The sequence below is a fragment of the Serratia inhibens genome (assembly GCF_003591175.1).
GTDB classification, from domain to species: Bacteria; Pseudomonadota; Gammaproteobacteria; order Enterobacterales; family Enterobacteriaceae; genus Serratia; species Serratia inhibens.
This window is the reverse complement of sequence record NZ_QYYG01000006.1, coordinates 169904-227574: the sequence shown is the minus strand read 5'-3', so window position 1 is coordinate 227574 and position 57671 is coordinate 169904. Positions and strand designations below refer to the sequence as shown.

Below are 57671 nucleotides of genomic sequence, written 5' to 3'. Positions count from 1 at the left end.
GCGTCCAGTTTGTCATCGCGCTGCAGGCTCTTTTCGCGCAGGCGCAGCGTATCGAACCTTTGGTTGATGCGCGCCATATCGCGAAATTGAATGTCATGCGCCTGCCGCGAAAGCGCGGCAATCTGCGGCAAACGCTGCTGTAGCGCCTGGTTGATATTGCGCCCGGTCAAGGGTTGGCCATCTTCCAGCATCCCCGCCAAATAGCCATAAGCGGTGCCATTGCTATTACGCTCCAGCACCAGCAGATCGCGCGGTGTGCTCTGCCGCAGAATATCGCTGGCCAGCAACGTGCGAAAATCCTGCCCTTCGCTCTCGCGGTTGCCGATTTTAATCAGATAACGTTCGAAGCTCTGCGCCTCCCCCGGCGGCAGCGCAACGCCGGACTCCAGCAACTGGCGACGCGGAATGTTTTGCTGTTGGTACAGCTCGCCGATCATCATCACCGGGCCGGCCGCGCTCTGATTCAGCTCAAACTGGTACACCGGGCTGGGCCAGAAATAGCGCATTCCCTGCCCGGCCAGCAGCAGCATGATGCCGATCAACGCCAGCAGGCTGACGGTCACCGAACCGGCGGTCAGCCAGATCCACGGCGAGCCGCTCCTCACCCAGTGTTTCATGGCGCCTCCTGATTCAGGGTATAGCGTTTACGCAGACGCAGACGAATCGCCTCCGCCAGCGTATTGAACACGAAGGTGAAAATAAACAGCACCAGCGCAGTAAGGAACAGCACCCGGTAATGGCTGCTGCCGGCTACCGCCTCGGGCATTTCTATCGCGATATTGGCCGCCAGAGCACGCAGGCCCTGGAACAGGCTGCCGTCGATAATCGGCGTATTGCCGGTAGCCATCAACACAATCATGGTCTCGCCCACCGCCCGACCAAAACCGATCATCAGCGCCGAGAAAATACCGGCGCTGGCCGAAGGTAGCACCACCCGCATCACGGTTTGCCACTGGGTCGCCCCCAACGCCAGCGATCCCTGGCTGAGGGTCGCCGGTACGCTGAACAAGGCGTCTTCCGCCAGTGAAAAGATAATAGGTACCAGCGCAAACCCCATCGCCACACCGACCACCAGCGCGTTGCGTTGGTCATAATCGTCACCCAACCAGAAATGCAGCGGTTCGCCGAACAGTCTGACTTCCAGCCACGGCCCAAGGCTGAACGCCAGCCAGATAACCAACAGTATCAGCGGCAGCAGGATCAGCAGATCGAAACCTGGCGGTAACCGCCGCGGCGCAAACCGGTTCACCAATGCGCCGCAGGCCAACACCGCTACCGCCAGCAGTACCGGCAACGACAGCACCGCCAGCAAATAATGTTCAATCACCGGTGCCAGCCAGATGCCGGCCACCAGCCCGATAACCACCGTCGGCAACGCGCCCATCACCTCGATAGCCGGCTTGATCACCCGCCGCAGCCCGGGCGACATGAAATAAGCGGTGTAAATCGCCCCCGCCAGCGCCAGCGGGATAGCGAACAGCATCGCGTAACTCGCCGCCTTGAAGGTGCCGAAAATCACCGGCATCAGGCTGAATTTGGCCTGATAGCTGTCTTCCCCGGAGGTCGATTGCCATACGTAGGTCGGCTCAGGGTAATTCTCATACCACACTTTGTGCCACAGCGAACGCCAGGTCACGTCAGGGTAAGGGTTATCAATCGCATAATGCTGCCAGCCCTGCGCCGTTTCCAGCAGCAGGCCGTCGCCACTTGGGGCGAACGCCAACTGTTGAACGCCACTGTTCAGCCTGCCGTTGAGCAACGGCTGCGGCTGAATGCTGGAAAACAGCGAGAAACCGCCATCGGGACGCAGGGTAGCGAATACCCGGCGATAAGGCTCGGCCACCAGCAAATCTTGCGGCTCGGCACTGTGTTCGAAATGCTGTACCGGCGTCAGTTGCCAGCGCCGGTCCTTCTCCACGTCGAACCACTCGCGCACGCTGCCGTCGGCCGCTTCGATCAACAGCGCACTGCCGCCGGGCAACGCCGTCAGTTGGTAAGGAGAATGCTCGCCGAGGGTGCGAGTTTCTTTCAGTTGCAGTTGGGTGTCGTTAATCTGGTAGCGTGCCAGGCGGTTACCCGCCAGCAGGTACAGCTGGCGGCCATCCGGAGTCAGTACGATCTGCTGCGGTGCACTCTCCAGCGCGCTTTCGCTCAACTGCGGCGAGTGGTCGTTACCGAAACGGCCAAACACCAAACGGTTATCGTCGGTGACGCCGGCCAGCAAGTACTGGCCCCGCCGCGCCTCGGCCAGCGTCAGCAGCGTCAGCGGGCGGCCCCGTTGATCCAGTGCCTGCGGCCGTTGCCCAAGTGGAAACGCCCACTGCGGCACTGCGGTTCCTGCCGCCGCAAAGTCCGCGCTGGCGACAATAAACCGGCCATCGGCCTGCGCCAAAGCAAACAGGTCGCGTTCGCCCGCAGCCTGGGTGAGCAACGCCGGCTTGGCCAGCAGCGGTTGTTGCGCCAGCGGTTCGCCGGCCCCAGCGCCCTGTTGCGGCGTCAGGCTGTAAAACTGGCCCACGCCCTGCGCGTCAATGCGGTAACCGATACGCTGCTGCACATCCATGCCCAACGCCAGCGCCGGTGCTGAAGCAGCGATCGCCAGCGGCTGCGCCTTGCTCATCGCTGCAGGTTTGAACAGCGGCAGCACCGCAAACAGCAGGTAAACGAAGATCAGCATGAGCGTCATCAGCACCAGCAACCCGCTGACGGTCACCGCCGCCTGCACGCTACGGTCGATGCGCGCGCGCAGGCGATCCCGGGGATGTTGGTTTACCGTAGTCTGTGCCATGTCTCTCGCTGTCGCTGGTGTGATCAGGCTTGCGCCATAGAATAACCGGGCATCTTATGTCAGTTTTGTGACGTTTGCATGACAAAGTTACCCAGTAATCAATTGGATTATTCCACCAATAATGGCCACTATATATTCCCTATATTGCTGAAAAATTATGGCAATATTGGTCATATAGCAAAGAATAACAACTCATGGTCGCTATTTTATAGCAGGCAATGTTGGCTCACGGCTTCACCGCCGAAAAAATATTTTTCATACCGCAAAATGCCCCGTGCCAACGCAATGGATATGTTGGACTTTCCTGTCAATCTCTCGCAATAATGATCAAGGACAATAGGTTGTGTCCCGAAACAGGTCATGGCAAGGCTGCAGACCCAAAAGCCCGTAATCGAGGCTGAGGGTACTGAGCATAACGGGCCTGAGTTCAAGCCCGGCAGCGCAGAGTACGGGCTTTTGGGGCGCGTCCCGGGTCCTTTTCTAAAATTGAACTGGAGTGGCAATGGGTCAGGAAAAGCTCTACATCGAAAAAGAATTAAGCTGGTTATCCTTTAATGAACGCGTGTTGCAGGAAGCCGCAGATAAGAGCAATCCCCTGATTGAGCGCATGCGTTTTCTGGGCATTTATTCCAATAACCTCGACGAGTTCTATAAGGTCCGCTTTGCCGATCTCAAACGACGCATCCTGATCAGCGAAGAGCAAGGGTCCGGCGGCGCTTCACGCCATTTACTGAAGAAGATCCAGGCCAAGGTATTAAAAACCGATCAGGAATTCGACAGCCTGTATAACGATCTGCTGCTGGAAATGGCGCGCAACCAGATCTTCTTGATCAACGAACGTCAGGTATCGGAGAACCAGCAGGTTTGGCTGCGCCAATACTTCAAGCAGCATCTGCGCCAACACATCACCCCGATCCTGATCAACCACGACACCAATCTGGTGCAGTTCCTGAAAGACGATTACACCTATCTGGCGGTAGAGATTATCCGCGGCACGCGCATCGAATATGCGTTGCTGGAGATCCCGTCCGATAAGGTACCGCGCTTCGTCAACCTGCCGCCGGAAGCGCCGCGCCGCCGCAAGCCAATGATCTTGCTGGACAACATTCTGCGTTACTGCCTGGACGATATCTTCAAGGGCTTCTTCGACTACGATGCGCTCAACGCCTATTCGATGAAAATGACGCGCGACGCCGAATATGACCTGGTGACAGAAATGGAATCCAGCCTGCTGGAACTGATGTCCTCCAGCCTGAAACAGCGCCTCACCGCCGAGCCGGTGCGCTTCGTTTATCAGCGCGACATGCCGAACGAAATGGTGGAACTGCTGCGCGGCAAGCTCGGCATCTCCAACTATGATTCGGTGATCGCCGGCGGCCGTTACCATAACTTTAAAGATTTCATCGGCTTCCCGAACGTCGGCAAGGCCAACCTGGTCAATAAGCCGCTGCCGCGCCTGCGCCATATCTGGTTCGATAAATTCCGCAACGGCTTTGACGCCATCCGCGAACAGGACGTGCTGCTTTACTACCCATACCATACCTTCGAGCACGTGCTGGAGCTGGTGCGCCAGGCGTCGTTCGACCCCAGCGTGCTGGCGATCAAAATCAATATTTACCGCGTAGCGAAAGACTCGCGCATTATCGAATCGATGATCCACGCCGCGCACAACGGCAAAAAGGTCACGGTGGTGGTGGAACTGCAGGCGCGCTTTGATGAAGAGGCCAATATTCACTGGGCCAAGCGTCTGACCGAAGCCGGCGTGCACGTTATTTTCTCTGCGCCAGGGCTGAAAATTCACGCCAAACTGTTCCTGATCTCGCGCCGTGAAGGCGACGATATTGTGCGCTATGCTCATATCGGCACCGGTAACTTTAACGAGAAAACCGCGCGCATTTACACCGACTATTCACTGCTGACCGCCGACTCGCGCATCACCAATGAAGTGCGCCGGGTGTTCAACTTTATCGAGAACCCGTACCGGCCGGTTACCTTCGACAATCTGATGGTGTCGCCGCAAAACTCGCGCCTGAAGCTGTACGAATTGATCGACCAGGAAATCGCCAACGCCCAGGCCGGGCATTCGGCCGGCATTATGCTGAAAATCAATAATCTGGTGGATAAAGGGCTGGTAGATCGGTTATATACCGCCTCCGGCGCCGGCGTAAAAATCCGCCTGTTGGTCCGGGGTATGTGTTCTTTGATTCCCAACCTGCCGGGGATCAGTGACAATATTCAGATAATCAGCATCGTCGACCGCTATCTGGAACACGATCGGGTTTACGTTTTCGACAACAAAGGTGACAAACTGGTCTATCTGTCCTCTGCCGACTGGATGACCCGTAACATAGATTACCGTATAGAAGTGGCGGTCTCGCTGTTGGATCCAACGCTGAAACAACGGGTTCTGGATATTCTGGAAATCCTGTTCAGCGACACGGTCAAGGCCCGTTACCTCGATAAAGAACTGAGCAACCAGTACGTACCGCGCGGCAACCGCCGTAAAGTGCGCGCTCAGGTTGCCATTTATGAGTATTTAAAAGCTCTGGAACAACCAGGACAGTAGGCCAGCCACTATGCCGCTAAAAAGCACTGCAACGAACAAACCGCAGGAAATCGCTGCCATCGACCTTGGGTCGAACAGCTTCCACATGGTGATCGCCCGCGTCGTCAACGGCGCCTTACAGGTGTTGGGCCGTTTAAAACAGCGGGTCCACCTCGCCGATGGATTGGACAGCAACAATGTGCTCAGTGAAGAGGCAATAGAACGCGGCCTTGCCTGCCTGGCGCTGTTCGCCGAACGGCTGCAAGGCTTCCCGGCGGATAACGTCACCATCGTCGGCACCCATACCTTACGCCAGGCGGTTAACGCGGAAGTGTTCCTCAAACGCGCAGCCAAGGTGATCCCCTATCCGATTGAAATCATCGCCGGGCAGGAAGAGGCGCGCCTGATCTTTATGGGGGTGGAGCACACGCAGCCGGAAAAAGGCCGCAAGCTGGTGATCGACATCGGCGGCGGCTCCACCGAGTTGGTGATCGGCGAAGACTTTGAGCCGCTGCTGGCGGAAAGCCGCCGTATGGGCTGCGTCAGCTTCGCTCAGCAGTTCTTCCCCGGCGGCGAAATCAGCAAAAACAACTTCAAGCGCGCACGCCTGGCGGCGGCGCAGAAGCTCGAGACCCTGGCCTGGCAATACCGCATTCAGGGCTGGCAGTATGCGCTCGGCGCGTCCGGCACCATCAAGGCCGCACATGAAGTGCTGGTGGAGATGGGCGAAAAAGACGGCCTGATTACCCTGGAGCGGCTGGAGATGCTGGCGGAACAGGTGCTGCAGTTTAAAAACTTCAGCGCGCTGAGCCTGCCGGGATTGTCCGAAGACCGTCAGTCGGTGTTTGTGCCGGGTCTGGCGATCTTGTGCGGCGTGTTCGATGCGCTGGCGATCCGCGATCTGCGCCTTTCCGACGGCGCGCTGCGCGAAGGCGTGCTGTACGAAATGGAAGGCCGTTTCCGCCATCAGGATATTCGCAGCCGCACCGCCAAAAGCCTGGCCGATCACTACAATATTGACCGTGAACAGGCCAAACGGGTGCTGGAAACCACCGAGCTGCTGTATGCACAGTGGATGGCGCAAAATACCAAGCTGGCGAATCCGCAGTTGGAAGCGCTGCTGAAGTGGGCCGCAATGTTGCATGAAGTGGGGTTGAGCATCAACCACAGCGGCATGCATCGTCACTCGGCCTATATTCTGCAGAACACCAACCTGCCGGGTTTCCATCAGGAACAGCAATTGCTGCTGGCGGCGCTGGTGCGTTTCCACCGCAAGGGCATCAAGCTCGAAGAGCTGCCGCGCCTGAACCTGTTCAAGAAAAAGTATTATTTGCCGCTGATCCAGTTGCTGCGCCTGGGCGCCCTGCTCAACAACCAGCGCCAGTCGACCACCACGCCAGCGACGTTGCGTCTTAGCACCGACGATAACCATTGGACGTTGCGCTTCCCGGCCGGCTATCTGGCACAGAATAACCTGGTGCAGCTGGATTTCGAACGTGAGCAAGCCTACTGGAACGACGTAGTGGGCTGGAAGCTGATGATTGAAGAAGAAGGCTCGCAGGACGAGAAACGCTCAGCCTGAGTCCGTCGCCCCCACCCTGCGGTGGGGGCGCGTTCAACGCCGAAGCGGCTGAATGCCTATCCTGAACGACGATGAAATGCCCGGCGGCTCATGCCGGAAATAACTGGACAACTTTTGTCATCCCTCCTGGAATTCCGGTTACAATCTCCAGCACCAGATAGCACAGGAAACCGGCATGCCGGGTGATATATGCGTAAAAAAACCACCGGACAAATGACAAAGATAGTGCTGTTGATCAGCTTTATCATTTTAGTCGGCCGTCTGCTGTATGCCGCCGTGGTTGCGGTGCCCCATCATCAGGAAAAAAAGCTCGCCCCCGCTCAGAGCACAACGGAAATCCGCGAAGAAAACCGGGACGGCTCCCCCTGAAACGGCAAGATGCCGTCAACACGCGGGGCAACCGAATAGTTAAGCAGCCTGCCGCCGACCAACGCCTGTTGGGTATGCCAGGCCCCTTACTTATTCCTCAGCGCCTGCTGCCATTTCATAAAAATGACGCCTGCATTCACTATGTTCTATCTTGGGTAGAGATTGTCTGTGAGGACTACTGAGTGCCAGTAAGGAATACCATGTCAGTCGCAACGCATAACGTTAAAAAAGTCGCTGAATATCGCCAGCGCATTCTTTCACTGCTGTTAAACAATAAAGACCTGGTCGATGGCATTCTTGGTCGGCCGGGGGATGAAAATGCGCTCAGCAAAACCGAATTGCTGAACCAGACCGCCGAAATCACCGGCCTGCTGGATGATATGCACGCCGCTGACCTGGCGGACCTGCTGGAAGCCCTGCCGCAGGACGAACGCCTGGCGCTGTGGCGGTTGGTAGGCAACGGCAAGCGCGGCCAGACGCTGGTGGAAGTGGCCGAACCGGTGTGGGACAGCCTGATCGAAGAGATGAGCGATAAAGACCTGCTCAAGGCGATCAAAACGCTGGACGTCGATGAGCAGGCCTATCTGGCGCAGTACCTGCCGCGTAACCTGATGGGCCGCCTGTTGACCTCGCTCGAGCCGGATCAGCGCGCGCAGGTCCGCGAGATGATCCACTACGGCAAAGACACCGTCGGCTGGATGATGGATTTTGAGCTGGTCACGGTGCGTCCGGACGTCACGCTCGGGGCAGTGCATCGTTTCCTGCGCCTGCGTAAAACCATCCCGGCGGCTACCGATAAACTCTTTGTCACCGATCGCAAGAATACCCTGCTGGGCGAATTGCCGCTGACCGCCGTGCTGCTGAACGACCCTGAAACCCCGGTGCAGGAAGTGATGGACAGCGATCCCACCCGTTTCCTGCCGGAAGACAGAGCCGAAGCGGCCGCCAGCGCGTTCGAACGTTATGACCTGATCAGCGCCCCGGTGGTCGACGCCAAGGGCAAGTTGATGGGCCGCCTGACCATTGAAGAGATCGTTGACGTGGTCAACGAGGAAAGCGACACCACCCTGCGCCGCATGGGGGGCTTGAGCCCGGACGAGGACGTGTTTGCCCCGGTCATGAAAGCGGTAAAAACTCGCTGGGCGTGGCTGGCTATCAATTTGTGCACCGCGTTTATCGCCTCACGCGTCATCGGCATGTTTGAACACACCATTTCGCAGTTGGTGGCGCTGGCGGCGTTGATGCCGATCGTCGCCGGTATCGGCGGCAACACCGGCAACCAGACCATCACCATGATCGTCCGCGCGCTGGCGCTGCACCAGATCGAAGTGGGCAATATCTCCCGCCTGATGTTGAGAGAGCTGGGGGTGGCGATTATCAACGGCGTCGTCTGGGGCGGTATTATGGGCGTGGTCACCTGGCTGCTGTACGGAGACTGGGCGATGGGCGGCGTGATGACGCTGGCGATGATCCTCAACCTGCTGGTGGCGGCGCTGATGGGGGTGGTGATCCCGATGACCATGATCAAACTGGGCCGCGATCCGGCAGTGGGTTCCAGCGTCTTGATCACCGCGCTGACCGACACCGGCGGCTTCTTTATCTTCCTTGGCCTGGCTACGCTGTTCCTGCTTTGACCCTTTATCGCCGGCGCCTGCGCCGGCTTTTGCGTTCGCTCACTAATGACCGTATGATTCGGTAGGTTTTATTGCCGGGCTGTACTACCCTTTCCCAACAAGTGGTCTCATTCTATCCGCGTCATGACCCGTTCAGTGACAGATGCCGCGATAAGGTTATCTATGGATATTAGCGCCCCCAATCACGTCGCCACGCATAAAGGCACTTTGCTGACACAGACGCTGCTGGCGACGCTGGTGGTGTTTGCCCTGGCGCTGCTGAGCCTCGCGCTCTCCAGCAAGTCCAGCCATTTTACGTCGCTGTGGTTCCCGACCGCCGCCATCATCGCGATACTCTACCGGCTACCGCCAAAGCTTTGGGGATTACCGCTGTTGGCATTCTGGCTGGCCATCGTCGCCGCCAGTGTCATACTGTTCGGCTATAGCTGGCTGCCGGTCAAGCTGGCGCTGATCAACCTGCTGGAAGCCGTGGTCAGCACGCTGCTGTTGCGCCGCCTGCTGTTGGCGGACGATCCGCTGAACGGCCTGGCCAGTTGGGGGAAATTCGTGGTCTGCGCGGTGATATTCACCCCTTTGTTCAGCGCCCTGCTGGCCGCCTGGTGGGCACCTGCACCCGGGCAAGCATTCTGGCGCCCGTTCAGCACCTGGTTTATTTCAGAGGCGATTGGCGTGTTGTCGCTAACGCCGATCGGGCTGGTGTATCGCCGCCGCATGCTGGCAACGCTTAACCTGTTCTCGCTGCTGCTGACGCTGATGGTGACGCTGGCCTTCAGCTATCTGGCGCTGAGCCATCTGCCCTTCCCATTCACCTTCGTCATTCTGCCGCTGTTGTGGGCGGCGATCGCGCTGCCGCGGCTGGAAGCCTTCATCATCTGTTTTTGCACCTCGCTGATGGTCACAGTGATGATCTCATACGGATTGCTGCAGACCCATCTGCCCGCAATCCCCCTCAGCGACATCGAGATTTACCTGCCGATTTTATTGATTTTAATCCCGGCGCATTCGATGGCGATGGTGATGCACGCCTTCCGCGAGGAAAAACAACACATCGTCGAAAGCGAAACCCGTTTTCGCAATGCGCTGGAGTATTCCGCCATCGGCATGGCGTTGGTTTCTCCGCAGGGGAAATGGTTGCAGGTCAACCAGGCGCTGTGCAAATTGCTGGGCTACACGCCAGAGGCGCTGCAACGGCTGACGTTCCAGGAAATCACTCACCCGGACGATCTGGACGCCGATCTGTCCCAAGTGCGTGACCTGCTAGACGGCCACATCAGCAGCTACACCCTGGAGAAACGCTATATTCGCAGCGACGGCGAACACGTCTGGGCGCTGCTGGCGGTATCGCTGGTACGCGATCCCGAAGGCCTGCCGCTGTATTTTATTTCTCAGGTGGAAGACATCAGTGAGCTGAAACGCACCGCAGCGGAAAACCACCGCTTGGTGGAGCGCATCACACTGGCCAATCAGGTGGGTGGCGTCGGTGTTTGGGAATGGATGATGCAGGGTGAAACCCTCACCTGGGACAAACGCATGTATGAGCTTTATGACCTCAGCCCGGACCAGACACCGACGCTGTCGCTGTGGCGCACCTTGCTGCTGCCGGAAGACCGCGAACGCACCGACCTTGAGATCGCCTCTTTGCTGGAACACCCGCGGCCGTTCATTCTGGAATTCCGGCTGCTCACCCGCCAGGGAAAAGTGCGCCACATTCGTGGCCAGGGCAACGTCATTCTGGACGAACAGGGCCGCCCCCTGCGCATGATCGGCACCAACATCGACATGACGGAAGTCAGAAATCTCACCGGAGCGCTGCACGAAGAAAAAGAGCGCCTGCACATTACGCTCGACGCGATTGGCGAAGGCGTGATCTCCACCGACGATGAAATGCATATCACTTTCATGAACCCTGTGGCCGAACAGATGTGTGGCTGGCCGCTGAGCCTGGCGATCGGCATGCCAATCGCCGGCGTAGTGCGCCTGACCAACGGCAAAGACGGCGAAGAAGTGGAAAACCCGATCCAATGCTGTCTACAGGAAAACCGACTGCTCTCGGCAGATTATGCCCTGGTGTTGCACAGCCGTGACGGGCGCTATTTCGACATTCAGCAGTCGGTATCGCCGCTGAAAACGGTGGACGGCGAAGTGATGGGTGCGGTGATGGTATTACAAGACGTCACCGCCTCCCGCGAACTGATGAGAAAACTGAGTTACAGCGCCTCGCACGATGCACTGACCGGCTTGCCAAACCGCACCAATTTTGAGAAGCGCCTGAAAAACACCCTCGCCGGAGCCAGTGAAAAGCAGCAGCATGCACTGGTATTTCTCGATCTCGACCGCTTCAAGGCAGTCAATGACAGTGCCGGCCATGCCGCCGGCGACGCACTGCTGAGAGATATCGCTCAGTTGATGCTGCACCATCTGCGCAACAGCGACTGCCTGGCCCGGCTCGGCGGCGATGAGTTTGGGCTGATTCTGTTCGACTGCTCACGGGAACAGGCAAAATCCCTGACTCAGCAACTGATTAACCACATCAGCCAATACCCGTTTTTTTGGGAGGGGAAGATTTATCACGTCGGCGCCAGTGCGGGCATCACCCGCATCGATGCCGCCAACGGCAAGAGCGGCGAACTGCTGGCGCAGGCGGATATCGCCTGTTATACCGCCAAACATCGCGGCCGCGGCCAGGTTTATCTCTACGAAGCGCGCCAGAAAATGATACTGGAACGCCAACATCAACTGTTGACGAGGCAGGAAGTGGCAGACATCATCGCCGACGGGCAACTGGTGTTGCACGTCAAAGCGGCGGCACCGCCCAAAACGCCGCAGGCAGTCTGTTTTTATCAATTGAAACTACAGGTTATGCCGTTGGACAACCGGTCGTTGACCCACGACGAGTTTATCGCCGCCGCACAGATTTATAACCTGCAGCCAGATCTGGATCGTTGGATCATCGGGCAAGTTTTGACGCAGAACGCCGTAGACATTAGCCGCAAGGGGCTGTCAGTGGCGCTGCCGCTGGCGACCGACAGCCTGCTCGATGCGCAATTCCAGCGCGATCTGCTGACAACTTTCAACGCTTCCCCGTTACAGCCGGAAGCCCTGCTGTTGATGGTCGATGACACGGCGCTACTCGAGCATGCGGCCATCTGCAGGCCATTTATCCACCAGTTGCAACAACGAGGCTGCAAGCTGGTCGTCAACGGTTTTGGCCACAACCTCAACGCCTTCGACGAGTTGCACGGCCAGAAGATTGACTATATCCGCATCGACGAGCGCTTTATTACCAACGTGCATTGCAATCAGATGGACGAGCTGATGGTGTCTATGCTCAACAGCGCGGCTCACCGGGTACACGCCCAGACGCTGGCCGGCCCGGCGCACCAGCAAATCACGCTCAATACGCTGCAGGCCATCGGCGTCGATCTGGCCGACGGCGATACCGTGGCGCTGGAACTGCCGCTGTCGGAGCTGCTCAGCAGCGGTTATTTCGGCATCCGCTAACCATAGCCTTTCCCCTGCCTTTCAGACTACGGCCCTATCATCGGCCGCACGCCCCCGTCGATCTTTTTTGCTTAGCCAAACTTGAGTTAATGGTATAACTAACGAGTAAAGATTAATCGTTTGAATAACATGACATCGCCGGACGGCGATCAAAAACGCCAGTCTGGCTGTTTTGCAAACCGTCTTTGTGCGCGATTGCCCAGGGATAATGGCTATGAAAAATGAGTGGTTCGCCGCCAGGGAGCTTACAGGCATTGCAGGGTTACCCACCTCACCACAGGGAATAAATTTGAAGGCCCGGCGCGAAGGCTGGATCAGCCGCCGTCGGGAAGGCGTACAAGGCAAGGCCGTGGAATACCATATCGACAGCCTGCCCATCGGCGCGCGCAGCTTGCTGACGCTGCAAGAGGAGCCCGCGGTTTACCAACTGGAATGCCAGCCACCGCTGACTGTGTGGATTGAGTATTACTACCACCTGACGGAAAGCGAACGCGAAAAGCTGCTGAGCTTTCTGATGCGCGAAGGCATCAGCAGCCTGCTGGCGCTGATCCCCTCTGAAGAGTAACCCCTTACCCGGCGGTATCCGTTAACGGCGCCCAGGCGTCGTTATGCCACAGATGCAGCGTGGCGTAGGAACGCCATGGCCGCCAGCGTTCGGCATAGCGTTCAATCTGGCGCGGCGTCATGTCGGGGAAGCGCTGTTTGATCAGATAATCCCCCGCCAAAAATACGTCCGGCCATGACCAGGCGCGCATGGCGATGTAGCTCGCCGTCCAGTTGCCGATACCCGGCAGCGCGGTCAGCGCCTTGATCCCCTGCTCAATATCCAGCACGTTATCTAACTGCAATCGCCCTTCGGTGACCGCCTGCGCAATGGCAATCAACGCCGCCGCGCGTTTGAGCTGTACCCCCAGCGGACGCAGATCTTCGGGCAGCAACCGCGCCACCCGTTCAGCCGTGGGAAACACATGGGTAATGCCGCCGTAAGGCTGTTCCAGCGGGGTTCCCCAACGTTCGGCCATGCGCCCGGCAAAGGTGGCCGCCATCTTCACGCTGACCAATTGCCCCAGCACCGCGCGGGTCGCCTGTTCGAAACTGTTGACGCAGCCAGGCAGCCGCAGGCCCGGCGCATCGGCGGCTAATGTCCCTAACGCATTGGCGATAAGATCCGGCGCCGCGTCCAAATCAAACAGCTGGCGAATGCGCCGCAGCACCTCGGTGGTCGCCCGGCTCAGCGCCGGCGCAATTTCCACCCGCACCCGGTTATGCGCCTCTTCCGGCTGCACGCTGACCCAGCCGCGATACTCCATCCCGCCCAGGGTGACGGCGATCGACCGCAAATACTGTTGACCCTGCACTTTCTCCACGCCGCTCACTGCGCGCGTCTGTAAAAAGCCCAGCATGCGCGGCCAGTCGTACGGCGGGCGATAAGCCAGATGAAACACCAGCCCGCTGGCGACGGTACGCTCATTGCGGCCACTGTTGCTGCGCAGCGCCGAGGGGATCAGGCGGTAGCGCGCCTTGAACAATTCGTTAAACCGCCGCAGGCTGCCGAAACCGGCGGTAAACGCCACTTCGCTCAACGGCAGGTCGGTATCCGCCAGCAGCCGCTTGGCCTGCAACAACCGGTGCGACTGAGCGTAATCAATCGGGGATGCGCCAAACTGATCGGCAAAGATACGCCGCAGATGGCGATCGGAAATCCCCAACCGCGTCGCCAGTTGCTCGCAGCTGTGTTCGGACAAATAGCCCTGTTCAATCAGTTGCACCGCCACCTGCGCATAGCGGTTACCGAGGTCGATCAACGCCAGTCCCGGCGCCAGTTCCGGCCGGCACTTCAGGCAGGGGCGAAACCCCGCCAGTTCCGCCGCCGCCGCGCTGGGATAAAAAGTGCAGTTTTCGATTTTCGGCGTGCGGGCGCTGCACACCGGCCGGCAATAAATGCCGGTCGACGACACGCCGACGAAAAAGCGGCCGTCAAATTTGCGATCGCGCGCACTCAGTGCGTCATACAGGGCCTGTTGCTGGTTTTTCATGGCAACGCTCGGGGTCAGTTTTTTGTTCATTATGCGACTCGGCTGGCGCATTGACGTGCGGGATTCGGACATCAAGACAGGAAGCCTAAGTTAAGCATAGCGGTGCCCGCTCCGCTAAATTTTTCGTCAGTTAAGCGCACGCACGTTGCCCGAGGGCCGGGACTCGGGTAAAGTCGCCCCCCTTCATTGGCATGGGGAGAGAGAAAAGACATGTTTATTGGATTCGATTACGGAACGGCCAACTGTTCCGTCGCAGTGATGCGTGACAACGGCCCCGAGCTGCTGACGCTGGAAAACAACGATCCTTACCTGCCGTCGATGCTGTGCGCACCGACGCGCGAAGCGGTGAGCGAATGCCTGCACCGCCACTGGCAGGTGCCGACCGGCAGTGAAGAGAACCAGCAACTGCTGCGCCGGGCGATCAACTACAACCGCGAAGAAGACATTCCGGTCGGCAACGACAGCGTGCAGTTTGGGTTGCAAGCACTGGCGCACTACGTTGAAGATCCGGAAGAAGTCTATTTTGTCCGCTCGCCGAAATCCTTCCTCGGCGCCAATGGCCTGAAGCCGCAACAGATCGCGTTGTTCGAAGATCTGGTGTGCGCCATGATGTTCCATATCAAACGCCAGGCGGAAAACGTGCTGCAGAGCAGCATCAACCAGGCGGTCATTGGCCGCCCGATCAACTTCCAGGGCATCGGTGGTGAAGATGCCAACCGACAGGCGCAAGGCATTTTACAACGCGCCGCCGAACGCGCCGGGTTTAAGGATATTGAATTCCAGTTCGAGCCGGTAGCGGCGGGTCTGGACTTCGAGGCCACGCTGGGCGAAGAGAAAACCGTGCTGGTGGTGGACATCGGCGGCGGCACCACCGACTGTTCGGTGTTGTTGATGGGGCCGCAATGGCGCGATCGCGCCGACCGTCAGCAGAGCCTGCTGGGGCACAGCGGTTGCCGCGTCGGCGGTAACGATCTGGACATCATGCTGGCATTCAAACAGCTGATGCCGCTGTTCGGCATGGGCGGCGAAACCGAAAAGGGCATCGCCCTGCCCGCGCTGCCTTACTGGAACGCGGTGGCCACCAACGACGTGCCGGCGCAAATCGATTTTTACAGCGCCGCCAACGGCCGCATGCTGCGGGATCTGATCCGCGACGCCGCCGAGCCGGAAAAGGTCAAGCGCCTGCTGAAAGTACACCAACAACGGTTAAGCTACCGTTTGGTGCGTGCGGCGGAGGAGAGTAAAATCGCCCTGTCCGCACAGCAAACCACCCACGCGCCGCTGGCGTTCGTCCAGCCGGAACTGGCGGAAACCATCAGCCAGGATCAGTTGGCCGAGGCTATCTCTCAACCGCTGTTGCGCATTCAGGAACAGGTCAGTGCCGCGCTGGCCAGCAGCCAGACCGCACCGGAGGTGATTTACCTCACCGGCGGCAGCGCGCGCTCACCGCTGCTGCGCGCCGCGCTGCAACAACAGCTGCCCGGCATTCCTATCGTCGGCGGCAACGACTTCGGCTCGGTTACCGCCGGGCTGGCGCGCTGGGCGCAAACGCTGTTCCGTTAATTGCCCGTGGGCGCGGCCTGCCGCGCCCCGGTCATTGGAGGCCAGTGATGTCTGAAATCCTCTCCCCTGAAAGCGATAGGTTGCTGTTGCGCACCTGGCGCGACGAAGACCTGCCGGCATTTGCCGCCCTCAACGCCAATCCGCAAGTCATGCGTTATTTTCCCTCGGTGATGACCGCCGCTCAAAGCCACGCGCAGGCCGACAACATCCGCCGGTTCATGCACCGGCACGGCTGGGGGTTTTGGGCGCTGGAAGTGAAAGGCGGCGCGCCTTTTATCGGCTTTGTCGGGCTGGCGATGCGGGCGGACGATCTGCCCTGCTCCCCCTGCGTGGAAATCGGCTGGCGGTTGGCGGCCCCCCATTGGGGCAACGGCTACGCCAGCGAAGCGGCCAGGGCGGTACTGGCTACCGCCTTTAACTCGCTGCAACTGGATGAAGTGGTGTCTTTTACCGCCGCCGTCAACCAACCTTCACGTCGGGTAATGGCGCGGATCGGCATGGCGTTCAACGGCGAAAGTTTCCTGCACCCGCGCTTGCCGCAGGGCCATCCGCTGCAAAACCATGTAGTGTATCGGCTGGGACGGCAACAATGGCGGGCACAGCAATGCTGATCGTTTTTTCCGGACTACCGGGTAGCGGTAAAACCACACTGGCGCGAGCGCTGGCAGCCACGCTGCCGGCCATCCATCTGCGCATAGACACTCTTGAACAGGCGATCCGCAACAGCGGCATGCTGGCGGGCGACATTGGCCCGGCCGGTTACTTTGCCGCTTATGGCGTGGCAGAGGATAACCTGCGTTTGGGCCACCGGGTGGTTGCCGACTCGGTCAATCCGCTGCCGGTGACGCGAGCCGCCTGGCATAGCGTGGCGCAACGAGCCGGCACCGCTTGCTTTGATATTGAAGTCTACTGTTCCGACAGCGCCGAACACCGCCGCCGGGTGGAAACCCGCGACGGGGATATCGCCGAGCTGAAACTCCCCGGTTGGCAGAGCGTTATCGGCCACGACTATACGCCCTGGGCCACGCCCGTGGCCCGCATCGATACCGCCGGCCAGCCGGTGGAAAGCTGCCTCGCCCGGCTACTGACATTGTTAAACGCCGCGCCGCGCTAATACAGCGTATCCCGCAGCCGCTGCGGCAGTGCGCTGTCGTACTCGTCGCCGTCAAACTGCGTTTTACTCACCTCGGCCAGAATGTTGCCGGTGCTGGGCAGCGCCGAACGTTCAAGGTGGCTGGCTTCGTTCCATAGCCCTGAGCGCAATATCGCCCGACTGCACTGGAAAAACACCGCCTCCACATGAATGCGCAACACCGAACGCGGCAGCATATTGCGGTGGGCGAAGCGCTGCAGCACCTCTTGCGCCACAACAATCTCCGCGCGGCCGTTAATCCGCAGCGTTTCGCCGATACCGGGGATCAGCAACAGCAACGCCACCCGGTTGTCGTGCAGGATATTGCGCAGGCTGTCGATGCGGTTGTTGCCGCGCCGGTCCGGCAGCAGCAGGGTTTTCTCGTCTTCGATATGAATAAAACCGGGCGGGTCGCCGCGTGGGGAGACGTCCATCCCGTCCGGGCCAACGGTGGACAGCGCGGCAAAGGGCGCAGCTTCGATAAAGGGGCGGTAGACCGGGTGAATGTAACTGACTTCTTTAAATACCGACGGCGCGGCAGGTTTGCCGTACAACTGCTCCAGCGTGGCAAGGTCGTTGATAATATCGCTTTGCATTGCTGCTCCCTGAATGGATCACATTGACCCATTCAGGATAGAGCAAAATTACCGCCCGGCAATCCGTATTACCAGGCGCTGGCCTCGTTCAGCACCTCGATATCATCGGCGTCCAGTTGCAGCCGGGTAGCGGCGATCAACTCATCCAACTGCTTTAACGAGGTGGCGCTGACTATCGGCGCAGTGATGCCCGGCCGGGCGATCAACCAGGCCAGCGAGACTTGCGTCGGTGAAGTGCGATGTTTTTCCGCCACCCGATCCAACGCGGCCAAAATGCGGAAACCGCGCGGGTTGAGATATTGCGCCACAATACGGTCCCCGCGCTGGCTTTTGCCCTCATCCTGCGCGCTGCGGTATTTGCCGGTCAGGAAGCCGCTGGCCAGCGAGAAGAAGTTGATCACCCCCAGGCCGTGGCGTTGCGTCACCGCCGCCAGCTCTTTTTCGAACCCTTCGCGCGCATACAGGTTGTATTCCGGTTGCAGGGTTTCGTAACGCGCCAGCCCTTCCCGCTCACTCACTTTCAGCGCCTCTTCCAGGCGATCGGCCTGATAATTGGAAGCGCCTATCGCCCGCACCTTACCGGCCTTGATCAGCGCATCGAACGCGGCCAGGGTTTCTGCCAGCGGCGTGTCCCGGTCATCGTCGTGCGATTGATAGAGATCGATATAGTCGGTCTGCAGGCGGCGCAACGAGTCTTCCACCGCCTGCTGGATGTAGCGCGGCGACAGCCCCTGTTTGCCTTCCCCCATCGGCTTGCCTACCTTGGTGGCGATAATCACCTGGTCGCGTTTACCGCTTTTTTTCAGCCACTCGCCGATCGTGGTTTCAGACTCCCCACCCTGATTACCCGGCGCCCAGCTCGAATAGACGTCGGCGGTATCAATGAAATTGAGCTGATTTTCCACCAGCGCGTCCAGCAGGCTGAATGAAGTCTCGCGATCCGCCGTCCAGCCAAACACATTGCCGCCGAAGGTTAATGCCGGCACCTGAATGCCCGAACGGCCCAATTCTCTTTTGCTCATTGCATGCTCCATGGGATAAATAATTCGCAAGGTAATTATTAGCGCAAAATCAAGAAATCGTTAAAACGCATTGGCTATAAGTCAAAGCCGGTCGCTTATAAACATAGTCAATTTATATCCTATAGCTTTTAAATTGCAGCTAGGCGGCAAGCGCAGGAGCCCCCATGAGCTTACTTAGGTAAGTGATTGGGGTGACAAATCTGCCGGGAGCAGATTTGAACGCTGCTTGCAGCGGCCCCGTAAGGGGGAGGCCCATGGATGGGCCGAATAACTGCGTGCAGCCAACAACGCTGCGGTTTGAAAGATGACGGATATATTCAGATAATGCTGACGCTTCCTCCATATTTCCTTCATTTTTATGCCGTCTTTACTGGCTAAACTAGTATTCTGTAAGGAGTGTAACTTTTGTGGCAATGAGTGCCCGCACCCCTGCCTTTTGGAGAGAATTTTCGCCACCATGAATGCAAAAACCCAACGTCGTTCACTGCTGCCGCGCCTGCTGGTTGTGGTGATAGTGGTCATTGCCGCCGTTCTGATTTGGCGTCACTTCAATGCTGCGGCTCCCGCAGCCGATACTGCCTCTGCCGCACGTCACGCCGAGGGGGGCAAAGCCCCTGCGGGCGGCCGACGCGGCCCGCCGATGTCGCCGGTACAGGCGGCAACCGCCACCGAACAGACGGTCCCGCGCTATCTCTCCGGGTTGGGCACCGCCACCGCCGCCAATACCGTCACCGTCACCAGCCGGGTCGACGGCCAACTGATGGCGATCCACTTTACCGAAGGCCAGCAGGTCAAAGCCGGCGATCTGCTGGTCGAAATCGACCCGCGCCCGTTTGAAGTGCAACTGACGCAGGCTCTGGGGCAATTGGCCAAAGACCAGGCGACGCTCGCCAATGCGCGGCGAGATCTGGCGCGCTACCAGCAACTGGCGAAAACCAGCCTGGTTTCACGTCAGGATCTGGATACCCAGCTCTCGCTGGTGCAACAAACCGAAGGCGCGATCAAAGCCGATCAGGGCTCGGTCGACAGCGCCAAACTACAAATCACCTACAGCCGCATCACCGCGCCGATTGACGGCCGCGTCGGCCTGAAGCTGGTCGACGTCGGCAACTACATCACCAGCGGCAGTGCCACCGGCATCGTGGTGATCACCCAGACCCACCCCATCGACGTGGTGTTCACCCTGCCGGAAGGCAATATCGGCGATTTGCTCAAGGCGCAAAAAGCCGGCCCGATCGGCGTAGAAGCCTGGGACCGCACCAACCAGACTCAACTGGCGACCGGTTCGCTGCTGAGCCTGGACAACCAGATTGACACCACGACCGGCACCATCAAGCTGAAGGCGCGTTTCACCAATGAAGACGACGCGCTGTTCCCGAACCAGTTCGTCAACGCCCGGTTGAAGGTGGATACCCTGCATAACGCGATTGTCATCCCGACCGCCGCGCTGCAGATGGGCAACGAAGGCAACTTCGTCTGGACCCTGAGCGAAGACAACAAGGTCAGCAAGCACCGCGTGACCACCGGCGTGCAGGACAGCCGCCAAGTGGTCATCAGCGCCGGCCTGAACGCCGGTGACCGGGTAGTGACCGACGGCATCGATCGTCTGACCGAAGGCATGCAGGTTGAAGTGGTGACACCGCAGGCCACCCCGCCGGCGACCACACCCAGCCGTCAGCCGCTCGCACAGGGGAAATCCTGATGCAGGCGATGCCACCTAACGCCGGCGGCGGCCCCTCCCGCCTGTTTATTCTGCGCCCGGTCGCCACCACGCTGCTGATGGTGGCTATTTTGCTGGCGGGGATTATCGGCTACCGCGCCCTGCCGGTTTCCGCCCTGCCGGAAGTGGATTACCCGACCATTCAGGTGGTCACGCTGTATCCCGGCGCCAGCCCGGACGTGGTCACTTCTGCAATCACCGCCCCGCTGGAGCGCCAGTTCGGCCAGATGTCCGGCCTGAAACAAATGGCGTCGCAAAGCTCCGGCGGCGCGTCGGTGGTAACGCTGCAATTCCAGCTTGAGCTGCCGCTCGACGTCGCCGAGCAGGAAGTGCAGGCGGCGATCAACTCCGCCACCAACCTGCTGCCGAGCGATCTGCCCTACCCGCCGATTTACAGCAAGGTCAACCCTGCCGATCCGCCGATCATGACGCTGGCCGTCACCTCGACCGCCATGCCGATGACCCAGGTGGAAGACATGGTGGAAACCCGTGTCGCGCAAAAAATTTCCCAGGTGACCGGCGTGGGTCTGGTTACCCTCTCCGGCGGCCAGCGGCCGGCGGTGCGCGTGAAGCTCAACGCCGCGGCGGTGGCGGCCTACGGCCTGGACAGCGAAACCATCCGCACCGCCATCGGCAACGCTAACGTCAACTCCGCCAAGGGCAGCCTGGACGGGCCGACGCGCTCGGTGACGCTTTCCGCCAACGACCAGATGAAATCCGCCGACGACTACCGCCAGCTGATTGTCGCCTACCAAAACGGCGCGGCCATTCGGTTGCAGGATATCGCCACCATCGAGCAGGGGGCGGAAAATACCCGCCTGGCCGCCTGGGCCAACAAACAGCCGGCAATCGTACTGAACATTCAGCGCCAGCCGGGCGTGAACGTGATCACCACCGCCGACAGCATTCGCGAAATGCTGCCGCAGCTGATAAAAAGCCTGCCGAAGTCGGTGGACGTCAAGGTGCTGACCGATCGCACTACCACCATTCGCGCTTCGGTCAACGACGTGCAGTTTGAATTGCTGCTGGCGGTCGCGCTGGTGGTAATGGTGATTTACGTGTTCCTGCGCAACGTGCCGGCCACCATTATCCCGAGCGTCGCGGTACCGCTGTCGCTGGTCGGCACCTTTGCCGCCATGTATTTTCTCGATTTCTCGATCAATAACCTGACGCTGATGGCGCTGACCATCGCCACCGGTTTTGTGGTCGATGACGCCATCGTGGTGATCGAAAACATCTCGCGCTATATCGAAAAGGGTGAAAAACCGCTCGACGCGGCGCTGAAAGGCGCCGGCGAAATCGGCTTCACCATTATCTCGCTGACCTTCTCGCTGGTGGCGGTATTAATTCCGCTGTTGTTTATGGGGGATATCGTTGGCCGGCTGTTCCGCGAGTTCGCCGTGACGCTGGCGGTGGCGATCCTGATTTCTGCCGTGGTGTCGCTGACGCTGACGCCGATGATGTGCGCGCGCATGCTGAGCCACGAATCGCTGCGCAAGCAGAACCGCTTTTCCGCCGCCTCCGAACGTTTCTTTGACCGGGTGATTGCGCAGTACGGCAAGTGGCTGAAAATCGTATTGAATCACCCGTGGCTGACGCTCGGCGTGGCGCTGAGCACCCTGGCGCTGACGGTGCTGCTGTACCTGCTGATCCCGAAAGGTTTCTTCCCGTTGCAGGACAACGGCATTATTCAGGGCACGGTGGAAGCGCCGCAGACGGTGTCGTTCAGCAATATGGCCGAACGCCAACAGCAGGTCGCGGCGGAAATCCTCAAAGACCCGGCGGTGGAAAGCCTGACGTCGTTCGTCGGCGTCGATGGCAACAACGCCACGCTCAACAATGGCCGTTTGCAGATCAACCTTAAACCGCTGAGCGAACGCAGTGAACGCATTCCGGCGATCATCGCCCGCCTGCAACAACAGAGCGCACAGTTCCCCGGCGTGAAGCTGTATCTGCAGCCGGTACAGGATCTGACCATCGACACCCAGGTCAGCCGTACGCAATACCAGTTCACCTTGCAGGCGATGTCGCTGGACGATCTCAGCCTATGGGTGCCCAAACTGATGGCCGAGTTGAAGCAGACGCCGCAGTTGGCGGACGTGACCAGCAACTGGCAGGATCAAGGGCTGGTGGCTTACGTGAATGTCGATCGCGATTCGGCATCGCGCCTTGGCATCAGCATGAGCGACGTGGATAACGCGCTGTACAACGCCTTCGGCCAGCGGCTGATCTCGACCATTTACACCCAGGCCAACCAGTACCGCGTGGTGCTGGAGCACGATGTCAGCACCACGCCGGGGCTGGCGGCGCTGAACGATATCCGCCTGACCAGCAGCAACGGCACCACGGTGCCGCTGAACACCATAGCCAAAATCGAGGAACGCTTTGGGCCGCTGTCGGTCAACCATCTCGATCAATTCCCGGCGGCGACCATCTCGTTTAACGTGGCGGGCAACCATTCGCTGGGCGAAGCGGTAGACGCCATCACCCTGGCGGAAAAAAACCTCAACATGCCGAAAGACATCACCACCCAGTTCCAGGGCGCAACGCTGGCGTTCCAGGCGGCGCTGGGCAGCACGCTGTGGCTGATCCTGGCGGCGGTAGTGGCGATGTATATCGTGCTGGGCGTGCTGTACGAGAGCTTTATTCACCCGGTGACCATTCTCTCCACCCTGCCGACCGCCGGGGTCGGCGCGCTGCTGGCGCTGATGATGGCCGGCAGCGAGCTGGACGTGATTGCCATTATCGGCATCATCTTGCTGATCGGTATCGTGAAGAAAAACGCCATCATGATGATCGACTTTGCGCTGGCTGCCGAACGTGAACAGGGCATGACGCCGTACGACGCGATTTATCAGGCCTGCCTGCTGCGTTTCCGGCCGATCCTGATGACCACGCTGGCCGCTTTGCTTGGCGCGCTGCCGCTGATGCTCAGCACTGGCGCCGGCGCCGAGCTGCGTCACCCGCTGGGGGTTTGTATGGTCGGCGGGCTGGTGATGAGCCAGATCCTGACGCTGTTCACCACGCCGGTGATCTACCTGCTGTTTGACAAACTGGCGCGCAATACCCGCCGCCAGCCTGATGCGCAGGAGCTGCCGTGAAATTCTTCGCCCTGTTCATCTACCGGCCGGTCGCCACCACGCTGCTGACGCTGGCGATAGCCATCAGCGGCGTGATTGGCTTTAGCCTGCTGCCGGTCTCGCCGCTGCCGCAGGTCGATTACCCGGTGATTTCGATCAGCGCCTCGTTGCCGGGCGCCGACCCGGAAACCATGGCCTCGTCGGTGGCAACACCGCTGGAACGTGCGCTGGGGAGGATTGCCGGGGTCAATGAGATGACCTCGATGAGCTCGCTGGGCAGCACGCGGGTGATCCTGCAATTCGATCTCAATCGCGATATCAACGGTGCCGCCCGTGACGTGCAGGCGGCAATCAACGCCGCGCAAAGCCTGCTGCCCACCGGCATGCCGAACCGCCCCAGCTACCGTAAGGTCAACCCGTCCGACGCGCCGATCATGATCCTGACGCTGACCTCGGAAACCTACAGCCAGGGCCAACTGTACGACTTTGCTTCCACCCAACTGGCGCAGAAAATCGCCCAGACCGAAGGCGTGGGCGACGTCTCGGTCGGCGGCAGCTCGCTGCCTGCGGTGCGGGTGGAGTTGAACCCGACCGCCCTGTTCAACCAGGGCGTATCGCTGGATGCCGTGCGCCAGGCCATCAGCGGCGCCAACGTGCGCAGGCCGCAGGGATCGGTGGAAAGCCCGCAGCAGCGCTGGCAAATACAGGCCAATGACGAGCTGAAAACCGCCGATGCCTATCGGCCGTTGATTATCCACTACAACAACGGCTCGGCGGTGCGGCTGGGGGATGTGGCCGAGGTCAAAGACTCGGTACAGGACGTGCGCAACGCCGGCATGACCAACGCCAGGCCGGCGATTATTCTGGCGATCAGCCGTGCGCCTGACGCCAACATCATTGAAACCGTCGATCGCATTCGCGCCGAGTTGCCGACGTTGCAGGACAGTATTCCGGCGTCAATCCAGCTGAATATCGCCCAGGACCGTTCGCCGACCATTCGCGCCTCGCTGGCGGAAGTGGAGCAATCGCTGGTGATCGCCATAGGTTTGGTGATCCTGGTGGTGTTCATCTTCCTGCGCTCCGGCCGCGCCACGCTGATCCCGGCGGTCGCGGTGCCGGTGTCGCTGATCGGCTCCTTCGCCGCCATGTACCTGTGCGGTTTCAGCCTGAATAACCTGTCGTTGATGGCGCTGACCATCGCCACCGGCTTTGTGGTCGATGACGCCATCGTGGTGCTGGAGAATATCTCGCGCCACGTCGAGGCCGGCATGAAGCCGCTCAACGCCGCGCTGCAAGGGGTGCGGGAAGTCGGCTTTACCGTGCTGTCGATGAGCGTGTCGCTGGTAGCGGTGTTTATCCCGTTGCTGCTGATGGACGGCCTGCCCGGGCGGCTGTTTCGCGAGTTCGCCGTCACCCTGTCGGTGTCGATAGGGCTGTCGCTGATCGTCTCGCTGACGCTGACGCCAATGATGTGCGCCTACCTGCTGCGCCACCAGCCGGCGCGCGCGCAGCGGCGCATTCGCGGCTTCGGCAAAATGTTGCTGGCCTTGCAACAGGGCTACGGCCGCTCGCTGAATTGGGTGCTCGGCCACTCGCGGTGGGTGCTGGCGATATTTTGCGCCACCATCGCGCTCAACGTCTGGCTGTATGTCAGCATCCCGAAAACCTTTTTCCCCGAACAGGATACCGGCCGCCTGCTGGGCTTTATCCAGGCTGACCAGAGCATTTCTTTTCAGGCGATGCGCGTCAAACTGGAAGACTTCATGAAGATCGTGCGTGAAGACAAGGACGTGGAAAACGTCACCGGTTTTACCGGCGGTTCGCGCACCAACAGCGGGTCGATGTTTATCTCGCTGAAGCCGCTTTCGGTACGCAGCGATGACGCGCAGAAGGTGATCGCCCGGCTGCGCGCCCGGCTGGCGAAGGAGCCGGGGGCCAGCCTGTTCCTGATGGCGGTGCAGGATATCCGCGTCGGCGGCCGGCAATCCAACGCCAGCTACCAGTACACGCTGCTGGCAGACGATCTCGCCGCGCTGCGCGAATGGGAGCCGAAAATCCGTACCGCGCTGGCCGCGCTGCCGGAGCTGGCGGACGTCAACTCCGATCAGCAGGACAAAGGCTCGGAAATGGATCTGATCTACGACCGTGAAACCATGTCACGGCTCGGTATTTCGGTCTCCGACGCCAACGCCCTGCTGAACAACGCCTTCGGCCAGCGGCAGATTTCCACCATCTATCAGCCGCTCAATCAGTACAAGGTGGTGATGGAAGTGGCGCCGCCCTATACCCAGGACGTCAGCTCGCTGGACAAGATGTTCGTGATAAACAAAGACGGCAAGGCGATCCCGCTGGCCTATTTCGCCCGCTGGCAGCCGGCCAATGCGCCGCTGTCGGTCAACCATCAGGGGCTGTCGGCGGCCTCGACCATCTCCTTTAACCTGCCGGACGGCGGCAGCTTGTCAGACGCCACCGCCGCGGTGGAACGCGCCATGACGACGCTCGGCGTACCCTCCACGGTGCGCGGTGCCTTTGCCGGTACCGCGCAGGTATTCCAGGATACGCTGAAATCCCAGCTGTTCCTGATCGCCGCCGCGATCGCCACGGTGTATATCGTGCTCGGCGTGCTCTACGAGAGCTATATTCACCCGCTGACGATTTTGTCGACCCTGCCTTCCGCCGGGGTCGGCGCGCTGCTGGCGCTGGAGCTGTTTGGCGCACCTTTCAGCCTGATCGCGTTGATCGGCATTATGCTGTTGATCGGCATCGTAAAGAAGAACGCCATCATGATGGTCGACTTCGCCCTCGATGCGCAGCGCAACGGCGGCATCAGCGCACGAGAAGCCATTTTCCAGGCCTGTTTGCTGCGTTTTAGGCCGATCATGATGACCACGCTGGCGGCGCTGTTCGGCGCACTGCCGTTGGTGCTGACCAGCGGTGACGGCGCGGAGCTGCGCCAGCCGCTCGGCATCACCATCGCCGGCGGTCTGATAATGAGCCAGTTGCTGACGCTGTACACCACGCCGGTGGTGTATCTGTATTTTGACCGGCTGCAGATGAAGTTCCGGCGCGGCAAGAAGTTGGATCCGCTACCTCACTAATGATTAACCCGGTTGACTGATGATCATAAAACGCACCGCCTCAGTACAATGGCAACTCTGGATCGTGGCGTTCGGCTTCTTTATGCAGGCGCTGGACACCACCATCGTCAATACCGCCCTGCCGTCGATGGCCGCCAGCTTGGGGGAGAACCCGCTGCGCATGCAGTCGGTGATCGTCTCCTACGTGCTGACGGTAGCCGTGATGCTGCCTGCCAGCGGCTGGCTGGCGGACCGGGTTGGGGTGCAACGGGTGTTCTTCAGCGCCATAGTGCTGTTCACCCTGGGTTCAATCCTGTGCGCCCGTTCGGAAACCCTGAATGAGTTGATCGCTTCGCGCGTGATCCAGGGCATCGGCGGCGCGATGATGGTGCCGGTCGGCCGCCTGACGGTAATGAAGATCGTGCCGCGCGAGCAATATATGGCGGCGATGACCTTCGTCACCCTGCCTGGCCAGATCGGCCCGCTGATGGGGCCGGCGCTGGGCGGTTTTTTGGTGCAGTACGCCAGTTGGCACTGGATTTTCCTGATCAATATCCCGGTCGGCATTGCCGGTGCCATCGCCACGCTGCTGCTGATGCCCAACTACCGCATGCAGACCCGGCGTTTCGACCTCGGCGGCTTTATCATGCTGGCGATCGGTATGGCGACGCTGACGCTGGCGCTTGACGGCCACAAGGGCATGGGGCTGTCCATCGCCACTATCGTCGGGCTGGTGGCGATGGGCATTGCGGCGCTGGCAGGTTACTGGTGGCATGCCCGCGGTAACGGCCGGGCGCTGTTCTCCCTGCGGCTGTTCAGGACCCAAACCTACAAGGTGGGGCTGACCGCCAGCCTGCTGGGCCGCATCGGCAGCGGTATGCTGCCGTTTATGACCCCGCTGTTCATGCAGGTGGGCATGGGTTTTTCCCCGTTCCACGCCGGGCTGATGATGATCCCGATGATTATCGGCAGCATGGGGATGAAGCGTATCGTGGTGCGGGTGGTTAACCGTTTCGGTTACCGCAACGTGCTGGTGGCCGCCACGCTGATGCTGGCGTTGATCAGCCTGAGCTTCCCGCTGGTAGCGATGATCGGCTGGATCTGGCTGCTGCCGGTGGTGCTGTTCTTCCAGGGCATGGTCAACTCGCTGCGCTTCTCGGCAATGAATACCCTGACGCTGAAGGATCTGCCGGACCGGCTGGCCAGCAGCGGCAACAGCCTGCTGTCGATGGTGATGCAGCTGTCCATGAGCCTCGGCGTCAGCATCGCCGGGATCCTGATTGGCAGCTTTGCCCATCACCAAGTGGTCACCGACAGCCCGGCGATACACAGCGCATTTATTTACAGCTACGGCTGTATGGCGCTAATCATCGCCCTGCCCGCGCTGGCCTTCGCCCGCGTACCGCCGGATAGCGCACCAAACCGTACGCTGACCAAAGAGCCGGGCACCGGCTCAACGAGGTTACAAAAATGAGAATAGGCATTACCGGGAAACTGTTCCTGGCCATCTTCGCCACCTGCATGCTGGTGCTGATCACCATGCATTGGGGTGTGCGCGTCAGTTTTGAACGCGGCTTCATCGACTACATCAAGCACAGCAACGAGCAGCGCACCAACATGCTGAGCGAAGCGCTGGAAGAGCAGTACAGCCAACACGGCAACTGGGCTTTCCTGCGCAATAACGATCAGGTGGTTTTCCAGATCATGCGCTCGTTCGAACAAAACAGCGACAGCAGCCACAATCTGCCGCCCAAAGGCTGGCGCACTCAGTTTTGGGTGGTGGACAACCAATTCAACCGACTGGTGGGGCATTCCGGCCCGGTGCCCAAAGAAGGCCCGCGCCACCCGATCCGCTACAACAACGAAATCGTCGGCTGGGTGATCACCACGCCGGTCGAGCGGCTGACCCGCAATACCGATATCAATTTCGATCAGCAGCAAAAACGCACCAGCTGGATGATAGTCGCCCTCTCCACGCTGCTGGCGGCGGCGGTAACCTGGCTGATGTCGCGCGGGCTGTTGGCACCGGTCAAACGGCTGGTCGCCGGCACCCACCGGCTGGCTGCCGGTGATTTCAGCACCCGCGTGACCGTCGACAGCCAGGATGAGCTCGGCCGCCTGGCGCAGGATTTCAATCAGCTCGCCACCTCGCTGGAAAAAAACGAGCAGATGCGGCGCGCTTTTATGGCCGACGTGTCGCACGAGTTGCGCACCCCGCTGGCGGTGCTGCGTGGCGAACTGGAGGCATTGCAGGACGGCGTGCGCCAGCCGACGCAGGCCTCACTCAGCTCGTTGCAGGCGGAAGTCACCACCCTGACCAAGCTGGTGGACGATCTGCATCAGCTTTCGCTGTCCGATCTCGGCGCGCTGGCCTACCGTAAATCGGCGGTGGACTGCGTGCATTTGCTGCAAATTGCGGTCGCCGCCTTTCGCGAGCGTTTTCGCGCCAAAGGGCTCGAGATCGTCACCTTGTTGCCGGAACAGGCGCCGCTGTTCGGCGATCCCGATCGTCTCAATCAGTTGTTCAACAACCTGCTGGAGAACAGCCTGCGTTACACCGACGCCGGCGGTAGGCTGGAGATTGGCGCAGAACAGTTGCCGGGCCAACTGCGGCTTTACTGGCGGGACAGCGGGCCGGGCGTCACCGACGAACAGCTGGCGCGCATTTTCGAACGCTTCTACCGCACCGAAGGTTCGCGCAACCGTGCCAGCGGCGGTTCCGGTCTGGGGTTGTCGATCTGTCAAAACATCGTGGAAGCCCACAACGGCCGGATCTTTGCTGCGCACTCGCCTTTGGGCGGCGTGCAGATTACAGTAGAATTTGCCACCCCGATAATGAATAAGGCGCCATGATGGAATCCCAGAATCAGCCGTTGCAAATCATGATTGTTGAAGATGAACCCAAGCTGGGCCAACTGCTGGTGGACTATCTGCAGGCCGCCGGATACGCCACCCGCTGGCTGACCAACGGCAGCGAGGTGGTGCCGGCGGTGCATGAACACTCCCCGGCGCTGATCCTGCTGGATTTAATGCTGCCGGGCAGCGACGGGTTGACGGTGTGCCGCGAGTTGCGCCGTTTTACCGATGTCCCGGTGGTGATGGTGACGGCGAAGATTGAGGAGATCGATCGCCTGCTGGGGCTGGAAATTGGCGCGGACGATTACATCTGCAAGCCTTACAGCCCGCGAGAAGTGGTGGCACGGGTGAAAACCATTTTGCGCCGCTGCTACCGGCCGCTGGAAAACCAGCAGGAAGAAACGCAGTTGCATATCGACGAACCGCGCTTTCAGGCCAGCTATCAGGGCCAGATGCTGGATCTCACCCCGGCGGAATTCCGTCTGTTGAAGACCCTGGCCAGCCAGCCGGGCAACGTCTTCTCGCGTGAGCAATTGCTGAATAATCTGTATGACGACTACCGGGTGGTGACCGACCGAACCATCGACAGCCATATCAAAAACCTGCGGCGCAAGCTGGAGCTGATCGACGGTGAAAAGTCGTTTATTCGCTCGGTATACGGCGTGGGCTATCGTTGGGAATCCGAACCTTGTCGACTGATAAACGGCCTATAGGGTCCAGTCTTCAACGTCCAGCCCGGACACCATGCCGAAGGCCCGATCGCTAGTGACCATTGTCGCGCCCCGGCTAAGCGCATGCGCGGCAATCAACTGGTCCAGCGCGCCCAGGACTTTGCCTTTTTTCTCCATGCTCGCCCGCATTACGCCATAACAGCGGGCAGCTTCGCTATCCCAGTCATAAACGGTCACCGCGGCTAAAAACGCCGTTACCATGGCTTTCAACGCTTTACTCTGCCGTTTGGCCACGCCAAAAAGCAGCTCCGCCTCCGTGATGCTGGAAATGCATACGGTGGAAGGCGGCACCTTTTCCATCGCACTCAGCAAACCTGGGTGCCTGCGAAACAGGTGGCTCACGGTATTGGTGTCAAACATATACATGCTTACTCTTCCTCTGCGAAAGGATCCCGGTCGGCAATGCCCTGTTGGCGTTCATCCGCGCCCAGAAAATCATGCGGTACCGGCGTTTTGGCGATGATGTTCAACAGCGGCTCCCAACTGTCCGGTTTTGCCGGGTATTTAGATAAAATCACATTCCCCTCCCGATCGCGGCGGATATACACGCGGTCTGTGTCAAATTCAAATTCCACGGGTAACCTCACCGCCTGATTTCTGCCATTTTTAAACAGCTTTGCGATTCTTTCCATCTGCACCCTCCTGACAGGCATAGGCCCAAGCATATGCCTGTACAGCGTCGATGCCAAGATGCTTCGCTTGTTTTTTAATCGCATTGCTTTGCGATGCGGCAAACCTTAGCGCGCCATGCCCTTCCGGGGAATACCGCGTTATTCAATATGCGGCCAGCTGCGCAATTTGGGGCATCGGGATCGCCATTAGCTTCCCGTGCTTTGGTGCCCTTCGCTGATGAAACTCAGCACCAACGCAAAAAAATTGCGTCTTTTTTAGGCTATGCTGCGCAAGGGATGTTTATTAGCCGCCCAATTTCAAGCTATTGGCTACACTTACATCACTTATCGGAACCCACAGGAGAGGAAACATGGCAATCGGTCACTATGAGCTGAAAAAAGCAAAGAATGGGCAATACCACTTCAACCTGAAAGCCAGCAATGGCGAAATCATTCTGGGCAGTGAGATGTATGCCAGCAAAGCCTCGGCGGAAAACGGTATTGCCTCGGTGCAAACCAACTCCCCCCAGGAAGCGCAGTATGAATTGAAACACAGCGCCAGCAATCAACCTTACTTTGTACTGAAAGCCAAGAACCATCAGGTGATCGGCGTCAGTGAAATGTACAGTTCTGAAACTGCCGCGAAAAACGGCATTCAGTCGGTGATCAAGAACGGCCCGAGCACTGACGTGCGCGATTTAAGCGCATAGCTACGTCACCCGGCGCGCGATGGTCATCATCGCGCGTTTTTCTTATGACCGGGATCAATCCCCCTGTAATAAATCCGGTTAACTGCTGATTTCTTGCCGCGCTGCCGCTACAATCCCCCGCTTTTACTGCGCCATTTGGTGGTGCGTTATACCCACTGGCTTTCATGTTGCGGCCAACAACGCTGCGGCTTGCAAGACACAGGTATACTGACCTGAAATCAGACCGAGACTCATTATGTTTACACCGGAACTTCTCTCCCCGGCCGGAACGCTGAAAAACATGCGTTACGCCTTTGCCTATGGCGCCGATGCGGTTTATGCCGGCCAGCCGCGTTACAGCCTGCGGGTGCGCAACAACGAATTCAATCACGAGAATCTGGCGCAGGGGATCAACGAAGCCCACGCGCTGGGCAAGAAGTTCTACGTGGTGGTGAACATAGCTCCGCACAACGCCAAGCTGAAAACCTTTCTACGCGACCTGAAGCCGGTGATCGACATGGGCCCGGATGCGCTGATCATGTCCGATCCCGGCCTGATCATGATGGTGCGCGAAGCCTTCCCGCAGATGGACATTCATCTGTCGGTGCAGGCCAATGCGGTCAACTGGGCGACGGTGAAGTTCTGGCAGCAGATGGGGCTGACGCGCGCGATCCTGTCGCGTGAGCTGTCGCTGGAGGAGATCGCCGAGATCCGCGCCCAGGTCCCCGAGATGGAGCTGGAAATCTTCGTCCACGGCGCGCTGTGCATGGCCTACTCCGGCCGCTGCCTGCTGTCCGGCTATATCAACAAGCGCGATCCCAACCAAGGCACCTGCACCAACGCCTGCCGCTGGCAGTACAAGGCGGAAGAAGGCAAAGAGGATGACACCGGCAACATCGTGCATCTGCATGAGCCGATCCCGGTGCAGACCGTCGAGCCGACGCTGGGTATCGGCGCACCGACCGACAAGGTATTCATGCTCTCCGAAGCGCAAAAGCCGGATGAATACATGAGCGCCTTCGAAGATGAACACGGCACCTACATCATGAACTCGAAGGACCTGCGCGCCATCCAGCACGTAGAGCGCCTGACTCAACTCGGCGTGCATTCGCTGAAAATTGAAGGCCGCACCAAGTCCTTTTACTACTGCGCACGCACTGCACAGGTTTACCGCCGCGCCATTGACGATGCGGTCGCAGGCAAGCCGTTCGACCCCACGCTGCTTACCACGCTGGAAGGCTTGGCGCACCGCGGCTACACCGAAGGATTCTTGCGCCGTCACGTGCATGAAGCCCAGCAAAATTACGATTACGGCTCCTCGCTGTCCGAACGCCAGCAGTTCGTCGGCGAATTCACCGGCGTAAGGCGCGACGGCTGGGCGGAAGTGGACGTGAAAAACAAGTTTATGATCGGCGACAGTGTGGAGATGATGACCCCCGGCGGTAACGTGTTGTTTACTCTGGAGAGCATGCAAAATAAAAAAGGCGAAGCGATCGCCGTGGCACCCGGCAACGGTCATATCGTTTATTTGCCGATCCCACAGGATATCGATCTCAATTACGCATTGCTGATCCGCAATTTGTCGGACGCCCCGAGCACTGCCGCGTAAAAAACACCAATCGCCACCCTTAGGTGGCGATTTTTAGCAAATATTAGAATTGGATCACATCAATGACTTCGCAGCTTGGTTATTATCGTGCTGCTTAAAACCAAGAATGAAAAATATTTGCATAGCAATACTAGGAACCACCTCCTTAGCCGGTCCAATCTCCCTTGGGCCGGCTTTTTCTTTGGTATCTCCACAATACCCGCCAATATAGCCTTCCTATTTTATCGACATTTAAGACTATCGAGTTATCTATTTTAATAACAGGTCGTTCCGCACTTCCATATAAAAAATCCAACGACAGAGATTAATTAATCCATTAACAAAAAACTCGTCACTGACACAGTGTCTATATCTTAAATTAAGTCAAACATGCAGAAATAATCGCTGGGCTATCGCCGATAATCAGAATTAACTGAATATTCTGATGGTCTGCTCTCCACTTGTGGTTTATCGTTTCTGTCCAAAGCATTTGTCAGCCGGGAGAGAGGGAATGAGTCAACACACGTCAGCGCTTCTTATCATTAATGGCAAAGGCGCCGGCAACGAAGAAGTTCGCCTTGCGGTGCAAAAGCTGCGGGATGAGGGCCAAACCCTGCACGTTCGCGTGACCTGGGAACAGGGTGACGCAGCGCGTTATGTGAAGGAAGCTTGCCAACTGGGGGTCGCCACCCTGATTGCCGGCGGCGGCGACGGGACCATCAACGAAGTGGCCGCCGCGCTGACGGCACTGCCTGCGGGAAGCCGCCCGGTGCTGGGCGTACTGCCGTTGGGCACCGCCAATGATTTCGCCGTGGCCTGCAATATCCCGCTGATGCCGGAACAGGCGCTGCAGTTGGCGATGAAAGGCCGCGCGGTGCCGATCGACCTGGCGAAGGTCAATGACGAGCGCTACTTTATCAACATGGCGACCGGCGGTTTCGGCACCCGCATCACCACCGAGACGCCGGAAAAACTAAAGGCCGCGCTGGGCGGCGTTTCTTACTTTATTCATGGCCTGCTGCGCATGGATACGCTGAAAGCCGACCGCTGCGAGATCCGCGGGCCGGATTTCCAGTGGTCCGGAGACGCACTGGTGATTGGCATCGGCAACGGCAAGCAGGCCGGAGGCGGCCAGCAACTGTGCCCGGACGCGTTAATCAACGACGGGTTGCTGCAACTGCGGCTGCTGATCGCGGACGAACTGCTGCCGGCGTTGGTGGCCAGCCTGGTTAACGGTGAGGAAAACAAAAACGTGGTTAGCGCTGCGCTGCCGTGGCTGGAAATCAATGCGCCGCACGAGATCACCTTTAACCTCGACGGCGAACCGCTGAAGGGCACGCATTTCCGCATCGAAGTGCTGCCGAACGCCATCGAATGCCGCCTGCCGCCAAACTGCGAGCTGCTGGGCTAAGGTGGCCCCGGCTCTGCCGGGAAGCAACCTGATTCCGGGGCGCGGCCAACCTGCTGCGCCCCCTCTCGGTCCCCCCTCCTTTCTTCCCTCTGTTACGCGATGAAATGTGATCTTCCCCGGCAAATCCTTTAAATCATACTTGTATGGTAGTTAGTTCATGGCGTATTTTCCCCCCTATTAATGACCCGTGGGAACAGGATGTAAACGTTATGAAAATTGTTAACGCAGAGGTGTTTGTCACTTGCCCAGGCAGGAATTTTGTCACGCTGAAGATCACCACCGACGACGGCATTACCGGCATCGGTGACGCCACCCTCAACGGCCGCGAACTGCCGGTGGCGTCCTACCTGAAAGATCATGTCTGCCCGCAGTTGATCGGCCGCGATGCCCACCAGATCGAAGACATCTGGCAATTCTTCTATAAGGGCGCCTACTGGCGGCGCGGCCCGGTCACCATGTCCGCCATCTCCGCCGTCGATATGGCGCTGTGGGACATCAAGGGCAAGGCTGCCAATATGCCGCTGTATCAGTTGCTGGGTGGCGCATCGCGCACCGGCGTAATGGTTTACTGCCACACCACCGGCCATTCCATCGACGAAGTGCTCGACGACTACGCCAAACATAAAGAGCTGGGCTTTAAGGCCATCCGCGCCCAGTGCGGCGTACCGGGCATGAAAACCACCTACGGCATGGCCAAAGGCAAAGGGCTGGCCTATGAGCCGGCCACCAAAGGCAACTGGCCGGAAGAGCAACTGTGGTCCACGGAGAAATACCTCGATTTCACCCCCAAACTGTTCGAGGCAGTGCGCAACAGGTTCGGTTTTGACGAGCATCTGCTGCACGACATGCACCACCGGTTGACGCCGATCGAGGCCGCGCGTTTTGGCAAAAGCATTGAACAGTACCGACTGTTCTGGATGGAAGATCCGACCCCGGCGGAGAACCAGGAATGCTTCCGGCTGATCCGCCAGCATACCGTTACGCCTATCGCCGTCGGCGAAGTCTTCAACAGCATCTGGGACTGCAAACAGCTGATTGAAGAACAGCTGATCGACTATATCCGCACCACCCTCACCCACGCCGGCGGTATCACCGGTATGCGCCGCATCGCCGATTTCGCCTCGCTGTATCAGGTGCGAACCGGTTCGCATGGCCCTTCCGATCTGTCGCCTATCTGCATGGCGGCGGCGCTGCACTTTGATCTGTGGGTGCCGAACTTTGGCGTACAGGAATATATGGGTTACTCCGAACAAATGCTCGAGGTGTTCCCGCACAGCTGGACCTTCAACGACGGCTACATGCACCCGGGCAACAAACCGGGACTGGGCATTGAGTTCGACGAAAAACTGGCCGCACGCTATCCGTACGAACCGGCCTATCTGCCGGTCGCGCGCCTGGAGGACGGCACCTTATGGAACTGGTAACGGGAGAACGCACTATGCAAAGCGTGGTGATTGAACAACCTGGCCGGCTGGTTATCCAGCAGCGCCCGCTGCCGCAACCGGCGGCCGGCGAAGTGCGGGTAAAGGTGAAGTTTGCCGGCATCTGCGGCTCCGATGTGCACATTTATCATGGGCATAACCCGTTCGCCCGCTACCCGCGCGTGATCGGCCATGAATTTTTCGGCGTGATTGACCAGGTGGGCAGCGATGTCGACCCGCAACGTATCGGCGAACGCGTTTCGGTGGATCCGGTAGTGAGCTGCGGCCATTGTTATCCTTGTTCCATCGGGCGCCCCAACGTCTGTACCGAGCTGCAGGTGATCGGCGTGCACCGCGACGGTGGCTTCAGCGACTATGCCTGCGCCCCGGCGCGCAACGCTTACCGCATTCCGGAAAGCATCAGCGATCGCCACGCCGCGATGGTCGAGCCTTTCACCATTGCCGCCAATATCACCGCCCATCTGCAGCCCGGGGCCGATGATATCGCGCTGATCTACGGCGCCGGGCCGATGGGGCTGACGGTGATCCAAACGCTGAAAGGGGTCTACGGCGTGAAGCAGGTGATCGTCACCGACCGCATTGCTGAACGGCTGGTTATGGCGCAAGAAAACGGTGCCGACTGGACGTTCAATAACGCCGAGGCTTCGCTGCCGGCCGAACTGGAACAGCGCGGCATCCGCCCGACGTTGATCGTCGACGCCGCCTGCCACCCGGCCATTTTGCAGGAAGCCATTCATCTGGCCTCACCGGCGGCGCGCATTGGCATCATGGGTTTCTCCGGCGATGCCTGCACCGTCACCCAGCAAAGCATCACCAGCAAGGAGCTGTCGATTTTCTCCTCGCGCCTCAACAGCGCCCGCTTCCCGCAGGTTATCGACTGGATGGCCGACGGAAAAATCGACCCGCAACGGTTAATCACCCATTGCGTAGCCGCCGGTGAAGTGGAGCAGGCGATGCTGATGTTCGAAAAAGACCAGCGCACCTGCTGCAAAGTGTTACTGCAATTCAGTTAGTTTTTTTTAACACCGGGGCATAGGGCGGCCCAGTCGCCCTTGCAGACAACAAAGCATCAAAACTAGAAATATATGGAGTGCTTTCATGTTTAAAAACCTGCGTTGGACCATAGTATTCCTGCTGTTCATGGTCTTTATGATCAACTACCTCGACCGCGTCGCGCTGTCGATTACCGTACCGATGATCGAAAAAGATCTGACGCTGAATGCCGAGCAGTTCGGCCTCATCTTCGGCAGCTTCTTCTTCGGCTACGCCATCTTCAACTTTATCGGCGGGCTGGCGGTCGACAAGTACGGCCCGACGCTGGTACTCGGCATCGCCGTGGCCTTATGGTCAATCTTCTGCGGCATGACGGCGTTCGCCACCGGCTTCTATTCGATGCTGATCCTGCGCATCCTGTTCGGCATGGCCGAAGGGCCGATCAGCTCTTCCGCCAACAAAATGATCAACGGCTGGTTCCCGAAGAAACAGGCGGCCACCGCCATGGGCCTGCTCAGCGCCGGCTCACCTTTGGGCGGCGCGGTAGCCGGGCCGATCGTCGGCTATCTGGCGCTGGCGTTCGGCTGGCGGATGGCGTTCATGATCATCGGCGCGATCGGCATCGTCTGGATGCTGGTGTGGTTCTTCGTGGTGGCGGATAACCCGGCCAAGAGCAAGCACGTCAGCGAAAACGAACGGGCGTTGATCAACAAACTGAAAGAGGAAAAAATCAGCGAAGAAGAAGAGCTGAGCGACGCCGCGCATGGATTGGGCTACTACCTGAAGCAACCGATCATCCTGGTCACCGCATTCGCCTTCTTCTGCTACAACTACATCCTGTTCTTCTTCCTGAGCTGGTTCCCGGCGTATCTGGTGCAGGCGCACAACCTGAACATCAAGGAAATGAGCCTCACCACCATGATCCCGTGGATTGTCGGCTTCGTTGGACTGGCGCTCGGCGGCTATATCTCCGACAAGATTTTCAATATCACCGGCAAGCTGCTGCTGTCACGCAAGATCGTCTTGGTGACCAGTCTGTTGGCGGCGGCCATTTGCGTAGCATTCGCGGGCACCGTCAGCAGCGTGGTGCCGGCGGTGATGCTGATGTCGGTCTCCATTTTCTTCCTGTATATCACCGGGGCCATTTATTGGGCGATCATTCAGGACGTGGTGCATAAATCCCGGGTCGGCGGCGCCAGCGGCTTTGTTCATATGATCGGCAGCGTGTCGGGGATCATTGGCCCGGTAGTGACCGGTTATATCGTGCAGAACACCGGCAAGTTCGACAGCGCCTTTATCCTGGCCGGCGGCGTGGCCGCACTCGGCGCCGTGCTGGTGTTGCTGGTGATCAAGGCACCGCGCAATGCCGCGCAACCGCAGATCTCGAAACACTAACCGCTTCGGGGCAGCCAGCGCCGCCCCGCTCTTTCAGGGATTTCAGCATGACACTTTCCAGCAACAGCGCGCTGCCGGCGGCAATTGCCCAGCCAGGTTACGCCCGAGAACGAATAAAACCCCGCATTGTCCACCTTGGCTTTGGCGCCTTTTTCCGCGCACATCAGGCGGTGTATGCCGAGCAGTTGGCCAACGATCGCGCCGGCGATTGGGGTTACTGCGTGATCAGCATGCATAACGGCCAGCAAAAAATCGCCGATCTGCAGCAGCAGGATTTGCTGTATACGGTGGCCGAAATGGACGGTGACGGCTGGCGCGGCAGGACGATCGGCGTGATCAGGCAAGCGCTGCACCTGCAGGTCGACGGGTTGGCAGCGGTACTCGACGCCATGGCGCAACCAGAGATTGCCATAGTTTCATTGACCGTCAGCGAGAAAGGCTACTGCTATCAACCCGCCAGCGGCCAGTTGATGCTCGATCACCCGGATATTCAGCACGACATCGCCAACCCGCTGCGGCCGCAGTCCGCGCCGGGGCTGATCCTGGCCGCGCTACGCCTGCGTCGGGAACGCGGCCTGCCGGCGTTTAGCGTGATGTCCTGCGACAACATGCCGGCCAACGGCCAGGTCACCCGCAACGTCGTCACTCAGTTGGCGCAACGCCAGGATGCCGGGTTGGCCGACTGGGTGCGGCAAAACGTCCGCTTTCCTTCCACCATGGTAGACCGCATCGTCCCGGCGGTAACGCCGGAAACCCAACGCCAGTTGCAGGCATTGCTGGGCGGCGTGAGCGATGCGGTCGGCGTGGCCTGCGAGCCCTTTCGCCAATGGGTGATCGAAGACGACTTCCCGCAGGGGCGGCCTGAGTGGGAGTTAGCGGGTGCCGAGCTGGTCAGCGACGTGCTGCCGTATGAGGAAATGAAGCTGCGGATGCTGAACGGCAGCCACTCGTTCCTTGCCTATCTCGGCTATCTGGCCGGTTATCCGCACGTCAGCGACTGCATGCAGGATGAGGATTTTGTCCGCGGCGCTCGCCATTTGATGTTGGCGGAACAGGCGCCGACCTTACAAATAAGCGGTGTCGATTTGGCGCATTACGCCGACTCGCTGTTGCAGCGCTACCGTAACGGCGCGTTGAAACACCGCACCGGGCAGATCGCCATGGACGGCACGCAAAAATTGCCGCAGCGCCTGCTGGATCCCATTCGCCACCATCTGGCGCACGGCAGCCGTTTCGACGCCCTGGCATTGGGCGTGGCCGGTTGGATGCGCTACGTCGGCGGCCTGGATGAGCAGGGCCGGCCGATAGAAATCAGCGATCCATTGCGCGAACCTATTGCCGATTTGGTCAGCAACAGCCGCGAAGGCCCCGAACGTGTGCGGGCTCTGCTGCAGCTCGATACGGTATTTGGCCGCGATCTCCCAGACAGCTCGCCGTTCGTCAGCGCCGTGACCGATGCCTATATGGCTCTGTTGCAACATGGCGCCAGGGCCAGCGTTGCCGGGTTGTCCAAACACACAGGAGGCTTCTGATGTCCGCAACCACGCATGATACCGTCGACAAGACCAACCAACCGCTATTGCGGCGTGTCGCCAGCGCGTCCGCGATAGGAACGGCGGCCGAGTACTATGACTTTTTCGCTTACGGCACCGCTGCAGTGCTGTTCTTTGGCCAACTTTTCTTCCCCAGTGCCGATCCGCTGATCAGCACGCTGGCGGCCTTCGCCACCTATGCGGTCGGTTTCCTCGCTCGCCCGCTGGGCGGCATCGTGTTCGGTCACATCGGCGACAAAGTCGGTCGTAAAAAAGCGCTGGTGATCACCATCCTGATCGTCGGCCTCGGCACCTTCTGCATCGGCCTGCTGCCCACCTATGAGAAAATCGGTATCTGGGCACCCATAGCTCTGATCCTGATCCGCGTGCTGCAAGGTTTCGGCGTCGGTGGGGAGCAAGCGGGCGCGGTGCTGATGACGGCAGAATACTCACCGCCGCAACGCCGCGGCTTCTACGCCAGTTGGGTGCAGATTGGCGCGCCGGCCGGCTTCCTGCTGCCCTCGGGGCTGTTCGCTTTGCTGACTGCCCTGTTGTCGCCGGCGCAGATGCTGGATTGGGGCTGGCGCATCCCGTTTCTGCTCAGCCTGCTGTTGGTGATCGTCGGGCTGTTTATCCGCCTGAAGATCGACGAATCGCCGGTATTTAACCAAATTCGCGCTACCAAGGCGGTTGAGAGCCGGCCGGTGGTCGAAGTGGTCCGCACCTACCCTGGCCTGATCGGTAAAGGGGTATGCGCCAAACTGATTGAAGCCTGCGCCTTTGCCATGTTCACGGTGATCGTGCTGGCCTATGGCAAAGCCAACCATCTGAATGAAACCATTCTGCTAGAGGCGATGATCGTGGCGGTGCTGCTGGAAATTTTCGCCATTCCGCTGATGGGCCATCTTTCCGATCGATTAGGGAGAAAGCCGGTGTACATCGCCGGTGCGTTGCTGCAGGTGATCTGCATAGTGCCGTTCTTTATGGCGATCAACCTCGACAGCTACTGGGTCACTCAAATCGCCATGATTCTGGTGCTCACGCTCGGCCACAGCATGTGCTATGCCCCGCAGGCTTCCTTCTTCCCAGAGCTGTTCCCGGCCCGCATTCGCTGCAGTGGCATTGCACTGATCTGGCAAATCGGCTCGTTGATCGGCAGCGGCATCCTTGGGTTGCTGGCGGTGAAGATCCTGCAGATGACCGGCGGCCATTACTATGGCCTGGCAGGATACATGATGGTCCTGGGCCTGGTGTCGGCCATCGGCTTGTGCCTGATGCCTGAAACCGCACCACTGAGGCGGCGGCAGGAATATCAGGACTGGCATCATTGAATAGTCCTGTTTGGCGGGTGGATTTATCCACCCGCCGTCAAACGATAATCTGCTAGTATGGTGGCATCCGAATCCCAGCCAGATTACCGATCGTCGCCATGTCTGAATCCTATAGCCTCACCAATACCCTTCCGGTCAACCAGCAAATTTACCGTTTCCTGCGTAAAGACATTGTCGACTGCACCATTCCGCCCGGCACGTTGCTTTCCGAGAAAGAAATTTCCACCCGCTTTAGCGTTTCGCGCCAACCGGTGCGCGAGGCCTTTATCAAGCTGGCGGAGGCCGGTTTGGTGCAGATACTGCCGCAGCGCGGCACTTTCGTGATGAAGATCTCCGCCAAACGGGTGGCCGACGGGCGCTTTATCCGTCAGGCGGTGGAATGCGCGATCGTCCGCCGCGTGGCGCAGCGGATCACGCCGGAACAGCTGATGACGCTGGAGCACAATTTGCATCGCCAGGAACTGGCAGCGCAAAACCAACAAACGCGTGAGTTTTTGACGCTGGATGACGAGTTCCACCAGTTGCTGACCCAGTTCGCCGACTGCCCGCTGGCCTGGGAAACCATCGAAACCATCAAGGCCACCATGGACCGGGTGCGTTTTCTCAGCCTGAGCGAGGTGTCGCCGCCGGAAAGCCTGATCCAGCAGCATTATCGGATCTTTGCCGCACTCAAGGCGCAGGATGCGGACGCCGCCGAACGCGCCATCCATGAGCACCTGCAGGAGATGATTTACTCTATTACGCCGATCGCCCTGCAAAACACCGAATGGTTCGATATCGAGTAATCAGCCAGTTACCGCGCCGGGGGCGATCGCCCTCGCGTATTTGCCCCTGCAAATGGAATTTCCTCTCAATCGCATCTATTGTTTCTCCTTGCCAAAGGAAATTCAGTAGTCTCGTTTTTTCAGCTTTAATCACCGCTTTCTGCTATGCCGGTGACCCAATATCCCCTATGGCTTTCAAGTTGCAGCCAGGGCTTGAAAGACGACGGGGATGGCATTGCCGGTGTATGAGGGAGCTAAATCGGGAGTCAATCATGACTGATATCGCGCAGTTGTTAGGAAAGGAAGCGGAAGACCTGTTGCAACACCGCTGTACCACCATCCCTGCTGAGAATCTGTACCTGCCGGGCGCCGACTTTGTCGACCGGATAATGATCGATAACAACCGTCCCAACACCGTCCTTCGCTCCATGCAAACCCTGCTCAATCACGGCCGCCTGGCCGGTACCGGTTACCTGTCGATTCTGCCGGTCGATCAGGGCATCGAACACTCGGCCGGTGCTTCTTTCGCCGCCAACCCCTTGTATTTTGATCCGAAAAACATCGTCGAGCTGGCTATCGAGGCAGGCTGTAACTGCGTCGCCTCCACCTACGGGGTGCTGGCGTCGGTATCACGCCGCTACGCCCACAAAATTCCGTTCCTGGTCAAACTGAACCATAACGAGACCCTGAGCTATCCGACCCAATACGACCAGACGCTGTATGCCAGCGTCGAGCAGGCTTTCAATATGGGGGCGGTCGCGGTCGGCGCAACCATTTACTTCGGATCCGAGCAATCTCGCCGCCAGATCGAGGAGATCTCTGCCGCCTTCGAACGCGCGCACGAGTTGGGCATGGTCACCGTACTCTGGGCCTATCTGCGTAACCCGGCATTCACCAAAGACGGCGTAGATTACCATTCCAGCGCCGATCTCACCGGCCAGGCCAACCATATTGCCGCCACCATCGGCGCCGATATCGTTAAGCAAAAAATGGCGGAAAACAACGGCGGCTACCGCGCAGTAAAATTCGGCTATACCGATGACCGCGTCTACAACAAGCTGACCACCGACCACCCGATAGATCTGGTGCGTTACCAGTTGGCCAACTGCTATATGGGCCGCGCGGGCTTGATCAACTCCGGTGGCGCCGCCGGTGAAAACGACCTGCAGGAATCGGTGCGCACCGCCGTCATCAACAAGCGTGCGGGCGGCATGGGTCTGATCCTGGGGCGCAAGGCGTTCAAGAAATCGATGAAAGAAGGCGTGGCGCTGATCAACGCCGTGCAGGACACCTATCTGGACAAGAACGTCACCATCGCCTGATACGCGGCTCTTCATACTGCAAGCCCAATTCATCGGGCTTGCTATTATTCTGCCTCTGCGATCCCGATCCGGAATTGACCACATAGAAAGACGCTGTACTTAGTGATTTCCCCTGAGTCGTGATATTTTCACCTTCCTTTCCTTCTGATGTGGTTACCGGAGATTCCGATGAGTAACGCTACTGCCCTGCTGGCCTTTGCCCGCGAAACGCTGGAAATTGAGCTGACCGAAGCGCAGCGCCTGCTGGCAAGGTTGGACGACAACTTCGTCTGCGCCTGCGAGCTGCTGCTCAACTGCCGGGGCAAGGCGGTGATTTCCGGTATCGGCAAATCCGGCCACATCGGCAAAAAAATTGCCGCCTCGCTGGCCAGCACCGGCACGCCGTCGTTCTTCGTCCACCCTGCGGAGGCGCTGCACGGCGATCTCGGCATGATCGGCGCCGACGACGTGGTGGTGTTTATCTCCTATTCCGGCCGCGCCAAGGAGCTGGATTTGATCCTGCCGCTGCTGGCGGAAAATAACATCCCGGTGATCGCCATTACCGGCGGTAAAGAGTCGCCGCTGGCGCTGGCCGCCGCCTGCGTGCTGGACATCAGCGTCGAACGTGAGGCCTGCCCGATGGGGCTGGCACCCACCTCCAGCGCGGTCAATACGCTGATGATGGGCGACGCGCTGGCGATGGCATTGATGCGCCAGCGCGGGTTCAACGCCGAAGACTTTGCCCGCTCCCATCCGGGCGGCAGCCTGGGCGCGCGCCTGTTGAACCGGGTACACCACCTGATGCGCACCGGCGATCGTCTGCCGCAGGTCAGTGAAAACGCCAACGTGATGGAAGCGATGCTCGAACTGAGCCGCACCGGGCTGGGGTTGGTACCGGTGTGCGATGCGCAGCAAAAAGTGGTGGGGGTGTTTACCGACGGCGACCTGCGCCGCTGGTTGGTGAAAGGCCATAGCCTGCAGGATGCGTTAGGCCCGGCGATTACCCGCCCCGGCTACCGCTTGCCGGAACAGTGGCGTGCCGGAGAAGCGCTGGAGGCATTGCACGAACAGCACATCAGCGCCGCGCCGGTGGTCAATCTGGATGGCGTTCTGGTGGGCGCCATCAACCTGCACGATCTGCATCAGGCCGGCATTGGCTGAGTGCTTTACTTGAGGCGCAGGCAACTGCGCCCCAGGTCGTTTTATTTCCAGTCGGGATTGCTCTCGAACTGTTTTTTCAGCAGCGCCTTCATGTCTTCGTCCGGCTTGCCCAGCCATTGGTATTTGGCGTACTGCTTCGGATGATCGATCGCTTCCGGCTTGTTGGCAACCTCGACGCGTACGCCCCAGACCTGGGATTTGTCTTCTTTAAACGCCACGATCAAAAAGTTGTTGGCGCAGTCGTGCGGCTTGCACAGATTGCCCACCAGGTAGTTCTGCCCCTTCCAGCTCAGGCTTTGCGCCGGAGTCGAGGTCCCGACGCCCTTGCGCGCCCAACCCGGCAGACGAGCCTGCCCCTTCACCATGTTCTGCCAGCTGGTTTGATAACCCGGCTGCTGGATCACGTCCGAGGTGGTAACAATCTGCTGAGCAACGCTGCCCGCACTGAGGCTGAGTAACGCGCCGAAGATAACGCCGCGAAGTGCGTTTTGTCCTGTCATGGCCTTCTCCCTTGGTTAAATCCGAACGTGCCCGGCGAACACCGGGCATGGATCCAGTCTGACCACAACAACGGCAAAAAGTTGAATCACCACCACGCGTGAAAATGATGCACCGGCCCAATGCCGTGCCCCACTTCCAGGGTATCCGCCTGCTGTAACGCCTTTTGCAGATAGTCCTTGGCAGCGGCTACCGTGCCGGCCCAGTCTTCATGACGCGGGCGCAGTGCAGCCAACGCGGCGGAGAGCGTGCAGCCGGTGCCGTGCGTATGACGAGTCGCCACGCGCGGTGCAGTGAAGCGCAGTTCCTGCTCCGCGCTGAACAACCAGTCCGGGCTTTCGTTTTCGCTGAGGTGGCCGCCCTTCATCAGCACTGCCTGGCAGCCCATGGCCAGCAACGCCCGGCCCTGCTCGCGCATCTGGTGCTCATTTTCCGCCGGGGCGCACGCCAGCAGGGCCGCCGCCTCCGGCAGGTTCGGCGTGATGATCGACACCAGCGGCAGCAGTTCGCGGCGGATGGACTCTACCGCCTCCGGCGCCAACAAGGGATCGCCGCTTTTCGCCAGCATCACCGTGTCCAGCACCACGAACGGCGGGCGGTAATGCCGCAGGCGTTCGGCCACCGCCTGCACGATATCGGCGTTGGCCAGCATGCCGATCTTGGCGCTGTCGATGCGTACATCGCTGAATACCGAATCCAGTTGGGCGGCGACAAACGCCGGATCGATGTTATATACCGACTGCACACCGCGGGTATTTTGCGCCACCAGCGCGGTGATTACGGAAGTGCCGTAAGCCCCCAGTGCAGAAAAGGCTTTCAGATCGGCCTGGATGCCGGCACCGCCGCTCGGATCGGTGCCGGCGATGGTCAATGCGTTAATCCGTTTCATTGCAGCTCCTCCGCTCGCAGTTGATACAGAGCGTCGAGGAATGCCGGGGTAAAGCTGCCCGGCCCCGCAGCCCGATGCGTAGCCCGCTCGCCACAAAGCGACATTACCCGGCAAGCGGTTGCGACGTTGTCCAGCCGATCGCCCGGCAGGCTGCAAAATGCCGCCACCACCGCCGACAGGGCGCAGCCGGTGCCCACCACCCGCGTCATCAGCGCATCGCCACCGGCGACCGCCCAGTCGCGCCGGCCATCGGTGATGTAATCCACCACGCCGGTTACCGCCACCACCGCGCCGCTGAGCTGCGCCAGTTCCCGTGCCGCCGGCAAGGCCGCCAGCGAGTCGTCGGTGCTGTCTACGCCACGCCCGGCGGCCTGCCGGCCGCTCAGCGCCATAATTTCAGACGCGTTGCCCCGGATCGCCGCCGGCTTCTCGCCCAGCAAACGACGGGCAAAGGCGGTGCGATACGCCAACCCGCCTACCGCCACCGGATCCAGCGTCCAGGGCGTTCCCGCCAAATTGGCGGCCTCTATCGCCGCCAGCATGGATTCGGCGCGCGAGGCATTGAGAGTACCGATATTGATTAACAAGGCACCCGCCAGTTGGCTGAACTGCGCCGCTTCTGTCGGTTCCACCACCATCGCCGGGGAAGCGCCAAGCGCCAGCAATACGTTAGCCGTCAGTTCCTGCACCACTTCGTTGGTCAGGCAGTGGATCAGCGGGGGCCATTGTTTGAATTGGGTCAGACAGGCCGCGGCGCGGGCGCCGGGTAAAGCATCAGGTCGAGCGAACATATTCCTCCCAACCGGCGTTCAAGAAGGCGGGTACCGGTTGGGGCACCGAGACTTCCCTACGCTGGCATAATCCAGATCAGGTAATACGGGTAAAATCTCAGCCCCTTGGGGCACCCCGAGTCAAGGAGGCCATTATTGGGGTTGCCGCCGGTGAGGTCAATCGCGCTATAGTGTCAAAAAACAAAAAGGAGCTGCCATGCAAACCAGACCCTACCGAGAAGCCGATCGTCCGTTCCTGCGCACCCTTTATCTGGCTGCGCGCAAGGCGGCGTTCACGTGGCGCGATACCGAAGATTACCGGCTGGAGGATTTCGATCGCTCGACGCTGGGCGAGGATATCTGGGTGGCGGAAGATCAGGGAAAACTGCTGGGGTTCGTGTCGATTTATCGCCAGGATAACTTTATTCACAACCTGTATGTCGATCCTCGCTTGCCGCCACGCGGCGTCGGCACGGCCCTGCTGCAAGCGGCGGAGCGAACCTTTACCGCGACCGGTTCGCTGAAATGCCTGGTGAAAAACGAGAAGGCGCTGGCGTTTTACCATAAGCATGGCTGGCAAAAGATCACCACCGGCAACGACGGCGGCGAAGAATACTACCTGCTGCACTCGCCTAAAAAATAGCCTTGTCCGCTGTGAGCCAAACCTGAAAAGGCCTGACATCGTCAGGCCTCTGGAGCGGCTCAGGCTACAGGCCGCAGGTTACTCTTGCAAAACGATATCCTGCATCGCAGGGATGTTATCTGCTCTGTGCCGAGAGCCTTTCAGCGCTGCCCAACGCCAATGCAAAAATGAGAATGGATTTCATTTGCGTTAAAGATTATCCTCCGATTTATCTCTTACAGGCTATTCAAGGAATGGACATGCAACATCAAACGGATACCCGTTTCCCGGACGCCGCTGCGGCGGACTACGATCGCCGTATTCTGACGCTGGTACCCGGCTATCAGTTCGCCCAGTCGCTGCTGACCGCCACCCTGGCACAGGCGTTACCGCCGCAGGCGCGGTTGTTGCTGGCCGGTTGCGGCACCGGCAACGAACTGATTGCGCTGGCGGGTATCGGCCCGCAATGGCTTTTCAGCGCCGTGGAACCCTCCGCCGGCATGCTGGCGGCTGCACGTACCAAGGTGGAAATGACAGGCTGTGAACCGCGGGTCACCTTCCACCAGCAACTGCTGGACCAGGTGCCGCAAGGGCTGCACGACGCCGCCGTTTGTTCGCTGGTGCTGCACTTTATTGCCGATGACGGTGCCAAGCAGGCCTTCCTGCAACAGTTGGCCGCGCGGTTGTCGGCAGGCGCGCCGCTGCTGCTGTTCGATTATCAGCCGGATGGCCTGCCGGTCAGCCACTATCAGCATTGGCTGCAAAGCGCCGGACACACCCTCGACGGCGCACGTGAGGTGATTGAACGCACCCGCAGCAACTGGCATCCGCTAGCGGCGCAGCGCGCCCGATTGCTGCTGACGGAAAGCGGTTTTACCTCACCGCAATTGCTGTGCGACGCGCTGGGTTTCCGGCTGTCATTGCTCTACCGCCGCGCCTGAGGCCGGCATGCCACGCAGCGTCAGCCACCAGAACAGCAAGGCGACCAGGCTGACGCCCGCCCCCAACCCACACACGCCGGGCCAACCCGCCACGGCGTAAACATGGGTGCCGGCAAAGGCTCCCATCCCGCTGCCCACCGCGTAAAACAGCATATAACAGCCCACCAACCGGCTGTGGGCCTGCGGGTGTGCGCTAAAAATCATACTCTGGTTCAGCACATGAATCGCCTGCCCGGCCAGATCGAGCAGCACAATGCCAACCACCAGCCACGCCAGACCGTAGCCCAGCATGCCGAGCGGCAACCAGGCCAGCACCAGCAACAGCAGGCAGACACCGCTCGCCACTTGCCCTAACCCGCGATCCGCCAGATACCCGGCACGCACCGCCGCCAACGCACCCACCGCCCCGACCAAACCGAAGGCGCCAATCACCGAATGTGAGAAATTGAACGGTGCCTGGCTGAGCGGCAGCACCAGCGCGCTCCAGAAGATGCTGAACGCGCCAAACATCAGCAGCGCCAGCATGCCGCGAATTTGCAACGTGCGATCGCGCAACAATAAAGCCAGCATTGAGCGCAGCAAGGCCGGATAACTGAGCGTCGACGGCGGCGTGCGCGGCGTTGGCAACAGGCGCGACAACACCGGTAGCAGGATCAACGTCACCGCAGCCGAGAAAAAATAGACCGCCCGCCAGCCGCCGATATCCGCCAGTGCGCCGGACAGCGTACGCGCCAGCAACAGGCCCAGCACCACCCCGCCTTGCGCTGCGCCCACCACCCGCCCGCGTTCATGCGGTGCCGCCAGCGTGGCGGCAAAGGCGACCAATCCCTGAGTCATGGCGGTGCCGAGCAGCCCCACCAGCAGCATGCCCGCCAGCAATAGCGCGCTGCTGTTCGCCCAACCCACCACGCACAGCGCGGCCATCAACAACAGTTGCTGTACCGCCAGCAGCCGGTGGCGATTAATCAAATCCCCCAGCGGCACCACCAGCAACAGAGCCAGCGCACAGCCAAGCTGAGTGGCGGTGATCACTATCCCCACCGACGCCAGGCTGATGTTGAAATCATGAGCAATCGCATCCAGCAGCGGCTGGGCGTAATACACGTTAGCCACGCTGAAAGCGCTGGCTCCGGCCAGCAGCAGCACCAGCGAAACGGGCAGCCGGCTGAGCGCAAGGTTTTGCGGCGTACAGATCGGATCCAGCGTTTTGTCACTCATCGTTCACCCTTAAAGTGGTTTCATTATTAAACTCAATGAACTTTACGCGCGGAGGTTTTATAATGCAACCAGATATCATGAATGGAACTGAGCCATGAAACGCAAAAGCCTGGAAGATGCACAGTGTCCGGTGGCACGTACGCTGGACGTGATCGGCGATTGGTGGTCGCTGCTGATCGTGCGCGACGCCTTTGACGGCGTAAGCCGCTTCAGCGAGTTTCAAAAAGGGTTGGGGATGGCGAAGAACATTCTCTCCACCCGCCTGCGCACGCTGGTGGCGCACGGCATTTTGGAAATAGCGCCCGCTTCGGACGGCAGCGCCTATCAGGAATATATTCTCACCGACAAGGGCCGCGCCCTGTTCCCGGTGATCGTCGGCCTGCGCCAGTGGGGGGAAGATCATCTGTTTGCACCGGACGAGGCGCACTCGCATCTGGTGGAAAACGACGGAGGTCAACCTATCCCGCGCATGACGCCAACCGGCCGCGGCGGGCAGACTCTTACGCCGTTGAATACCAGAGTGGTGAAGGTGGAATGAGCATCAGCGTCGCAATGGCTGCCGCTGTCGGGCAAGCCTACCGAGGAAGGTCATAGTTGAACCTTGTACGCCTGAAATCAGACTATCGGCATGCATAAAAAGCCATAAAGGGTCAGATATGACACTTTACGGTTAATAGAGATAACCTTTGGATTGGCAGAGACGCTAAAGAAACAAAACAGTTCAAATATGACACTTTATGGTTTAATGTTGGATAATAAGTCTACGTTTTCGGCATACAAATAGGGTAGGTGTCAAAAATGACCCTTAATGAAATAAAAGATGCGTTCAGTACTTTGTCTGCAAAAGATCAAAAAAAACTGTTCGAGCATTTCAGCAGCAGTCTACCGGCCCCTATCAGCATCGATAATAATTTTAAATCAATGGATTACCCTGAAAAACTGAGCGTTTTCGAGTTCTCAGAGCTCCCGCAGTTCCTGACTTTCCAGTTGAAGCGACAGAACATCACCTATGAAGAGATGGCCATGCAAATCGGCGTTTCACTTTCGACATTTAAAAGAATGATTGCCGATCCTGCCATGGCTAAGGCAATCAATCTGCACTCACTGCTTAAAGAGCTGGGCATAAAGACATGGCTAGAAAGATAGAGGTCTGGCTTTACGGCAAAGCCGTGGGGAGCTTAACTGAAGAAAAAGAAGGGTATACCTTCGGCTATTACTCGGGCTATAGCGGCCCGGCAGTGTCGCTTAGCATGCGCGTTCGGCCTGAACCCTATTTTAGCGAAGAGTTACACCCATTTTTCAAAGGGTTGGCACCAGAAGGATGGTTACGCAAACGGTATGCCGAAATCCAAAAAATTGACGACCGAGATCTGTTCGGCTTACTGATGCAAAACGGTAATGACCTTCTCGGTGCCGTAGTTTTCAAAGAGATGAGCCCATGAATCCAGACCGCTGCCTGATCAACTTAACCCCGCTGAAAGCGCCGGAGCTGATAACAGGATATTCCAAACAAGGTATCAAGCAGCTGTTTGGCAGCGCCAAAATCGCGCTTACCTTGCCATTCACCCGCAGAGAGTTTATCCAGGAACTGCCTGAGCGTCAGAAAGGCATGAGTATTTCCGGTTATCAACCTAAATTGTCACTTAGCCTCGAAAAAGGCGAGTTGCACGTCGTAAACAATGACGGCACTTATATCCTCAAACCCTCACCGGAAGAGTACCCTCACCTGGCTGAAAATGAACACGCCACCATGACCGTCATGGCACGGTTGAAGTTCGTTGTTCCCCCTTTTGGCCTTATACGCTTTAAAGCAGATGAGGATCGCCCCGATGAGCTGGCCTTTGTTATTAAAAGATATGACCGTATCGGCCCGGATCGGGTTCGTTTACATCAAGAGCAGCTTGATGGCGCCATGGGCATTAATGATAAATATGGCTACGTTGATGGCAAGAAAGACATAAGTTACGAAAAAGCGGCAAAGTTTTTGAATCATACGGTCAGCAACGGCCTGCACAGTAAACGTGACGTTTTTTTACGTATCCTTTATGCCTATGTACTGGGTAATAATGACTTTCATCTTCGCAACCTGGGCATAATACACCCTGAAAATGCATCGCCTTACGTCGCACCGGTCTATGACTTTATCAGCGTTGCCCCTTACCCTGCAGCATTCGGGGAATATCTGGCATTGCCCCTGCTGGAATGCGAGGAAAACGATGCGGGCATTGCCCCCGGTATTAATTCCCCCTATGGCGAATACATTGGCGTCGACTTCATTCTTCTGGCAGAAGGCATGGACGTTAATCCAAAGCTGGCTAAAAAGTGGCTGGCGGAAGTGGTGAAAAGCCATCAGCTGATTATTGACACTTATACCGAAAGCCATATGCCGGCAGAACAACGTGAAGCCGTACTCAGTTATGTGGCAAGGAGAATAACCTTGCTTGGCGTGACCGAGCTTAAAACGGCGTGAACGTGCCCCGGCCTTGCAACGCCCCCTGCGTAAGGTATAGTCCGCGTTTTACGGGGAAACCATGCTGACTCAATCATCCATTCGCCTTAACAAATACATTAGCGACAGCGGCATCTGTTCCCGTCGCCATGCCGATCGTCACATCAAGCTGGGCAACGTTTTCATCAACGACAGGCTGGCCGCCGTGGGCGCGCAGGTATTTTCAGGGGACAGGGTGAAGGTTAACGGTCAGCCGATCGCACCGCGTGACGCGGAGGATCTGGTGCTTATCGCGCTCAATAAACCGGTTGGTATCCTCACCAGCATGGGCAAGCACGAGCGGGATAATATCGGCGATTTCGTTAACCACGGCAAACGCACCTTCCCTATCGGCCGTCTGGATAAGGACTCTCAGGGGCTGATTTTTCTGACCAATCAGGGTGAACTGGTCAACAAGATCCTCCGCGCCGGCAATAATCACGAAAAAGAGTATCTGGTCACCGTCGACAAACCGCTGACCGATAAGTTTATTCAGGGGATGGGAGCGGGTGTACCGATATTGAGTAAAGTGACCCATCCATGCCAGGTGGCGAAAGAAACCTCGCAGATGTTTCGCATCACGCTGGTTCAGGGGCTTAACCGCCAGATTCGCCGCATGTGCAAATATTTCGGTTATGAAGTCACCAAACTCGAGCGCGTACGCATCATGAACGTCGATCTCACCGGGCTGGCGCTGGGCGAGTGGCGGGATTTTACCGCTGATGAACGGATCGAATTGTTTAAGCTGATAGAACACTCTTCGTCTGAAGAGACTAGCCTTGCGGCACAGTAGCGCCGAAGCTGAGATATCGCCAGGCAGCCCCCCGTTGCCCAGCGACATCTCGATACCACAGAAACCTAACTCCTCAACAAATCAGAATGACCATTTGATGTTGGCATTGACCGCATTAACCTGAGTATCAGACCCGTATTGCCCCTGATAACCGACGGCCAGCGTGGTGGATCGCGACAGCTTCACGCTCACCCCGACATCCGCCACCATCAGATTGTCATCAACCGCCTGCCCCTGGGTGACAAAAGCGTCACTGCCGGCAAATGCCATGCGCGATGAGGTGTTTTTATCGCCGTAGGCATGCTGCCAACCCAGTGAGCCGTAAAGACTGACGTTTTTCGGCAACTCTTTGGTACCGCGTACGCCCAATGTTGAATAGAACGTATTCATCGTTTCATTGCGGACGCTCAGCGCGGCGGCGCCGCCCTTTTCCTGGAAGTTATCGGTATGCAGACGGATGTAGCTCAGATTGATAAATGGCTCGACGTTCGCGTCCGGCTGACCAAAACGGTAGCTCGCTTCGGTGAATGCCAGCAGCGAGTCAGCGTCATAGTCCGCCTTGAGCCGATCGGAGAAATTGCCGAAATTGACGTTGCGCTCATTCTCAAGCCGATGCCAGGTGTAACCCAGCGCACCGCGCAAGGAGAAAGCATCCTGCTGCCCTGCGGCATACAGACCCAGGTGGTAATTGTCGCTGTCGGATTTGGAGCGGCGGCTATCAATATCGTAATCGCCGCGGCTATACCCAAAATATCCCCCGACGCGGACACTGTGGTCAGTGAGCTTGCGATCGGCACCGATCAGGAAACCGCTGGTGTTGCCATCCAGTTTCCCCACGTTGTCGTTACCGCTGTTTCTTGTCCAGGAGCCGAAGGTCTGCCCCCATACGCCGTTATTTTCGGCATTAGCGGGCTGAACCAGCGTCATCGCCAGCGGTGGAACCGGCAACGCATCATTATCAAACGCGCGCAGCATGCGCTGATTCAGGACATTGAACACTTGGGTGCTGCCGGCGATCAGGTTTGACTGAATGGAGGGATAGACTTCACCGGACAGTTGATTGAATGCGTCGCGGGCTTCCGGCGCGTTCAACAACAGCAAGGAGTTGTATAAGGCCAGTGAAGGGCCGCTCTGCGCCAAAGTCGACAGGGCGCCGGCGGTATTCCACTGGTTGCCGGTTTGCGCCACCGTTTGGAAAATACCGGGCTTGCTGCCGCCTTCGCCTGGATTGCCGCCCTCGCCTGGATTACCTCCTTCGCCTGGGTTGCCGCCTTCGCCTGGGTTACCGCCCTCGCCTGGGTTGCCGCCCTCGCCTGGGTTGCCGCCCTCGCCTGGATTACCGCCCTCGCCTGGATTACCGCCCTCGCCTGGGTTGCCGCCCTCGCCTGGGTTGCCGCCCTCACCTGGGTTGCCGCCCTCGCCTGGGTTGCCGCCCTCACCGCCTTTTTGCGCAATCGTCAGATCCACGGCATTCGTACTCTGGTTGAGCGCCACGTCCAAAAATGCAGATTTTGAGATAGCCTCGGCGAACCGGCCGTCAATCCCGCCCTCCGAGGTTAAAATGCGGTAGCTTTGTCCTGTCTGATAACTGGTTTGCGGATCCAGCGCGGTAACCTGCACTTTGGCCTGCTCGCTGATGGTGGTTTTACCCGCTACGACCAGTTTGTCGCTGCTGCCGTCGCCGGCGATATCGACGTCGTAGAAAGATTCACCGAGGAAATTCAGATAGCGTTTCAGCGTGAGCGTGCCGATATTGCCGTCGCCGGGGGAAATATGGCCGCCGGACTGGATCTCGGTCTGGCCCAAGGTGCCGTTGCCGCCCAAGGTACCGCCGGATTTGATCGACGCGGCGCTGCTGTAACCCAGGCCATTGCTGACGTCAGAACCGGCCGTGGCGTTGAGGATCAAGGTACCGCCGTTCTCGGCGCTCAGCGTCTGCACGTCGAAAGGGCTGTCTTCTGGCTGCGTATTGATATCGCCTGCGATGATGATTTTGCCGCCCCGCGCGGTCACATTTGCCTTGAGCTGGGTCAGGTCGCCGCTCAGGGTCGTGCGCCCGGCGGTATTGATAACCTCGCCTTCCCCCATCATCTTGTTGCGGAAATCGTAGTTATCGGAAGTATGGTTAAAGTAGACATAGCTGCCGAACAAACCGCCCCGCAGGTTGACCGCCGTCTGAGCATCGATCGTGCCCGCGCCACCCGCCGCGCCTAGCGTGGGTTCGGTCAAGCCGGTGCCGGTATCCATATTGCCGCGGCTGCCGATGACCAGCGCACCTCTGTTCGAACCGGAGCCGGTATCGCCCAACCGCAGTTCGTTTGCGCCAGCGGAAAATTCGCCGCCGTCAACGACCGACAGCACGCCATTGCCGTAATCCCCCACGTTGACATGGCTCCCGCTGGTAAAGCGCGAACCATTGCCGGCAATATACAGCTCGGCAGTTTTGCGCGAGCCCGAAACGCCGGCAATCTGTGCACTGCCGACATTGACCGCACCACCGTTCAGCACGTCCAGATCGCCGTTGGCGGTGAGCGATTGAGTGATATTCCACAGCGAGTTATTGCCGGTCACCGTGGCTTTGGGGTTAAGCTTGTCGGCCTCATCGGGGATGAAACCGCTGTCGATTCTGGCCGCCGCCGTGGTAGTCACCACACCGCCGTCTTCAATCAGCAAGGTGGAACGTGCCCCCTGCCCAAAGCCGATGCCGAGCCTTTCACTGATGACCCTGGAGCCGGCGCCTTTAACATTGAGATGGCTGTCGTAGCCCCCGGTGGTGCCGACAACGATCTCTTCCGCACTGGCCAGCGCCCCATCCTCAACCCGCAATGTGCCCAGCCCCAGATTAATATTGCCGTTCATGACAGATTGGTCATTGATGGCGTTCAATACCGCGTTCGGCCCTTTGACAGTAACCGAACTTTCATAAATTTGACCATTGGCGCGGGTGCCGATATTGATGTTATAGGCGTTGACTTCACCATTATCGATCAACAGATTCCCGCCTTGATTACGGCCGACGTAAACATTGCCCGCGTAACTCAAAGGTTCCGTAATACGGGAGTCGCCATCAAAAATAGCATCATCGGCACGCGCCATATCGGCGGGCCCAATCAATATCAATGGCGCGGAAAAAAGTGCGAGGTAAACTTTGGAAAGCGGTTTTCTTACCGCTAAGTGATGCGATGTTTGATCTTTCATGTTTTATCTCCGGCCCAATTATCTTGATGCCATCAAAGTTATTATTTATATGAAAAACTCAATGCATTAGAGAATGCGTGGTGCGTTATTTGCGAGTACAGATGGCGAGTACAGAGGGATTGTCATCGAGACGCCAGCTTATTGCCCCCCAGCGCCAATGCCCCGATGCCAAAATTATTGGGACTGCGGATCAGTCCTGATTGCCAACTCCGGCTCGCGCCTGAGGCGAATTATTTATGCGTGACGACAGGAGTACAGCTCGGTGCGCTCAGCGAGGGTGCCGAACCTAAAATACCCGGCATCATCAGCGAAGAGCAGTCGAAGATACGGCCTTTTTCGGTGGTGGCGCGGTAAGAAAGTTTTTGCCCGCCCAGGGCATCGGGCTGAGCGCCATTGACATTGGTCACAGTTATTTCATCCGATGATCCCAGGCCCAGCATTTTAGCCGTTTCCGCCTGCAACAAGGGTATTGCCTGATCGGTTTTCAATGTTGAACAGCCGGCCACCAGTAAAGTAACGGCTACAGCGATAAGTGGTTTTTTCATAAATTATCCTTTATAACCAAACAGATCCAATCTCCGAATGGTTTTATGTTTTACCTTATCCAAATCCCCGAATAATATATTTCCCTTTCTTAAGTTAAAAAACCCTCCTAAAGTAGGGAGGGTTGATAATAACGAGTCATCGGAGCCAATCTGGTACGTTTACACGAAAGGAGATATCTTTGGAGCAGGATTATGCACTGGTTGTCGATGACCATCCGTTGGTGGCAAGCGGCATCGCCAATTACCTGAATACGCATTGTCGTTTTAAACATGCCTATGTGGTAACCAACGAAGCTAATTGTTATCGCCACATTCTGGAAAATGGCGCTCCGCGCTTAATGGTCATCGACTTTTGGTTGTCCGAGGGTACGGCGTTGAAGTTACTCAAAGAACTAAAAGACCAGTATTCGAAGATTCGTTTTCTGGTGGTCAGCGGCGATGAGAACAATGAAATATGGCAAAAGGTGCGTGATGCCGGCGGGCACGGTTTTGTGCTTAAAAACGAACCACCTGAATTATTCGCCGAAGCCGTTTCCGCTCTGATTGAAAATAAAAATTGGTTCCCTCTGGAACACGGGGAATGTGTAACCAACGCTCACAGCTACCTGCAAAAATTCAATTTAACCCCGCGACAAATAGAAGTATTAATCATGATGATGCGCGGTTTCCCCAATAAGCGAATAGCTGCGCAGCTGTCTATTTCCGAACCCACGGTTAAAGAGCACATTAGCAACATTCTAAAAAAAATAGGCGTAAACAGCCGGGTGGAAGCCATCACCCTGCTGCATGGCAGGCAGGACCATTCGCAATGAAATTACTTCAATCATTACAAAATGATGAGATCTCCCCACGCGCGCAGATCCGCCTGCTGGACAATACCTTCATGCGGTTGGTCTTCAGCTTTACCGCAGTGCCTTTTGTGGGTATTCCTTTCGCCATTTGGCTCTATTTATTGGGGAAAGAACTCACGCCGATTATTGTCTGGATACTGATATATTTTCTCTGCGCATTAGCCATCAGACTATGGCATCGCCGCTATCGTCATGATACCCAGCAAAATAACGCCAGCACAGTGATCAGCCGTTGGTTGCCGCGCATCAATAACGTCGCCTTCGTGCATGGTTTGGGTATTTCATCCTTATATTTAATCACCCCAGAAAAAAACAGCTTCGATTTTTTCCTGTTATTAAACATCAGCATCGCGGCCATAGTCGCAGCCAATGCAACCCATCTGACGCCGGTCATCAGCACCTTTACAC

General features: G+C 58.6%; 48 protein-coding genes and 1 riboswitch (2 of these 49 running past the window's edge). Of the genes, 35 read left to right on the top strand and 13 right to left on the bottom strand.

The features are described from left to right. Together pstA and D4100_RS18540 are read right to left on the bottom strand one after the other, a co-directional pair. Positions 1 to 617, bottom strand: the 5' end (the start) of a protein-coding gene (gene pstA, locus D4100_RS18545) for a phosphate ABC transporter permease PstA (RefSeq protein ID WP_006316914.1). Its footprint begins 1036 nt before the window's first position; 617 of the gene's 1653 nt are visible here — the first part of the coding sequence; its start codon is at positions 615 to 617; its stop codon lies off the left edge, out of view. Beyond that, entirely contained in the window at positions 614 to 2788 is a 2175-nt protein-coding gene (locus tag D4100_RS18540) for an ABC transporter permease subunit (RefSeq protein WP_119804965.1), read from the bottom strand. The genes pstA and D4100_RS18540 overlap by 4 nt, the downstream gene beginning before the upstream one ends. Before the next feature lie 502 nt (positions 2789 to 3290). Here D4100_RS18540 and ppk1 point away from each other — a divergent pair. The 6 genes from ppk1 (at position 3291) to D4100_RS18510 (ending at position 12984) form a co-directional block, all read left to right on the top strand. Next, on the top strand, positions 3291 to 5354 hold the full coding sequence (gene ppk1 / locus D4100_RS18535; RefSeq protein ID WP_006316918.1) for a polyphosphate kinase 1: 2064 nt from the start codon (positions 3291 to 3293) through the stop codon (positions 5352 to 5354). 10 nt (positions 5355 to 5364) lie between these two features. Next, entirely contained in the window at positions 5365 to 6915 is a 1551-nt protein-coding gene (ppx, locus tag D4100_RS18530) for an exopolyphosphatase (RefSeq protein ID WP_006316924.1), read from the top strand. A gap of 189 nt (positions 6916 to 7104) precedes the next feature. Next, the gene (locus tag D4100_RS18525) at positions 7105 to 7284 is read left to right on the top strand and encodes a YfgG family protein (protein WP_006316925.1); all 180 of its coding nucleotides are present in this window, start codon (positions 7105 to 7107) and stop codon (positions 7282 to 7284) included. 200 nt (positions 7285 to 7484) lie between these two features. Further along, positions 7485 to 8918: a magnesium transporter gene (gene mgtE / locus D4100_RS18520; protein WP_006316926.1), complete on the top strand. Its 1434-nt coding sequence runs from the start codon at positions 7485 to 7487 to the stop codon at positions 8916 to 8918. A 162-nt stretch (positions 8919 to 9080) separates the two neighbouring features. After that, on the top strand, positions 9081 to 12419 hold the full coding sequence (locus tag D4100_RS18515) for a diguanylate cyclase (RefSeq protein ID WP_119804964.1): 3339 nt from the start codon (positions 9081 to 9083) through the stop codon (positions 12417 to 12419). Between the two features lie 214 nt (positions 12420 to 12633). Beyond that, positions 12634 to 12984, top strand: coding sequence for a DNA-binding protein (locus tag D4100_RS18510; protein WP_119804963.1), 351 nt, complete (start codon positions 12634 to 12636; stop codon positions 12982 to 12984). Positions 12985 to 12988: 4 nt separating this feature from the next. Here D4100_RS18510 and alkA read toward each other — a convergent pair whose 3' ends face one another. Then, positions 12989 to 14485: a DNA-3-methyladenine glycosylase 2 gene (gene alkA, locus D4100_RS18505; protein WP_006316928.1), complete on the bottom strand. Its 1497-nt coding sequence runs from the start codon at positions 14483 to 14485 to the stop codon at positions 12989 to 12991. Positions 14486 to 14665: 180 nt separating this feature from the next. Here alkA and yegD point away from each other — a divergent pair, with 180 nt between their 5' ends. The 3 genes from yegD to D4100_RS18490 are packed head-to-tail and all read left to right on the top strand — an operon-like array spanning position 14666 to position 17132. After that, the gene (gene yegD / locus D4100_RS18500) at positions 14666 to 16018 is read left to right on the top strand and encodes a molecular chaperone (RefSeq protein ID WP_119804962.1); all 1353 of its coding nucleotides are present in this window, start codon (positions 14666 to 14668) and stop codon (positions 16016 to 16018) included. Positions 16019 to 16065: 47 nt separating this feature from the next. Next, complete coding sequence (locus tag D4100_RS18495) at positions 16066 to 16629, top strand: GNAT family N-acetyltransferase (RefSeq protein ID WP_119804961.1); 564 nt, start codon at positions 16066 to 16068, stop codon at positions 16627 to 16629. Continuing rightward, positions 16623 to 17132: a P-loop nucleotide/nucleoside kinase family protein gene (locus tag D4100_RS18490; protein WP_244941679.1), complete on the top strand. Its 510-nt coding sequence runs from the start codon at positions 16623 to 16625 to the stop codon at positions 17130 to 17132. Before D4100_RS18495 ends, D4100_RS18490 begins: the two co-directional genes overlap by 7 nt. Here the strand turns inward: D4100_RS18490 and D4100_RS18485 are convergent. Together D4100_RS18485 and D4100_RS18480 are read right to left on the bottom strand one after the other, a co-directional pair. Continuing rightward, positions 17129 to 17746 carry a pyridoxamine 5'-phosphate oxidase family protein gene (locus D4100_RS18485; protein WP_006318262.1) on the bottom strand — a complete coding sequence of 206 codons (618 nt, stop codon included), beginning with the start codon at positions 17744 to 17746 and terminating at the stop codon, positions 17129 to 17131. The genes D4100_RS18490 and D4100_RS18485 overlap by 4 nt on opposite strands. Positions 17747 to 17814: 68 nt before the next feature. After that, on the bottom strand, positions 17815 to 18768 hold the full coding sequence (locus D4100_RS18480; protein ID WP_119804959.1) for an aldo/keto reductase: 954 nt from the start codon (positions 18766 to 18768) through the stop codon (positions 17815 to 17817). 457 nt (positions 18769 to 19225) lie between these two features. Here D4100_RS18480 and D4100_RS18470 point away from each other — a divergent pair, with 457 nt between their 5' ends. Genes D4100_RS18470 through baeR form a run of 6 tightly spaced genes read left to right on the top strand, consistent with a single transcriptional unit; the run spans position 19226 to position 30214 of the window. Further along, complete coding sequence (locus D4100_RS18470) at positions 19226 to 20470, top strand: MdtA/MuxA family multidrug efflux RND transporter periplasmic adaptor subunit (RefSeq protein WP_119804958.1); 1245 nt, start codon at positions 19226 to 19228, stop codon at positions 20468 to 20470. After that, a complete protein-coding gene (locus D4100_RS18465; protein ID WP_119804957.1) occupies positions 20470 to 23589 on the top strand; it encodes an MdtB/MuxB family multidrug efflux RND transporter permease subunit in 3120 nt (1039 codons plus the stop codon). The genes D4100_RS18470 and D4100_RS18465 overlap by 1 nt, the downstream gene beginning before the upstream one ends. Continuing rightward, a complete protein-coding gene (gene mdtC / locus D4100_RS18460; RefSeq protein WP_119804956.1) occupies positions 23586 to 26666 on the top strand; it encodes a multidrug efflux RND transporter permease subunit MdtC in 3081 nt (1026 codons plus the stop codon). Before D4100_RS18465 ends, mdtC begins: the two co-directional genes overlap by 4 nt. A 19-nt stretch (positions 26667 to 26685) precedes the next feature. Continuing rightward, a complete protein-coding gene (gene mdtD / locus D4100_RS18455) occupies positions 26686 to 28119 on the top strand; it encodes an MFS transporter (protein WP_006318248.1) in 1434 nt (477 codons plus the stop codon). Continuing rightward, entirely contained in the window at positions 28116 to 29498 is a 1383-nt protein-coding gene (baeS, locus tag D4100_RS18450) for an envelope stress sensor histidine kinase BaeS (RefSeq protein WP_119804955.1), read from the top strand. The genes mdtD and baeS overlap by 4 nt, the downstream gene beginning before the upstream one ends. Further along, a complete protein-coding gene (gene baeR / locus D4100_RS18445; RefSeq protein ID WP_004951961.1) occupies positions 29498 to 30214 on the top strand; it encodes an envelope stress response regulator BaeR in 717 nt (238 codons plus the stop codon). Before baeS ends, baeR begins: the two co-directional genes overlap by 1 nt. Here baeR and D4100_RS18440 read toward each other — a convergent pair. Together D4100_RS18440 and D4100_RS18435 are read right to left on the bottom strand one after the other, a co-directional pair. Then, entirely contained in the window at positions 30209 to 30598 is a 390-nt protein-coding gene (locus D4100_RS18440) for a type II toxin-antitoxin system VapC family toxin (protein WP_006318241.1), read from the bottom strand. The genes baeR and D4100_RS18440 overlap by 6 nt on opposite strands. Before the next feature lie 2 nt (positions 30599 to 30600). Continuing rightward, positions 30601 to 30864, bottom strand: coding sequence for an antitoxin (locus D4100_RS18435; RefSeq protein WP_006318240.1), 264 nt, complete (start codon positions 30862 to 30864; stop codon positions 30601 to 30603). A 350-nt stretch (positions 30865 to 31214) separates the two neighbouring features. Here D4100_RS18435 and D4100_RS18430 point away from each other — a divergent pair, with 350 nt between their 5' ends. The 11 genes from D4100_RS18430 to gutQ all read left to right on the top strand — a co-directional run bounded on the left by D4100_RS18430 (position 31215) and on the right by gutQ (position 44450). Next, on the top strand, positions 31215 to 31553 hold the full coding sequence (locus D4100_RS18430; RefSeq protein ID WP_006318239.1) for a YegP family protein: 339 nt from the start codon (positions 31215 to 31217) through the stop codon (positions 31551 to 31553). Positions 31554 to 31788: 235 nt separating this feature from the next. Further along, positions 31789 to 33141 carry a prephenate-dependent tRNA uridine(34) hydroxylase TrhP gene (gene trhP / locus D4100_RS18425; protein ID WP_119804954.1) on the top strand — a complete coding sequence of 451 codons (1353 nt, stop codon included), beginning with the start codon at positions 31789 to 31791 and terminating at the stop codon, positions 33139 to 33141. A gap of 490 nt (positions 33142 to 33631) precedes the next feature. Further along, the gene (gene yegS, locus D4100_RS18420; protein ID WP_006318237.1) at positions 33632 to 34531 is read left to right on the top strand and encodes a lipid kinase YegS; all 900 of its coding nucleotides are present in this window, start codon (positions 33632 to 33634) and stop codon (positions 34529 to 34531) included. Between the two features lie 209 nt (positions 34532 to 34740). After that, on the top strand, positions 34741 to 35955 hold the full coding sequence (gene manD, locus D4100_RS18415) for a D-mannonate dehydratase ManD (protein WP_006327237.1): 1215 nt from the start codon (positions 34741 to 34743) through the stop codon (positions 35953 to 35955). A gap of 14 nt (positions 35956 to 35969) precedes the next feature. Then, positions 35970 to 36986, top strand: a complete 1017-nt coding sequence (locus D4100_RS18410) for a Zn-dependent oxidoreductase (RefSeq protein ID WP_119805004.1) — start codon at positions 35970 to 35972, stop codon at positions 36984 to 36986. An 85-nt stretch (positions 36987 to 37071) separates the two neighbouring features. After that, positions 37072 to 38361: an MFS transporter gene (locus D4100_RS18405; protein WP_119804953.1), complete on the top strand. Its 1290-nt coding sequence runs from the start codon at positions 37072 to 37074 to the stop codon at positions 38359 to 38361. Positions 38362 to 38408: 47 nt separating this feature from the next. Beyond that, entirely contained in the window at positions 38409 to 39893 is a 1485-nt protein-coding gene (locus tag D4100_RS18400) for a mannitol dehydrogenase family protein (protein ID WP_119804952.1), read from the top strand. After that, the gene (locus tag D4100_RS18395; RefSeq protein WP_119804951.1) at positions 39893 to 41224 is read left to right on the top strand and encodes an MFS transporter; all 1332 of its coding nucleotides are present in this window, start codon (positions 39893 to 39895) and stop codon (positions 41222 to 41224) included. The genes D4100_RS18400 and D4100_RS18395 overlap by 1 nt, the downstream gene beginning before the upstream one ends. A 98-nt stretch (positions 41225 to 41322) precedes the next feature. After that, complete coding sequence (locus tag D4100_RS18390; RefSeq protein ID WP_006318231.1) at positions 41323 to 42009, top strand: GntR family transcriptional regulator; 687 nt, start codon at positions 41323 to 41325, stop codon at positions 42007 to 42009. 251 nt (positions 42010 to 42260) lie between these two features. After that, positions 42261 to 43310, top strand: coding sequence for a class I fructose-bisphosphate aldolase (gene fbaB / locus D4100_RS18385; RefSeq protein WP_004951977.1), 1050 nt, complete (start codon positions 42261 to 42263; stop codon positions 43308 to 43310). A 168-nt stretch (positions 43311 to 43478) separates the two neighbouring features. After that, positions 43479 to 44450: an arabinose-5-phosphate isomerase GutQ gene (gene gutQ, locus D4100_RS18380; protein WP_013814113.1), complete on the top strand. Its 972-nt coding sequence runs from the start codon at positions 43479 to 43481 to the stop codon at positions 44448 to 44450. A gap of 41 nt (positions 44451 to 44491) precedes the next feature. Here gutQ and D4100_RS18375 read toward each other — a convergent pair whose 3' ends face one another. From D4100_RS18375 to thiM, 3 genes are all read right to left on the bottom strand, one after another. Continuing rightward, positions 44492 to 44950, bottom strand: coding sequence for an inhibitor of vertebrate lysozyme family protein (locus D4100_RS18375; protein WP_119804950.1), 459 nt, complete (start codon positions 44948 to 44950; stop codon positions 44492 to 44494). An 86-nt stretch (positions 44951 to 45036) separates the two neighbouring features. Then, on the bottom strand, positions 45037 to 45837 hold the full coding sequence (gene thiD / locus D4100_RS18370; RefSeq protein ID WP_119804949.1) for a bifunctional hydroxymethylpyrimidine kinase/phosphomethylpyrimidine kinase: 801 nt from the start codon (positions 45835 to 45837) through the stop codon (positions 45037 to 45039). Then, entirely contained in the window at positions 45834 to 46628 is a 795-nt protein-coding gene (gene thiM / locus D4100_RS18365; RefSeq protein WP_119804948.1) for a hydroxyethylthiazole kinase, read from the bottom strand. Before thiM ends, thiD begins: the two co-directional genes overlap by 4 nt. A gap of 36 nt (positions 46629 to 46664) precedes the next feature. Next, positions 46665 to 46756: riboswitch (TPP riboswitch) on the bottom strand. A 68-nt stretch (positions 46757 to 46824) separates the two neighbouring features. Between thiM and D4100_RS18360 the strand changes: the two genes are divergently transcribed. Together D4100_RS18360 and D4100_RS18355 are read left to right on the top strand one after the other, a co-directional pair. Further along, the gene (locus tag D4100_RS18360) at positions 46825 to 47250 is read left to right on the top strand and encodes a GNAT family N-acetyltransferase (protein WP_006318225.1); all 426 of its coding nucleotides are present in this window, start codon (positions 46825 to 46827) and stop codon (positions 47248 to 47250) included. Positions 47251 to 47489: 239 nt separating this feature from the next. Further along, positions 47490 to 48170: a class I SAM-dependent methyltransferase gene (locus D4100_RS18355; RefSeq protein WP_119804947.1), complete on the top strand. Its 681-nt coding sequence runs from the start codon at positions 47490 to 47492 to the stop codon at positions 48168 to 48170. Here the strand turns inward: D4100_RS18355 and D4100_RS18350 are convergent. Further along, positions 48147 to 49388, bottom strand: coding sequence for an MFS transporter (locus tag D4100_RS18350; RefSeq protein ID WP_119804946.1), 1242 nt, complete (start codon positions 49386 to 49388; stop codon positions 48147 to 48149). The genes D4100_RS18355 and D4100_RS18350 overlap by 24 nt on opposite strands. 94 nt (positions 49389 to 49482) lie before the next feature. On the opposite strand from D4100_RS18350, the gene D4100_RS18345 reads away from it, so the two are divergent. From D4100_RS18345 to rluF, 5 genes are all read left to right on the top strand, one after another. Next, a complete protein-coding gene (locus tag D4100_RS18345; protein WP_119804945.1) occupies positions 49483 to 49926 on the top strand; it encodes a winged helix-turn-helix transcriptional regulator in 444 nt (147 codons plus the stop codon). Between the two features lie 260 nt (positions 49927 to 50186). After that, complete coding sequence (locus tag D4100_RS18340; protein WP_119804944.1) at positions 50187 to 50534, top strand: XRE family transcriptional regulator; 348 nt, start codon at positions 50187 to 50189, stop codon at positions 50532 to 50534. Then, entirely contained in the window at positions 50519 to 50830 is a 312-nt protein-coding gene (locus tag D4100_RS18335; protein WP_006318221.1) for a HipA N-terminal domain-containing protein, read from the top strand. The genes D4100_RS18340 and D4100_RS18335 overlap by 16 nt, the downstream gene beginning before the upstream one ends. Beyond that, the gene (locus tag D4100_RS18330; RefSeq protein ID WP_119804943.1) at positions 50827 to 51858 is read left to right on the top strand and encodes a type II toxin-antitoxin system HipA family toxin; all 1032 of its coding nucleotides are present in this window, start codon (positions 50827 to 50829) and stop codon (positions 51856 to 51858) included. Before D4100_RS18335 ends, D4100_RS18330 begins: the two co-directional genes overlap by 4 nt. A 61-nt stretch (positions 51859 to 51919) precedes the next feature. Continuing rightward, positions 51920 to 52669, top strand: a complete 750-nt coding sequence (rluF, locus tag D4100_RS18325; RefSeq protein ID WP_119804942.1) for a 23S rRNA pseudouridine(2604) synthase RluF — start codon at positions 51920 to 51922, stop codon at positions 52667 to 52669. 81 nt (positions 52670 to 52750) lie between these two features. Here rluF and D4100_RS18320 read toward each other — a convergent pair whose 3' ends face one another. Then, a complete protein-coding gene (locus D4100_RS18320) occupies positions 52751 to 55867 on the bottom strand; it encodes an autotransporter outer membrane beta-barrel domain-containing protein (protein ID WP_119804941.1) in 3117 nt (1038 codons plus the stop codon). A gap of 230 nt (positions 55868 to 56097) precedes the next feature. Then, complete coding sequence (locus D4100_RS18315) at positions 56098 to 56412, bottom strand: putative periplasmic lipoprotein (protein ID WP_006318086.1); 315 nt, start codon at positions 56410 to 56412, stop codon at positions 56098 to 56100. A gap of 179 nt (positions 56413 to 56591) precedes the next feature. Between D4100_RS18315 and D4100_RS18310 the strand changes: the two genes are divergently transcribed. Together D4100_RS18310 and D4100_RS18305 are read left to right on the top strand one after the other, a co-directional pair. Continuing rightward, positions 56592 to 57224, top strand: a complete 633-nt coding sequence (locus D4100_RS18310; protein ID WP_119804940.1) for a response regulator transcription factor — start codon at positions 56592 to 56594, stop codon at positions 57222 to 57224. Continuing rightward, positions 57221 to 57671, top strand: the beginning of a protein-coding gene (locus D4100_RS18305) for a hybrid sensor histidine kinase/response regulator (protein ID WP_119804939.1). It continues 1331 nt past the right edge of the window; 451 of the gene's 1782 nt are visible here — the first part of the coding sequence; its start codon is at positions 57221 to 57223; its stop codon lies beyond the right edge, outside the window. The genes D4100_RS18310 and D4100_RS18305 overlap by 4 nt, the downstream gene beginning before the upstream one ends.

Coding starts and splice junctions, on each gene's coding strand:
- manD (WP_006327237.1), top strand. CDS start 34,741: ATGAAAATTGTTAACGCAGAGGTGTTTGTCACTTGCCCAGGCAGGAAT.
- D4100_RS18485 (WP_006318262.1), bottom strand. CDS start 17,746: ATGCAAAGCGATATTATCAACGACCTTGCCACGCTGGAGCAGTTGTAC.
- yegD (WP_119804962.1), top strand. CDS start 14,666: ATGTTTATTGGATTCGATTACGGAACGGCCAACTGTTCCGTCGCAGTG.
- ppx (WP_006316924.1), top strand. CDS start 5,365: ATGCCGCTAAAAAGCACTGCAACGAACAAACCGCAGGAAATCGCTGCC.
- D4100_RS18470 (WP_119804958.1), top strand. CDS start 19,226: ATGAATGCAAAAACCCAACGTCGTTCACTGCTGCCGCGCCTGCTGGTT.
- D4100_RS18405 (WP_119804953.1), top strand. CDS start 37,072: ATGTTTAAAAACCTGCGTTGGACCATAGTATTCCTGCTGTTCATGGTC.
- D4100_RS18435 (WP_006318240.1), bottom strand. CDS start 30,864: ATGGAAAGAATCGCAAAGCTGTTTAAAAATGGCAGAAATCAGGCGGTG.
- alkA (WP_006316928.1), bottom strand. CDS start 14,485: ATGAACAAAAAACTGACCCCGAGCGTTGCCATGAAAAACCAGCAACAG.
- mdtD (WP_006318248.1), top strand. CDS start 26,686: ATGATCATAAAACGCACCGCCTCAGTACAATGGCAACTCTGGATCGTG.
- fbaB (WP_004951977.1), top strand. CDS start 42,261: ATGACTGATATCGCGCAGTTGTTAGGAAAGGAAGCGGAAGACCTGTTG.
- D4100_RS18540 (WP_119804965.1), bottom strand. CDS start 2,788: ATGGCACAGACTACGGTAAACCAACATCCCCGGGATCGCCTGCGCGCG.
- D4100_RS18510 (WP_119804963.1), top strand. CDS start 12,634: ATGAAAAATGAGTGGTTCGCCGCCAGGGAGCTTACAGGCATTGCAGGG.
- D4100_RS18390 (WP_006318231.1), top strand. CDS start 41,323: ATGTCTGAATCCTATAGCCTCACCAATACCCTTCCGGTCAACCAGCAA.
- D4100_RS18465 (WP_119804957.1), top strand. CDS start 20,470: ATGCAGGCGATGCCACCTAACGCCGGCGGCGGCCCCTCCCGCCTGTTT.
- D4100_RS18360 (WP_006318225.1), top strand. CDS start 46,825: ATGCAAACCAGACCCTACCGAGAAGCCGATCGTCCGTTCCTGCGCACC.
- trhP (WP_119804954.1), top strand. CDS start 31,789: ATGTTTACACCGGAACTTCTCTCCCCGGCCGGAACGCTGAAAAACATG.
- D4100_RS18355 (WP_119804947.1), top strand. CDS start 47,490: ATGCAACATCAAACGGATACCCGTTTCCCGGACGCCGCTGCGGCGGAC.
- D4100_RS18480 (WP_119804959.1), bottom strand. CDS start 18,768: ATGAGCAAAAGAGAATTGGGCCGTTCGGGCATTCAGGTGCCGGCATTA.
- D4100_RS18495 (WP_119804961.1), top strand. CDS start 16,066: ATGTCTGAAATCCTCTCCCCTGAAAGCGATAGGTTGCTGTTGCGCACC.
- D4100_RS18410 (WP_119805004.1), top strand. CDS start 35,970: ATGCAAAGCGTGGTGATTGAACAACCTGGCCGGCTGGTTATCCAGCAG.
- gutQ (WP_013814113.1), top strand. CDS start 43,479: ATGAGTAACGCTACTGCCCTGCTGGCCTTTGCCCGCGAAACGCTGGAA.
- D4100_RS18395 (WP_119804951.1), top strand. CDS start 39,893: ATGTCCGCAACCACGCATGATACCGTCGACAAGACCAACCAACCGCTA.
- rluF (WP_119804942.1), top strand. CDS start 51,920: ATGCTGACTCAATCATCCATTCGCCTTAACAAATACATTAGCGACAGC.
- mgtE (WP_006316926.1), top strand. CDS start 7,485: ATGTCAGTCGCAACGCATAACGTTAAAAAAGTCGCTGAATATCGCCAG.
- D4100_RS18400 (WP_119804952.1), top strand. CDS start 38,409: ATGACACTTTCCAGCAACAGCGCGCTGCCGGCGGCAATTGCCCAGCCA.
- D4100_RS18320 (WP_119804941.1), bottom strand. CDS start 55,867: ATGAAAGATCAAACATCGCATCACTTAGCGGTAAGAAAACCGCTTTCC.
- ppk1 (WP_006316918.1), top strand. CDS start 3,291: ATGGGTCAGGAAAAGCTCTACATCGAAAAAGAATTAAGCTGGTTATCC.
- yegS (WP_006318237.1), top strand. CDS start 33,632: ATGAGTCAACACACGTCAGCGCTTCTTATCATTAATGGCAAAGGCGCC.
- D4100_RS18430 (WP_006318239.1), top strand. CDS start 31,215: ATGGCAATCGGTCACTATGAGCTGAAAAAAGCAAAGAATGGGCAATAC.
- D4100_RS18440 (WP_006318241.1), bottom strand. CDS start 30,598: ATGTATATGTTTGACACCAATACCGTGAGCCACCTGTTTCGCAGGCAC.
- D4100_RS18315 (WP_006318086.1), bottom strand. CDS start 56,412: ATGAAAAAACCACTTATCGCTGTAGCCGTTACTTTACTGGTGGCCGGC.
- D4100_RS18340 (WP_119804944.1), top strand. CDS start 50,187: ATGACCCTTAATGAAATAAAAGATGCGTTCAGTACTTTGTCTGCAAAA.
- D4100_RS18350 (WP_119804946.1), bottom strand. CDS start 49,388: ATGAGTGACAAAACGCTGGATCCGATCTGTACGCCGCAAAACCTTGCG.
- baeR (WP_004951961.1), top strand. CDS start 29,498: ATGGAATCCCAGAATCAGCCGTTGCAAATCATGATTGTTGAAGATGAA.
- thiM (WP_119804948.1), bottom strand. CDS start 46,628: ATGTTCGCTCGACCTGATGCTTTACCCGGCGCCCGCGCCGCGGCCTGT.
- D4100_RS18345 (WP_119804945.1), top strand. CDS start 49,483: ATGAAACGCAAAAGCCTGGAAGATGCACAGTGTCCGGTGGCACGTACG.
- D4100_RS18490 (WP_244941679.1), top strand. CDS start 16,623: ATGCTGATCGTTTTTTCCGGACTACCGGGTAGCGGTAAAACCACACTG.
- D4100_RS18525 (WP_006316925.1), top strand. CDS start 7,105: ATGCGTAAAAAAACCACCGGACAAATGACAAAGATAGTGCTGTTGATC.
- D4100_RS18375 (WP_119804950.1), bottom strand. CDS start 44,950: ATGACAGGACAAAACGCACTTCGCGGCGTTATCTTCGGCGCGTTACTC.
- D4100_RS18515 (WP_119804964.1), top strand. CDS start 9,081: ATGGATATTAGCGCCCCCAATCACGTCGCCACGCATAAAGGCACTTTG.
- D4100_RS18335 (WP_006318221.1), top strand. CDS start 50,519: ATGGCTAGAAAGATAGAGGTCTGGCTTTACGGCAAAGCCGTGGGGAGC.
- D4100_RS18330 (WP_119804943.1), top strand. CDS start 50,827: ATGAATCCAGACCGCTGCCTGATCAACTTAACCCCGCTGAAAGCGCCG.
- thiD (WP_119804949.1), bottom strand. CDS start 45,837: ATGAAACGGATTAACGCATTGACCATCGCCGGCACCGATCCGAGCGGC.
- baeS (WP_119804955.1), top strand. CDS start 28,116: ATGAGAATAGGCATTACCGGGAAACTGTTCCTGGCCATCTTCGCCACC.